49 protein-coding genes, 2 tRNA genes and 1 pseudogene (2 of these 52 running past the window's edge) are annotated in these 56138 nt (G+C 73.1%); 27 read left to right on the forward strand and 25 right to left on the reverse strand.

Annotated features, from left to right (window positions below):
- The 4 genes from ACFWYM_RS06135 to ACFWYM_RS06150 form a co-directional block, all read left to right on the forward strand.
- On the forward strand, positions 1 to 980 hold the 3' portion of the coding sequence (locus tag ACFWYM_RS06135; RefSeq protein ID WP_384830668.1) for an ABC-F family ATP-binding cassette domain-containing protein. Its footprint begins 655 nt before the window's first position; the window shows 980 of its 1635 coding nt (coding positions 656-1635); its start codon lies beyond the left edge, outside the window; it ends in the stop codon at positions 978 to 980.
- Positions 981 to 1087: 107 nt separating this feature from the next.
- Entirely contained in the window at positions 1088 to 3400 is a 2313-nt protein-coding gene (locus ACFWYM_RS06140) for an ATP-binding cassette domain-containing protein (RefSeq protein ID WP_384830671.1), read from the forward strand.
- Between the two features lie 177 nt (positions 3401 to 3577).
- Positions 3578 to 4354 (forward strand): dimethylargininase, encoded by a 777-nt coding sequence (gene ddaH, locus ACFWYM_RS06145; protein WP_384830673.1) that lies wholly within the window; start codon positions 3578 to 3580, stop codon positions 4352 to 4354.
- A gap of 136 nt (positions 4355 to 4490) precedes the next feature.
- Complete coding sequence (locus tag ACFWYM_RS06150) at positions 4491 to 5462, forward strand: acyl-ACP desaturase (protein ID WP_384830676.1); 972 nt, start codon at positions 4491 to 4493, stop codon at positions 5460 to 5462.
- A 118-nt stretch (positions 5463 to 5580) separates the two neighbouring features.
- Here the strand turns inward: ACFWYM_RS06150 and ACFWYM_RS06155 are convergent.
- The 4 genes from ACFWYM_RS06155 to ACFWYM_RS06170 all read right to left on the reverse strand — a co-directional run bounded on the left by ACFWYM_RS06155 (position 5581) and on the right by ACFWYM_RS06170 (position 8841).
- Positions 5581 to 5656 (reverse strand) — tRNA-Trp (locus ACFWYM_RS06155).
- Positions 5657 to 5706: 50 nt separating this feature from the next.
- On the reverse strand, positions 5707 to 6996 hold the full coding sequence (locus ACFWYM_RS06160) for a ribonuclease inhibitor (protein WP_384830679.1): 1290 nt from the start codon (positions 6994 to 6996) through the stop codon (positions 5707 to 5709).
- Entirely contained in the window at positions 6993 to 8696 is a 1704-nt protein-coding gene (locus ACFWYM_RS06165) for an SDR family NAD(P)-dependent oxidoreductase (protein WP_384830682.1), read from the reverse strand. Before ACFWYM_RS06165 ends, ACFWYM_RS06160 begins: the two co-directional genes overlap by 4 nt.
- 74 nt (positions 8697 to 8770) lie before the next feature.
- A tRNA-Gly gene (locus tag ACFWYM_RS06170) sits at positions 8771 to 8841 on the reverse strand.
- 115 nt (positions 8842 to 8956) lie between these two features.
- Here ACFWYM_RS06170 and ACFWYM_RS06175 point away from each other — a divergent pair.
- Positions 8957 to 11428, forward strand: a complete 2472-nt coding sequence (locus tag ACFWYM_RS06175) for a hypothetical protein (RefSeq protein WP_384830685.1) — start codon at positions 8957 to 8959, stop codon at positions 11426 to 11428.
- Positions 11429 to 11452: 24 nt separating this feature from the next.
- On the opposite strand, the gene ACFWYM_RS06180 is transcribed toward ACFWYM_RS06175, so the two are convergent.
- The 5 genes from ACFWYM_RS06180 to ACFWYM_RS06200 form a co-directional block, all read right to left on the reverse strand.
- A complete protein-coding gene (locus ACFWYM_RS06180; RefSeq protein WP_384830688.1) occupies positions 11453 to 11701 on the reverse strand; it encodes a WhiB family transcriptional regulator in 249 nt (82 codons plus the stop codon).
- A gap of 140 nt (positions 11702 to 11841) precedes the next feature.
- A complete protein-coding gene (locus ACFWYM_RS06185; RefSeq protein WP_384830691.1) occupies positions 11842 to 12231 on the reverse strand; it encodes a cupin domain-containing protein in 390 nt (129 codons plus the stop codon).
- Between the two features lie 50 nt (positions 12232 to 12281).
- Positions 12282 to 12710: a hypothetical protein gene (locus ACFWYM_RS06190; RefSeq protein WP_384830694.1), complete on the reverse strand. Its 429-nt coding sequence runs from the start codon at positions 12708 to 12710 to the stop codon at positions 12282 to 12284.
- A 50-nt stretch (positions 12711 to 12760) separates the two neighbouring features.
- Positions 12761 to 13522, reverse strand: coding sequence for a helix-turn-helix transcriptional regulator (locus tag ACFWYM_RS06195; protein ID WP_384830697.1), 762 nt, complete (start codon positions 13520 to 13522; stop codon positions 12761 to 12763).
- 102 nt (positions 13523 to 13624) lie between these two features.
- Positions 13625 to 14428 (reverse strand): VOC family protein, encoded by an 804-nt coding sequence (locus ACFWYM_RS06200; protein WP_384830700.1) that lies wholly within the window; start codon positions 14426 to 14428, stop codon positions 13625 to 13627.
- A 206-nt stretch (positions 14429 to 14634) separates the two neighbouring features.
- Between ACFWYM_RS06200 and ACFWYM_RS06205 the strand changes: the two genes are divergently transcribed.
- A complete protein-coding gene (locus ACFWYM_RS06205; RefSeq protein ID WP_384830703.1) occupies positions 14635 to 15858 on the forward strand; it encodes a glycoside hydrolase family 64 protein in 1224 nt (407 codons plus the stop codon).
- Positions 15859 to 15876: 18 nt separating this feature from the next.
- Here ACFWYM_RS06205 and ACFWYM_RS06210 read toward each other — a convergent pair whose 3' ends face one another.
- Complete coding sequence (locus tag ACFWYM_RS06210) at positions 15877 to 16929, reverse strand: LacI family DNA-binding transcriptional regulator (RefSeq protein WP_384830706.1); 1053 nt, start codon at positions 16927 to 16929, stop codon at positions 15877 to 15879.
- Between the two features lie 379 nt (positions 16930 to 17308).
- Here ACFWYM_RS06210 and ACFWYM_RS06215 point away from each other — a divergent pair, with 379 nt between their 5' ends.
- Positions 17309 to 18079, forward strand: coding sequence for an IclR family transcriptional regulator (locus tag ACFWYM_RS06215; protein WP_384830709.1), 771 nt, complete (start codon positions 17309 to 17311; stop codon positions 18077 to 18079).
- A 46-nt stretch (positions 18080 to 18125) separates the two neighbouring features.
- Here ACFWYM_RS06215 and ACFWYM_RS06220 read toward each other — a convergent pair whose 3' ends face one another.
- On the reverse strand, positions 18126 to 18674 hold the full coding sequence (locus tag ACFWYM_RS06220) for a nitroreductase family deazaflavin-dependent oxidoreductase (RefSeq protein ID WP_384830712.1): 549 nt from the start codon (positions 18672 to 18674) through the stop codon (positions 18126 to 18128).
- Positions 18675 to 18946: 272 nt separating this feature from the next.
- Here ACFWYM_RS06220 and ACFWYM_RS06225 point away from each other — a divergent pair, with 272 nt between their 5' ends.
- Positions 18947 to 19744, forward strand: a complete 798-nt coding sequence (locus ACFWYM_RS06225) for a class I SAM-dependent methyltransferase (RefSeq protein WP_384830715.1) — start codon at positions 18947 to 18949, stop codon at positions 19742 to 19744.
- A gap of 4 nt (positions 19745 to 19748) precedes the next feature.
- Here the strand turns inward: ACFWYM_RS06225 and ligD are convergent, their stop codons facing one another.
- Positions 19749 to 20762 carry a non-homologous end-joining DNA ligase gene (gene ligD, locus ACFWYM_RS06230; RefSeq protein ID WP_384830718.1) on the reverse strand — a complete coding sequence of 338 codons (1014 nt, stop codon included), beginning with the start codon at positions 20760 to 20762 and terminating at the stop codon, positions 19749 to 19751.
- A gap of 97 nt (positions 20763 to 20859) precedes the next feature.
- On the opposite strand from ligD, the gene ACFWYM_RS06235 reads away from it, so the two are divergent.
- Positions 20860 to 21921, forward strand: a complete 1062-nt coding sequence (locus ACFWYM_RS06235) for an ATP-dependent DNA ligase (protein ID WP_384830721.1) — start codon at positions 20860 to 20862, stop codon at positions 21919 to 21921.
- 20 nt (positions 21922 to 21941) lie between these two features.
- Here the strand turns inward: ACFWYM_RS06235 and ACFWYM_RS06240 are convergent, their stop codons facing one another.
- Positions 21942 to 23690, reverse strand: a complete 1749-nt coding sequence (locus ACFWYM_RS06240; RefSeq protein ID WP_384830723.1) for an RICIN domain-containing protein — start codon at positions 23688 to 23690, stop codon at positions 21942 to 21944.
- Positions 23691 to 23876: 186 nt separating this feature from the next.
- Between ACFWYM_RS06240 and ACFWYM_RS06245 the strand changes: the two genes are divergently transcribed.
- Both ACFWYM_RS06245 and ACFWYM_RS06250 read left to right on the forward strand, forming a co-directional pair.
- Positions 23877 to 25682, forward strand: coding sequence for an FAD-dependent oxidoreductase (locus ACFWYM_RS06245; protein WP_384830726.1), 1806 nt, complete (start codon positions 23877 to 23879; stop codon positions 25680 to 25682).
- Positions 25683 to 25767: 85 nt separating this feature from the next.
- Entirely contained in the window at positions 25768 to 26703 is a 936-nt protein-coding gene (locus ACFWYM_RS06250) for a DUF3048 domain-containing protein (protein ID WP_384830729.1), read from the forward strand.
- A 49-nt stretch (positions 26704 to 26752) separates the two neighbouring features.
- On the opposite strand, the gene ACFWYM_RS06255 is transcribed toward ACFWYM_RS06250, so the two are convergent.
- Complete coding sequence (locus tag ACFWYM_RS06255; RefSeq protein WP_384830732.1) at positions 26753 to 27217, reverse strand: MarR family winged helix-turn-helix transcriptional regulator; 465 nt, start codon at positions 27215 to 27217, stop codon at positions 26753 to 26755.
- Positions 27218 to 27403: 186 nt separating this feature from the next.
- Between ACFWYM_RS06255 and ACFWYM_RS06260 the strand changes: the two genes are divergently transcribed.
- The 6 genes and pseudogenes from ACFWYM_RS06260 to pcaD all read left to right on the forward strand — a co-directional run.
- Entirely contained in the window at positions 27404 to 28237 is an 834-nt protein-coding gene (locus ACFWYM_RS06260) for a CoA transferase subunit A (RefSeq protein ID WP_384830735.1), read from the forward strand.
- Positions 28237 to 29040, forward strand: coding sequence for a CoA transferase subunit B (locus tag ACFWYM_RS06265; RefSeq protein ID WP_384830738.1), 804 nt, complete (start codon positions 28237 to 28239; stop codon positions 29038 to 29040). Before ACFWYM_RS06260 ends, ACFWYM_RS06265 begins: the two co-directional genes overlap by 1 nt.
- The gene (pcaH, locus tag ACFWYM_RS06270) at positions 29037 to 29813 is read left to right on the forward strand and encodes a protocatechuate 3,4-dioxygenase subunit beta (protein WP_384830741.1); all 777 of its coding nucleotides are present in this window, start codon (positions 29037 to 29039) and stop codon (positions 29811 to 29813) included. The genes ACFWYM_RS06265 and pcaH overlap by 4 nt, the downstream gene beginning before the upstream one ends.
- Positions 29813 to 30379: a protocatechuate 3,4-dioxygenase subunit alpha gene (gene pcaG / locus ACFWYM_RS06275; RefSeq protein ID WP_384830744.1), complete on the forward strand. Its 567-nt coding sequence runs from the start codon at positions 29813 to 29815 to the stop codon at positions 30377 to 30379. Before pcaH ends, pcaG begins: the two co-directional genes overlap by 1 nt.
- 68 nt (positions 30380 to 30447) lie before the next feature.
- Positions 30448 to 31890 (forward strand): lyase family protein, encoded by a 1443-nt coding sequence (locus ACFWYM_RS06280; RefSeq protein ID WP_384830747.1) that lies wholly within the window; start codon positions 30448 to 30450, stop codon positions 31888 to 31890.
- Positions 31887 to 32648: pseudogene (gene pcaD, locus ACFWYM_RS06285) on the forward strand (3-oxoadipate enol-lactonase); the annotation flags it as partial. The gene ACFWYM_RS06280 and the pseudogene pcaD, both read left to right, overlap by 4 nt.
- Here the strand turns inward: pcaD and ACFWYM_RS06290 are convergent.
- On the reverse strand, positions 32647 to 33300 hold the full coding sequence (locus tag ACFWYM_RS06290) for a cysteine hydrolase family protein (protein WP_384830749.1): 654 nt from the start codon (positions 33298 to 33300) through the stop codon (positions 32647 to 32649). The pseudogene pcaD and the gene ACFWYM_RS06290 overlap by 2 nt on opposite strands.
- Positions 33301 to 33409: 109 nt before the next feature.
- Here ACFWYM_RS06290 and ACFWYM_RS06295 point away from each other — a divergent pair, with 109 nt between their 5' ends.
- Both ACFWYM_RS06295 and ACFWYM_RS06300 read left to right on the forward strand, forming a co-directional pair.
- Positions 33410 to 33814, forward strand: a complete 405-nt coding sequence (locus ACFWYM_RS06295; RefSeq protein ID WP_384830752.1) for a RidA family protein — start codon at positions 33410 to 33412, stop codon at positions 33812 to 33814.
- Positions 33815 to 33986: 172 nt separating this feature from the next.
- Positions 33987 to 36074 carry a bifunctional serine/threonine-protein kinase/transporter substrate-binding domain-containing protein gene (locus ACFWYM_RS06300; protein WP_384830754.1) on the forward strand — a complete coding sequence of 696 codons (2088 nt, stop codon included), beginning with the start codon at positions 33987 to 33989 and terminating at the stop codon, positions 36072 to 36074.
- Positions 36075 to 36167: 93 nt separating this feature from the next.
- Here the strand turns inward: ACFWYM_RS06300 and ACFWYM_RS06305 are convergent, their stop codons facing one another.
- From ACFWYM_RS06305 to ACFWYM_RS06315, 3 genes are all read right to left on the reverse strand, one after another.
- Positions 36168 to 36926 carry a hypothetical protein gene (locus ACFWYM_RS06305; protein WP_384830757.1) on the reverse strand — a complete coding sequence of 253 codons (759 nt, stop codon included), beginning with the start codon at positions 36924 to 36926 and terminating at the stop codon, positions 36168 to 36170.
- A 229-nt stretch (positions 36927 to 37155) separates the two neighbouring features.
- Positions 37156 to 38067, reverse strand: coding sequence for an SDR family oxidoreductase (locus ACFWYM_RS06310; RefSeq protein ID WP_384830760.1), 912 nt, complete (start codon positions 38065 to 38067; stop codon positions 37156 to 37158).
- Between the two features lie 21 nt (positions 38068 to 38088).
- Entirely contained in the window at positions 38089 to 38853 is a 765-nt protein-coding gene (locus ACFWYM_RS06315) for an SDR family oxidoreductase (protein ID WP_384830762.1), read from the reverse strand.
- A gap of 76 nt (positions 38854 to 38929) precedes the next feature.
- Between ACFWYM_RS06315 and ACFWYM_RS06320 the strand changes: the two genes are divergently transcribed.
- Genes ACFWYM_RS06320 through ACFWYM_RS06335 form a run of 4 tightly spaced genes read left to right on the forward strand, consistent with a single transcriptional unit; the run spans position 38930 to position 42469 of the window.
- Positions 38930 to 39682 carry an enoyl-CoA hydratase family protein gene (locus ACFWYM_RS06320; RefSeq protein WP_384830765.1) on the forward strand — a complete coding sequence of 251 codons (753 nt, stop codon included), beginning with the start codon at positions 38930 to 38932 and terminating at the stop codon, positions 39680 to 39682.
- Positions 39679 to 40548 carry a CoA transferase subunit A gene (locus tag ACFWYM_RS06325; protein ID WP_384830768.1) on the forward strand — a complete coding sequence of 290 codons (870 nt, stop codon included), beginning with the start codon at positions 39679 to 39681 and terminating at the stop codon, positions 40546 to 40548. The genes ACFWYM_RS06320 and ACFWYM_RS06325 overlap by 4 nt, the downstream gene beginning before the upstream one ends.
- A complete protein-coding gene (locus ACFWYM_RS06330; RefSeq protein ID WP_384830770.1) occupies positions 40545 to 41348 on the forward strand; it encodes a CoA-transferase subunit beta in 804 nt (267 codons plus the stop codon). The genes ACFWYM_RS06325 and ACFWYM_RS06330 overlap by 4 nt, the downstream gene beginning before the upstream one ends.
- 53 nt (positions 41349 to 41401) lie before the next feature.
- Positions 41402 to 42469: an NAD(P)H-dependent flavin oxidoreductase gene (locus tag ACFWYM_RS06335; protein ID WP_384830845.1), complete on the forward strand. Its 1068-nt coding sequence runs from the start codon at positions 41402 to 41404 to the stop codon at positions 42467 to 42469.
- A 390-nt stretch (positions 42470 to 42859) separates the two neighbouring features.
- Here the strand turns inward: ACFWYM_RS06335 and ACFWYM_RS06340 are convergent, their stop codons facing one another.
- From ACFWYM_RS06340 to ACFWYM_RS06355, 4 genes are all read right to left on the reverse strand, one after another.
- Positions 42860 to 45508, reverse strand: a complete 2649-nt coding sequence (locus ACFWYM_RS06340) for an ATP-binding protein (protein WP_384830773.1) — start codon at positions 45506 to 45508, stop codon at positions 42860 to 42862.
- Between the two features lie 185 nt (positions 45509 to 45693).
- Positions 45694 to 46851: an acetyl-CoA C-acetyltransferase gene (locus ACFWYM_RS06345; protein ID WP_384830776.1), complete on the reverse strand. Its 1158-nt coding sequence runs from the start codon at positions 46849 to 46851 to the stop codon at positions 45694 to 45696.
- A gap of 34 nt (positions 46852 to 46885) precedes the next feature.
- Positions 46886 to 47500: a TetR/AcrR family transcriptional regulator gene (locus tag ACFWYM_RS06350; protein WP_384830779.1), complete on the reverse strand. Its 615-nt coding sequence runs from the start codon at positions 47498 to 47500 to the stop codon at positions 46886 to 46888.
- A 38-nt stretch (positions 47501 to 47538) separates the two neighbouring features.
- Positions 47539 to 48321: an SDR family oxidoreductase gene (locus tag ACFWYM_RS06355; protein ID WP_384830782.1), complete on the reverse strand. Its 783-nt coding sequence runs from the start codon at positions 48319 to 48321 to the stop codon at positions 47539 to 47541.
- 119 nt (positions 48322 to 48440) lie between these two features.
- Here ACFWYM_RS06355 and ACFWYM_RS06360 point away from each other — a divergent pair, with 119 nt between their 5' ends.
- The 4 genes from ACFWYM_RS06360 to ACFWYM_RS06375 all read left to right on the forward strand — a co-directional run bounded on the left by ACFWYM_RS06360 (position 48441) and on the right by ACFWYM_RS06375 (position 53231).
- Positions 48441 to 49592 carry an acyl-CoA dehydrogenase family protein gene (locus ACFWYM_RS06360; RefSeq protein ID WP_384830784.1) on the forward strand — a complete coding sequence of 384 codons (1152 nt, stop codon included), beginning with the start codon at positions 48441 to 48443 and terminating at the stop codon, positions 49590 to 49592.
- A complete protein-coding gene (locus ACFWYM_RS06365) occupies positions 49592 to 50629 on the forward strand; it encodes an acyl-CoA dehydrogenase family protein (protein ID WP_384830787.1) in 1038 nt (345 codons plus the stop codon). The genes ACFWYM_RS06360 and ACFWYM_RS06365 overlap by 1 nt, the downstream gene beginning before the upstream one ends.
- A gap of 187 nt (positions 50630 to 50816) precedes the next feature.
- Positions 50817 to 52067 (forward strand): anhydro-N-acetylmuramic acid kinase, encoded by a 1251-nt coding sequence (locus ACFWYM_RS06370; RefSeq protein ID WP_384830790.1) that lies wholly within the window; start codon positions 50817 to 50819, stop codon positions 52065 to 52067.
- Positions 52068 to 52205: 138 nt separating this feature from the next.
- A complete protein-coding gene (locus tag ACFWYM_RS06375; protein WP_384830792.1) occupies positions 52206 to 53231 on the forward strand; it encodes a DUF2510 domain-containing protein in 1026 nt (341 codons plus the stop codon).
- Positions 53232 to 53324: 93 nt separating this feature from the next.
- On the opposite strand, the gene ACFWYM_RS06380 is transcribed toward ACFWYM_RS06375, so the two are convergent.
- The 3 genes from ACFWYM_RS06380 to ACFWYM_RS06390 form a co-directional block, all read right to left on the reverse strand.
- The gene (locus ACFWYM_RS06380) at positions 53325 to 55154 is read right to left on the reverse strand and encodes a PLP-dependent aminotransferase family protein (RefSeq protein ID WP_384830796.1); all 1830 of its coding nucleotides are present in this window, start codon (positions 55152 to 55154) and stop codon (positions 53325 to 53327) included.
- 10 nt (positions 55155 to 55164) lie between these two features.
- Complete coding sequence (locus ACFWYM_RS06385) at positions 55165 to 55773, reverse strand: LysE family translocator (protein WP_384830799.1); 609 nt, start codon at positions 55771 to 55773, stop codon at positions 55165 to 55167.
- A gap of 288 nt (positions 55774 to 56061) precedes the next feature.
- Positions 56062 to 56138, reverse strand: partial view of a TetR/AcrR family transcriptional regulator C-terminal ligand-binding domain-containing protein gene (locus ACFWYM_RS06390; RefSeq protein ID WP_384830802.1) — the end only. 562 nt of this gene lie beyond the right edge of the window; the window shows 77 of its 639 coding nt (coding positions 563-639); the start codon falls outside the window, past its right edge — the gene reads right to left on this strand; it ends in the stop codon at positions 56062 to 56064.

Here is a 56138-nt window from a genome sequence, read left to right on the forward strand (position 1 = left end):
CCTGGTACGGCGGGAACTTCTCCGCGTACGAGGAGGCGCTCGCCGCCGAACAGGAGGCGGCCGAGCGGATGGTGCGGGTCGCCGAGTCCGACCTGAAGAAGCAGAAGCGTGAACTGGCCGACGCCCAGGTCAAGTTGGCCCGCCGCAAGCGGTACGGCCAGAAGATGTGGGACCAGAAGCGCGAGCCGAAGATCGTCATGGGCAACCGCAAGCGGGCCGCCCAGGAGTCGGCGGGCAAGCACCGCATCATGCACCAGGAGAAGCTCGCCGAGGCGAAGGAGCGCCTGGACGACGCCATCGAGGCGGTGCGGGACGACGACGAGATCCGCGTCGACCTGCCGCACACGCTGGTCCACCCGGGCCGCCACGTGCTCACCCTCAGGGAGCTCTCGCTGCGCTACGGGGCGCGCGTGGACGGCGAGTTCTGGCTGCGCGGCCCCGAGCGGATCGCGCTGATCGGCCGCAACGGAGCGGGCAAGACGACGCTCCTGCGCACCATCGCGGGCGAGCTGGAACCGGTCGAGGGCGTGGCCGAGGCGCATGTGCCCCTGCGGTTCCTGCCGCAGCGCCTCGATGTGCTCGACCCGGAGCTGACCGTCGCCGAGAACGTGGCGCGGTACGCCCCCGACGCCACCTACAACCGGATCCGGGCGCGCCTGGCCCGCTTCCTGTTCAAGGGGGCGCGGGCCGACCAGCGGGCCGGGACCCTGTCGGGCGGCGAGCGGTTCCGCGCGGCGCTGGCGGCGCTGCTGCTCGCGGAGCCCGCGCCGCAGCTGCTCATGCTCGACGAGCCGACGAACAACCTCGACATGGCGAGCGTGAAGCAGCTGTCGTCCGCGCTGGAGTCCTACGAGGGCGCGCTGATCGTGGCCAGCCACGACATGCCGTTCCTGGAGTCCATCGGCATCACGCGGTGGCTTCTGCTCGACGGGGAGGTGAAGGAGATCAGCCAGGAGGAGACCGCGGAGATCGCCCAGTAGGCGGAGACCGCTCAGCGGATCGGAGGCCGCTTCGTGGATGTCGCTTCGTGGATGTCGCCCATAAAACACGACAGAAGCTGTCTGGTATGCCGGTTAGCTTCGCGTGTATGCACCAGGACATCCACGGATACATCACCCTGACCGGAGCCCGCGAGAACAACCTCCAGGAAGTGGGCCTGCGCATCCCGAAGGGCCGTCTCACGGTCTTCACCGGGGTGTCGGGCTCGGGGAAGTCGTCGGTCGTCTTCGACACGATCGCGGTCGAGTCGCAGCGCCAGCTCAACGAGACGTTCACGTGGTTCGTGCGCAACAGGCTGCCCAAGTACGAGCGGCCGCACGCGGACGCCATCGAGGACCTCTCGCCCGCGATCGTCGTCGACCAGAAGCCGATCGGCGGCCACTCCCGTTCCACGGTCGGCACGATGACCGACATCTACGGAGTGATCCGGGTGCTGTTCTCGCGGTACGGCACACCGAGCGCGGGCGAGGCCACGGCGTACTCGTTCAACGACCCGAGCGGGATGTGCCCGGAGTGCGACGGGCTCGGCAAGGCGGTGCGGCCCGACTACGACCGCATCCTCGACCCTGCCAGGTCCCTGGCGGACGGCGCGATCCTGTTCCCGCCGTTCGCCGCGGGGACCTGGCAGGGCCAGACGTACACCAACACCCCCGACCTGGACACCCACAAGCCGGTGGGTGAATTCACCGCCGCGGAGCGGGAGTTCCTGCTCCGCGGCGGCGGCAAGGGCAAGCAGGCCGGCAAGGTCAACGTCGACAACACCGGTGGCTCCCGGGACATCGACTACGAGGGGCTCGCCGACCGCTTCGAGCGGCTCTACCTCAACCGCGACCTGTCGACGCTCGCGCAGAAGACCCGCGACATGGTGCACGGCTTCCTGGTGGAGGGCCGCTGCCCGGCGTGCGGGGGCGCGCGCCTGAACGCCGCCGCGCTCGCCACCCGCATCGACGGGCTCGGCATCGCGGACCACTCCCGGATGGAGGTCACCGACCTCATCCGGGTGCTCGGGCGGATCGACGACCCGGTGGCGGGCCCCGTCGCGGCCGCCGCCATCACCGCTCTCGAACGCATCGAGGCCATCGGGCTCGGCTATCTCAGCCTGGACCGGGAGACGTCCACGCTCTCCGGCGGCGAGGGCCAACGGCTCAAGATGGTGCGGCACTTGGGCTCCAGCCTGACCGGGATGACGTACATCTTCGACGAGCCGAGCGTCGGCCTGCACCCGCGCGACGTGGGCCGCCTGGGCGATCTGCTGCTGCGCCTGCGCGACAAGGGCAACACCGTGCTGGTCGTCGAGCACGACCCGGATGTGATCGCGATGGCCGACCACGTCGTGGACATGGGTCCGGCGGCGGGCGCGGGCGGCGGGCACGTCGTCTTCGAGGGCACGCCGGACCAGCTGCGCGGCGCGGACACGCTCACCGGGCGCCAACTGCGGCGCGCCACCGGCGTCAAGGCGAAGCCGCGCGAGGCCACGGGCGGCCGCTGGGTGAAGGGCGCGGATCTGCACAACCTCAAGGAGGTGAGCGTGCGGGTGCCGACCGGGGTGCTCACGGCGGTGACGGGCGTCGCGGGCTCCGGCAAGAGCACCCTCGTGTCCCGCGCCTTCGTCGAGGCGCACCCGGACGCGGTGGTGGTCGACCAGTCGTCGATCGGCATCTCGGGCCGTTCCACCCCGGCGACGTATCTCGGGATCATGGACACCGTGCGGAAGGTGTTCGCGAAGGAGACCGGCACGCGGGCGGGGCTGTTCAGCTTCAACTCCCATGGCGCGTGCGAGCGTTGCCAGGGGCGCGGGATCATCTACAGCGACCTGGCGTTCATGGACCCGGTCACCACGACCTGCGAGGCGTGCGACGGCCGCCGCTTCAAGGAGGAGGTGCGCGCGCTGACCGTGCGCGGGCGCTCCGTCGTGGACGTCCTGGAGATGACGGCCGGGCAGGCGCTCGACTTCTTCGCCGGGCTGGGCGACGCCTCCGTACGGCGGCGGCTGCGCGCGCTGCGGGACGTGGGCCTGACGTACCTCACGCTCGGCCAGCCCCTGAGCACCCTCTCCGGCGGTGAGCGCCAGCGCATCAAGCTCGCCACCCAACTGCACCGCACGGGCGCGACGTACGTCCTGGACGAGCCGACCACGGGGCTGCACATGGCGGACGTGGACGGGCTGCTCGCGATGCTGGACCGGCTGGTCGACGCGGGCAACACGGTGCTAGTCGTCGAGCACAACCTGGAGGTCGTCAAGCACGCGGACTGGGTGATCGACCTGGGTCCGGAGGGCGGCAGGGACGGCGGCCGGATCGTGTTCGAGGGGACCCCGGCCCAACTGGCCGAGGCGGAGGGCTCGTTCACGGCGGAGCATCTGCGGCGCGATCTCGGCCGGGGCGTGGCGCGCGCCGCGTGACCGGGGCGTCGCGCTCCGCATGAAGCGTGAGCGGACGGGGTACGGGCGTGCCCGTACCCCGCTCCCCCCGCTCCCCCCGCTCCCCCCGCTCCCCCCGCTCCCCCCGCTCCCCCATCGCCCCCATCGCCCTCATCGCCCTCATCGCCCTCATCGCCCTCATCGAGACGGAGACCGCCCGTGCCGAGTCAGAAGGCCCTCGTCCGCCGCCCGGGCCCCCGTCTCCCCGAGGGCCTGGTGACCCACCTCGAACGCACTCCCGTCGACGTCGGCCGGGCGTTCACCCAATGGGAGGGTTACGTAGGGGCGTTGCGGGCGCACGGCTGGGAGACCGTCGAGGTGGAGCCCGCCGACGACTGTCCGGACGCCGTGTTCGTGGAGGACGCGGTGGTGATGTTCCGGAACGTGGCTCTCATCGCCCGCTCCGGCGCCGAGTCACGGCGGGGCGAGACGGCGGCGGTCGAGGAGACCGTCGGCCGGCTCGGCTGCTCGGTCAACTGGATCTGGGAGCCCGGGACGCTGGACGGCGGCGACGTCCTGAAGATCGGTGACACCGTCTACGTCGGGCAGGGCGGCCGGACGAACGGCGCCGGGATCCGCCAGCTCCGCGCCGTCTTCGAGCCGCTCGGCGCCCGGATCGTGGCCGTACCCGTCAGTACGGTCCTGCACCTGAAGTCGGCGGTGACAGCGCTGCCGGACGGGACGGTGATCGGCTACGCACCCCTCGTCGACGCCCCGTCCCTGTTCCCCCGCTTCCTGCCGGTACCGGAGGAGGCGGGCTCGCACGTGGTGCTGCTCGGCGGTGGCCGGCTGCTGCTCTCGGCGAGCGCACCGAAGAGCGCGGAGCTGTTCGCGGACCTCGGATATGAGCCGGTTCTGGTGGACATCGGCGAGTTCGAGAAGCTCGAAGGCTGTGTGACCTGCCTCTCAGTCCGGCTCAGAGAGCTCTACGTGTGACCGGGACCCTTTATCGGGGGCTTAACCTACGGCAACGTAACCTACGTGGCCGTAGGTAAGCCGTGCGTACCCGCTCGTGCGCGCGGCGGCGCTCCTGCGCCTGCCGAGCAAGAACTCCCGTCCCCCTGGAGCCCCCGTGACGATCACCTCCGCCCATCTCTCCGCCGCGGACAGCTGGACCGACGCCCGGCTGCTGTACGCGCTGGAGGAAGTGGTCGAGAAGGAGCTCAACCGGCATCTGAAGGTCGCCAAGGACTGGATGCCGCACGAGTACGTTCCGTTCTCCGACGCCCGCAACTTCCCCGGCCAGTTCGAGGACGGTGTCGCCTGGGAGAAGGAGCAGTCCCAGGTCACCGAGATCGGCCGGGTCGCCCTCGTCGTCAACCTGCTGACCGAGGACAACCTGCCCAGCTACCACCACGAGATCGCCACGCTCTTCGGGCGCGACGGCGCCTGGGGCACATGGGTGCACCGCTGGACGGCCGAGGAGGGCCGCCACGGCATCGTGATGCGCGACTACCTGCTCGCCTCGCGCGCGGTCGACCCCGACAAGCTCGAAGCCTTCCGCATGTCGCACATGAGCGAGGGCTTCGAGTCGGACAACCGCCACTCGATGCTGCACTCGATCGCGTACGTCGCCTTCCAGGAGCTCGCGACCCGCATCTCGCACCGCAACACCGGTCACCAGTCCGGCGACCCCGTCTGCGACCGGATGCTGGCGCGCATCGCGACCGACGAGAACCTGCACATGGTCTTCTACCGGAACCTGCTGAAGTCCGCCTTCGAGCTGGCGCCCGACCTCACGATGCAGGCCGTGCGCGACGTGGTCGTCGACTTCCGCATGCCGGGCCACGGCATACCGGGATTCGAGCGGGCGGCGGCGCAGATGGCGATCGGCGAGGTCTACAACCTCCGCATCCACCACGACGACGTGCTGCAGCCGGTCCTCCGCTTCCTGAAGGTCATGGAGATCGACGGCCTGGGCCCCGAGGGGCGGCAGGCCCAGGAGGAACTCGGCTTCTTCATGGGCGGGTTGGACGCCGAGGCGTCGAAGTTCGACGAGCGGCTGGCGGCGCGGAAGGCGCGGATGGCCGCGCGACGGGCTTAGGCGCCCGGCAGACGGGGTACTGGCGCGCCCTTCCTGGGGCTCCGCCCCTGGCCCCCCATCGGCGCTGCGCGCCTCGTCCTCTCGTCCTCAATCACCGGACGGGCTCGTGGAGGAGGGGGGCGGGGCGGCTGGATTCGAACCAGCGTGTTCCGGTTTTGGAGACCGGCGCGCCTGCCTCTGCGCTACGGCCCCGCCCTTGCCGCAGACCCTAACCGGTCGGCTCCGGGCGGCCGATCCAGGCCCGTCAGCGGTGGACGCTGCGCACGGCCGCCACGTCCGCCGGGACCGCCGGAGCCGGGACGTCCGCGCTGAAGGCGGCCAGGCGGCGCTTGATGCTGGCCGCGACGCCCTGCCCGAGCACGAACCGAGTGGGCGTGACGGCCCGTTCCGCCGTGTCGAGAAGCCGGTGCGCGCCGCGGCTGCGCAGGCCGGTGTGCGTGAGGACCAGGTGCGCCAGCCGGTGCTCACCGGCGGCGAGCGTCTCGGCGACGGCGGCGGCCGCCTCCCCGTCGACGTGGTTGTCGCGGGCGCCGAGCACCTGGGCGGCGCGGACCCGCCCCAGGTCGAGGAGTTCGACGCCCGCCGCCGTGGCGGCCTGGATGAGACGGGCGGCGGCGCCCGGCCCGATGCCGTTGCTCGCGACGGAGAGGCGGCCGAGCGCGGCATACGGCGCCCGCGCCAGCCCCTCGGCCAGCAGCAGCGCCCCGCCGTCCCCCAACTGGGCCGCCGATACGTACAGTTCGGACACCGCGCCCGAGGCGATCAGCTCCGCGAGTGGCGCGGCACCGGCCACGCCGAGCGCATTGCCGCCGAGGAAGAGCCGCTCCACGCGCCGCCCGCTGTCGGCGGCGGCGAGCAGCGCGTCGGCGAGGACGGCGAGCCCGGCCGCGCCGAGGCCCGTCTGGACGAGGTCGAGCGTACGCAACGTCCGCGCGGCGTCGACGAGTTGGGCGGCCGCCCGTCCGCCGCCCGTGCCCAAGGGGTTGCGCTTGAGCCAGACGCCGGTGACGGCCTGCGGGGAGGCCCGCAGCCGGTCGGCGATGCGGCAGGCGCCGCCCGCCGTGATGCCGTTGCAGCCGAGGTAGAGCGTCTCGACGCCACGGGCGCCGGTCACCGCGGCGGCACCCTCGTCGCCGAGGGCGTCGGTGCCGAGCAGCAAGTGCCGTACGGCGAACGGCTCTTCGGGATCCCGCCCCGCATCAGGCTCCCGCCGCACGTCAGACCCCCGCCCCGCAACAGACTCCCGCCCCGCGCCAGACCCCCGCCGCGCATCAGACTCCCGCCCCGCGTCGCGGAGCGCGGCGGCGACCCGCGCGGCCCCCTCCGCGCCGAGGGCCTGCTTGCACAGGTCGATCCGCCCGTCCGGCAGGGCGGTGCCCGCGGTGAAGTCGAGCCGCTCCCCCACCGGCCGGCCGCCGCGCAGCCAGTCGAGCAGCGGCTCCAGGTCGGCGCCCGGGCGGGGCACGACGCGGGGCACCCCGGCGAAGCCCCCGCCCTGCGGCGGTACGTCGCTCACCGGCGGTACGTCGCTCACCACGCCGCCTCCCGATAGTCCTTGAGGAACACCCCGGACACCGGCGCCCCCGACTCGCCCCGCACGATCGGGTCGTACACGCGGGCCGCGCCGTCCACGACGTCGAGGGGGGTGCGGAAGCCCGCCTGCGCGATCCGGTCGCGCCGGGGCTCCGGGTTCTCGTCGGTGATCCAGCCCGTGTCGACGGCGCACATGTGGACGCCCTGTGCGGCGAGTTCGGCGGCGCTGGTGCGGGTCAGCATGTTCAGGGCGGCCTTGGCCATGTTCGTGTGCGGGTGTCCGGCCGTCTTGTTGCGCACCGCGAAGCGGCCCTCCACGGCGGTCACGTTCACGATGTAGCGGTGGGGGTGCGGGGACGCCAGCAGGAGGGGGAGGAGGCGGTCGCAGAGCAGCGCGGGAGCCAGCGCGTTGACGAGTTGGGTCTCCAGGATCTCCGCCGGGTCGAGCTCGCCCAGCCGGGCCGACCAGGAGTTCCGCGGTGCGGGGTCGGGCAGCAGGCCCGCCTCGTCGGCCTCCTGCAGGACGAGGGCGAGCGCCCCCTGGTGGGCGGCGGGTGCCGTGCCCGTGACCTCGGCCATCGGACGGAAGCCCGGCGCGCCGCGCGCCCCGGCGGGCAGTTCGCGCGCCTCCCCGGAGGCCAGGAGCGCGTACGACTCGGGTGGCCGTCGCACCGTCTGCGCCGCGTTGTTCACCAGGATGTCCAGCGGCTCGCCCGCGCTCCTCAACTCGGCGCACAGGCCGAGGACTTGGCGTGGGTCGCGCAGGTCCACCGCCAGGATGGTGAGGCGGTGCAGCCAGCGCTCGCTGCCCGGCTCCGCGCGGAAGCGGCGCAGCGCGTCGTGCGGGAAGCGGCTGGTGACGAGGAGCTCCGCGCCGTCGCGCAGCATCATCAGGGCGAGCTGGAAGCCGATCTTGACGCGGCCGCCGGTGAGCAGCGCGCGGCGCCCCGTGAGGTCGGTCGTCAGGGCGCGCATGGCTCGGTTGTCGTTCGCGCAGTCGGGGCAGAGCCGGTGGTAGAAGGCATCGACCTGTCGATAGGAGGACTTGCAGACATAGCAGGGGCGGGGACGGCGGAACTCGCCCCTGAATTCGCCGCCCGTTGCGAGCCTGGATCCGGCCCCGGCCCCGGCCTCGGACGCGGACGCGGACCCGGATTCGGACCCGGGCACGAGCCTGGATCCAGCCCCGGACTCGGCCCCGGAATCCGACCCGGGTATGAACTCAGATCCGATCCCGGACGCGGACCCCGAACCCGACCCGGCCCCGAACTCAGATCCGACCCCGGACACCAGCCCGGAACCCGACCCGGGCACAAGCCCCGATCCGGCCCCGCGCTCGCCTTCAGCTCTCGGCGCCGGCATCACAAGCGGCGCGTCCGGGCGGCGGTCATGGGCTCCGGTCGCGGTCGCGGCCATCAACGCCGAGTCGGCCGCCGACAGTTCGGCGCCCCGCGCCTTGCGGCGGCGCAGGCGTCCGTCCCGGGCGAAGGACGCGGCGACCTGCTCGGCACGCAGCCGCACGGGGTCGTCGACGGGCAGGGCCCGCAGCTTGCCGACGGTGCGGTGGAAGGCCGCGAGCTCCTCGTCGGTGACCCGGCCGTCGTCGACGGGGACGTCGCACTCCCCGCTCCGGCCACTCCTGTCAGCCCCGTCGGTCCCGTCGGTCCCGTCGATCCCGTCCAACTCGCTGATCCCGCCCATGCGTCACCCGTACGTCCCCCGTGTCCCGGCTCCGCGCCCCCGCGCCCCCGCGCCCCCGCGCCCGGCGCGCTCCGTGGTCCCGACCGGATTCGAACCGGCGTATCCGCCCTGGCAAGGCGGCGAGTCTGCCTCTGCTCTACGGGACACCCACACGCGCCCCGAGGACGCGCCCCCGGATCGTATACGTCGTCCGCCCGTCCGGTCGCACCGATTTACGAGCCGTGCCCCCGGTGCCATGTTGGGCCCAGGGGGTGGAACCCATGGCGCAGACCCACGAGTGGATGTTCTACGAGGTCATGTGGCGCGGCTGGGCGGGCAGGGCGCGGGTGCCCTATCCGGTTCCGTGGTGGGCCCAGCAGGCGTTCCGGCGGTGGAGCGACGACTTCGACGCCGGCACGTACGACTCCAAGGAGGCGGCGTTCGCCTCGAACGCGCTGTACCGGTACTGGCACATGGTCGGCGTGAAGGACCACCGGCAGGAGTCCCTGATCGGGCAGGCGGGCGAGATCGAGCCGGTCTACGACAAGTACTGCCTGTCCTTCTTCCTCTTCGACCCGGCGACGGGCGCACTGCATCTGCCGCAGCTCCTGGATGGCGGGGAGCTCGCCCAGCGCGTGGAGGCGGCGCATCTGCCCGTGGTCCTGACGACGTTCCGCACCGCGGACGGCGTGGAGTTCGTGCAGCGCACCTTCGGGACGGCGATCGGGGCGCGGCAGCGGGACCTCGTGGTGACGCGGCTCACCGTGGGCAGCCCGGGCGGGCAGCCGCGCGAGGGCCTGCTGTGCGCGGCCGTCATGCCGGCGGGGCCGAGCGGCTTCCAGCGGCACGACCGCAACGGGCGGGAGATCACCGACCGGCGGCTCACCTATCTGCGGCATCTGACGCAGGAGGGGCGGGTGGAGACCAACAGCGGCTGGGGGCCGGTCTTCGACACCCCGCCGGAGAGCTTCGGGGTGTACGGGAACGGCGAGTTCGCCACCGACCCGGACCTGTATCTGGCGCACAGCCCGTTCCACGACCTCGTCATGAGCGGCAAGCTGAACGGTGCCGTGGAGGCGCAGGACCAGGTCGCGGGGCTGTGCAGCGCGGCGTTCGCGTGGCCGTACCGGGTCGTGGGCGACGAGGTGTTCTCGCTGGATGTGCGGCTGCCCGTCGATCTGTACAGCGGCGCCGCCGACCTGGCCGAGCTGCGCGGGACCCCGGCCGATGAACTGGAGTCCGCCAACCGGACGTTCTGGACGGACAAGCTTCTCGGGCAGGGCGTGCAGCCCCAATTCCCCTCACCGGTCGCGCACTTGGCGGACCACTTCCGGCAGGCCCGCTCGCAGCTGCTCATCCTCTCCGACAACGGCGAGATCCACCCGGGTCCGACCGTGTACGACTCGTTCTGGATCCGCGACTCCTCGGTGGAGGCCACGGCCTGCTCCCTCGTGGGCGACCAGGCGCTCGCCGAGCACCAGTTGGGCACGCACTACCCGCTGAAGTTCAACCGGGGCGGCGGCCAGATCGGGCCGTGCGCCGAGTACGGCTTCTACGGCGGCCCGCACGAGAAGGACGACCGCGAGTGGGACAGCAACGGCCAGGCCCTGTGGGCCATCGGCCGCTTCGACCGCACGCGGGGCCGGGGCGCGGCGTTCGGCGCGAAGATGTACACGCCGTACGTCGTGGACGCGGCCCGCTGGCTGCGCGACAACCGCGACCAGTACGGGCTGCTGCACAGCGGCTGGAGCGCCGAGCACCTCGGGGAGCGCGACAAGCCGCACTACTGGGACGACTTCTGGGGGCTCGCCGGGCTGTACGAGGCGGCGCGGCTCGCGGAGCGCATCGGCTCCCCCGACGTGCCCGAACTGTGGGGCGCCTTCGACGACTTGAAGGCCGCGACCGCGGCGAGCGTGCGGTGGGTCCTCGACGAGCAGCGCCGTCGCGGGGCGTGGGAGACGTACATCCCGACCGGGCCGGGCGACGTCGGGCGGCTCGACTCGACGATGATCGGCACGGCCGCGTACTTCCATCCGCTGCGGCTGCACATGGGCAGCAAGCTGGGCCCCGATGTGGAGCGGGCGGCGCGGTACACGCTCGACACGATGTACGCGCACTTCGTGACCGGCGGCTTCCGCCACGAGGCGGCCTGGAACGCGTACGGCCCCTACCTCACGATGCAGTTGGCGCACGCGTATCTGCTGGCCGGGAACCCGGCGCGGATGGACGCGCTGCTCGGCTGGACCGTCGCGGCCTCGCTGCCGCGCACCGAGGACCGGGCGGTGGCGCTCGGCGCGTGGAACGAGCAGCACGCGTTCCCGATCGCCTCGGACTTCCACGAAGTGCCCGCGTACCACTGGTACATGGGCGACATCCCGCACGGCTGGGCGGCCGCCGAGTATCTGCTGCTGATCCGCGACATCCTGTTCTTCGAGGCGGACGAGGACCACGACCCGCATCTGTATGTGGCCCCGGGCGTCCGTCCGCACTGGGTGCCGGACGGCGAGTCGGTGGCGGTGGCCGGGGCCCCGACCCTGTTCGGCTCGCCGTTCGGCTACCGGCTGCGGCACGACGCCGCCCGGCGGCGCGTCACCGTCGAGATCGGCGAGGCGCCCGGGCAGGTCCGTTACGTGTATCCGTGCCGCTTCGGCACGGTGCGGGCCGCGACGGCGGACGGACGTGCGCTGCCGGTCTCCGGCGACGACGTCCATGTGCCCGCCGGGACGCGGCAGTTCACGGTGGAGTACGGCTGACCCCGCTGCCCCGCGCGCTGATCCCTACAGCGACGGCCGGCGTCTGAGGGCGTACCGCTCCTTCTCGGAGAGGCCGCCCCAGACGCCGAACCGCTCGTCGTTGGCGAGCGCGTACTCGAGGCAGGCCGTGCGCATCTCGCACAGCTCGCAGATGAGTTTGGCCTCGCGCACCGAGCTGCCGGGCTCGGGGAAGAAGAAGTCGGGGCCGGTCTGCGCGCACAGCGCCTGCTCCTGCCAGGCGGCTTCGGTCTCGGTGGTGATGTCGGTCTGCATGCGGCCGATGCTGACAGGGCGGGAAAAACAATCGATCAACGAACGATCAACGCCGCACCGGCTGCCCGAACGGGCCCGCCCCGCTGACCGTACGGGGCCCGCATCGGCTCCCTCGTGCCCGAGTCGGCTCGGGCTTCGCGTCAGGCGTCATGGTGCCCCTGGCAGCCACAGCCCCGCGAGGCGGCGCGCGGAAGACTTTCCGTGAACTCGCTCTGGGAGAACACCGCGAGGAGGGTCGCCTCCTCGGCGCCGTGGTTCGTCAGGCTGATCTCCTTGCCCGCGGGCAGCATCGCGAAGCTGCCCGGCACCACCGTCTTCGCGCCGCAGGCGCAGGCCGCCTCGACGGTCCCGCTGACACCGGTCAGGAGCAGCTCGGACGCGCCGTGGCTGTGCGCGGGTATCACGCCGCCCGCCGGGACGGTGATGCGGACGGCGGCGAGCTCCTTGAAGGGGCCGCTCTCCGGGTCGAGGCGCAGGGCGTGGCCGGACTCGCCGGTCGGCCGGGTGGTGTCGAGGGTCATGCCGAACATGGGGGTTCCTTACGGGAGTTGAGGGGGGTTTCGGGAGGGGGCGGGGCTGCTCAGGCGGCGACCGCGTGGGCGCGGCGCCGGAGGCGGTGCAGCGGGGTCACGGAGGCGACGGGCTCCGTGGGGGTGGCGCGCGGCCGGGGGAGGTTGTCGACGAAGTCGCTCCGGGTGAGGACGGCGAGGACGGTGGCGGGGCGGTCGGTGCGGTTGGCGAGCGTGAACATCTCGCCGCGCGGCACCATCACGCAGGCGCCGGGCCCGACGCGGACGGTGCCCCGGCCCGGGTCGCCGACCTCCACCTCGCCGGCGACCGAGGTGAGCAGCACCTCCGACTCGTCGTAGGCGTGGGCCTCCAGGTCCGTCTCGGCCAGGAGCTGGATGCGGGCGGCGGCGAGCTCCTTGAAGGGGCCGCCCTGCGGGTCGATGCGGACGACGGGCATGTCGCCGCGGATGTACTGCGTGCCGATGCTGATGGGGAACATGGCGATCCTTCGTGTGCGGTGGTTCAGGGGGTGCCGGCGGTCCGGCGGGGTCAGCTGGTGGCGCGGAGGTCCGCGCGGCAGAGCTCGGGGCCCACGAAGGGGCGCAGCTCCGCTGCGGTTCCGGTGCCGTCCAGGAGCCCGTCCAGGACGCCCTGATGGACGGAGCAGATGACCTCGGGGCGGGCGCGGGCCAGGTCGCGGTAGGGGCAGCCGCGCAACAGGACCCTGCGCGTGCCGTCGGGGGCGGGGGCCTCTTCGGGCTCGAAGCCGCTGCGTGCCGCGTGGGCGAAGACGCGGCCCCAGGTGGTGGCGCCTCTCTGGCCGGCCGGAGCCGGAGTGCCGGCGGGCGTACGGGCAGGTGTGTCCGACGCCGCGAGCTCATGCCCCCAGGTACGGCCCGCCGCACGCGCCGCGGGCTTCGCGTCCGCGTGCGTGGCGAGCGCCTCGGCCAGGGCGGCCGCGAGATCGTGGTCGGCGCGCCCTTCGGGTCCGTCGGGCGTGCCCGAGGAGGCGGGCAGGCCGGGGGCGGCGGGTGTGCCGGGGGCGGCGCGGACGGCCGTGTAGCGAAGTTTTGGCCGTCCGCGCCCCGGGCCCGCCACCGTGGTGGCCCTGACCAGTCCGGCATCGGCCAGGGAGGCCAGGTGATGCCGGACGGTCGCGGCCGAAAGACCGGTGGCAGCCGCCAGCTCGTCCACGCCGAGCAGGCCGTCCGCCTCCCGCAGCTGGGACATCAGACGCCGTCTGGAAGGAACGGCGAGCGCACGGTGAACGCGCTCGGCGGCTTCGCTGTCCTTACCGGTCATTTCGGTCATGTCATGAATATACGCGACCCCCATCACGTAAATTCCAGAGGCAAAGGTCAGGGACCAAGGGCCCGGGTGTCCTCGGCCCCGGGCCCCGGGCCCGGCGCTCCCTCAGCCCGCGGGCGCCCCCGACGGGTCCGGCTTGATCAGCGCGAAGCGCGCGCCCTGCGGGTCGGCGAGCTTGGCGATGTCCCCCGCCCCGGGGACGCTCATCGGCTCGGCCCGGACCGTGGCCCCGAGCTCCCGGGCCCTGGCCACGGCGGCCGCGCAGTCGTCGACCGCGAAGTACGGCAGCCAGTAGGCGCCCGCCTGCTGCTCGATGGGGTCGTCCGCGACGTCGGCGACGCCGCCGAACATGTCGTCCTGGGTGCCCTCGCCTGGGTTCACCGTCGTGTACGTGTACTCCTCGCTCATGGGGACCTCGTACGCGTTCCACCCGAAGACCGAGCGGTAGAAGGCGAGCGCCGCCGGGACGTCCGGGGTGTAGAGCTCGCTCCAGGTGAGGGCGCCGGTCTGCTTGATGACGCCGAGGCCGTGGTTGGTGCCCGGCTGCCAGATGGAGAACGGGACGCCCGTCGCGTCCGTGAAACCGGCCATGCGGCCGAGGTCCGCGACGTCCATGATCCCGAACGTGCCGCTGCCACCGGCCTGTTCGACCGCCTTGGCCGTCGCGTCGGCGTCCGGTGTCTTGAAGTACGTCGACCAGACGGGGGCGCCTTCCTCCGCGGGGACCGCCATGCCGCCCGCGACCGTCTCGCCTCCCAGCTTGAACAGGCTGTAGCCGCCGAACTCGGGGGCGCCCTGCTCGAATTCCCAGCCGAGCAGGCCGCCGTAGAACACCGCCGCCGCCTGGAGGTCGGGTGTGCCCAGATCCACCCAGATCGGGGCACCCGTGAGGTACGTGGGATTGAGCATGATCGACTCCTTTGTCGCATCTCACTTCCGTGCTGAAGAGTCTGGCACTCGGCACTGACAATGGCGTGACCCGCCATTTTGTAAAGGCTCGAAGTTTCTGAGAGCGCTCTCAGTCACAACTCTTGACGGCACTGCGGGCCCTCGGAACAGTGGGGCACCGCAATCCCCACCCCTCCACATCCCCCCACACTCTTCAGGAGTCCTCCGTGATATCGCGCCGCGCATTCCTGACCGCAACGGCCGCCACCGCGGGCGCCCTCTCCTACCCGGCCTGGGGCAGCGCCCTCAGCCCCGGCGCCCAGGCCGCCCCCGCCACCTGTGAACTCGCCCTGCGCAACGCCTCGTTGCCCGGCCAGGTGCACGCCTATGTCACCGGGCACGAACAGGGCACCGACCGCTGGGTGCTGCTCAAGCCGGACGGCGGCGTCTACCGGCCCGACTCCCCCTCGGCCCCGCAGACCCCGCTGCCCGTCGACTGCGCCATCCCCCTCGGCGCCGCGGGCTCGGACCCAAAGGCTCTGACTCTCCCTCAGATGTACGGCGCCCGCGTCTACTTCGTCCGGGACGACAAGCTCGACTTCTTCCTCAACCCGGGCCCGGCCCTCGTGGAGCCCGCCTTCGCGACGCCCGAGGACCCCAACTACCAGCGCACGTGGTCGTTCTGCGAGTTCACCTTCAACCCGCAGCAGCTGTACGCCAACATCAGCTATGTCGACCTGGTCACGGCGCTGCCCATCGGACTGACCCTGGAGGGCGACGCCACGCACACCGTGAAGGCGCTCCCGGACGGCGCCGTCGACAAGATCGCGAGCGACCTCGCCGCGCAGGCCGCGAAGGACGGCCAGCCCTGGGACAAGCTCGTCATCAAGGGCGACGGCGGCGTGCTGCGCGTCATCTCCCCGCAGAACCTCATGGCGCCCTACTTCGGCGACCCCGACCGCATGCCGTTCCGCGACTACTGGAACGCGTACATCGACCAGGTCTGGGAGAAGTACCGCGGCGCCGACCTGAAGATCGACCTCCAGGGCGGGCGCGGCGTGCGCACGGGCCGGGTCAGCGGCGACACGCTCACCTTCGACGGCGGCCACACCTTCGCCAAGCCCACCTCGAAGGACATCTTCACCTGCAACCACGGGCCGTTCGCCAACAACCCGAACGACCCCGACGACAAGAAGGGCCTGCTCGCCCGCCTCGCCGCCGGGTTCAACCGGAGCATCATGCTCACCCACCCCGAGCAGCCGAACGGGACGACGTCCGGCGACTACTACAAGGACGCCGTCACCAACCACTGGTCGCGCGTCGTGCACGCCAACTCCCCGATCGGGTACGCGTTCCCGTACGACGACGTGCGCCCGGACGGCCAGCCGGACGTGTCGGGGGCGGCGTTCGACGGCAACCCGCGGCGGTTCACGGTGAGCGTGGGCTCGTAGCGGATTCTGCCTGGCCTGCTAGGCCGAGGCCCGCCGCACCAGGGCCGTCGGCAGCACGACGCCGGCCGGTCCGGCACCTTCCTCCGTGCCGGTCCCCCGGCCCCGCCGCAGCAGCTGGGCGGCCATCAACCGGCCCATCTCCTCGATGTCCTGACGGACCGTCGTCAGCGGTGGGTCGGTCTGCTCGGCGACCGGCAGCATGTCGTCGAAGCCGACCACTGCCACGTCCTGCGGCACCCGCCGCCCGTGCTCCCGCAGCACCCGCAGGGCCCCGGCCGCCGAGAGGTCGTTGGCCGCGAACACGGCGTCCAACTCAGGTGCGCGGGCGAGGAGTTCCCGCATCGCGCGCTCGCCGCCCGCCGGGGTGAAGTCGCCGTGCGCGACGAGTGCGGGGGCCGCGTCCCCGACCACGTCGCGGTAGCCGTCGAGCCGGTCGGCCGCCGACGTCTGGTCGAGGGCGCCGGTGATGTGGGCGACGCGGGTGCGGCCGAGGGCGACCAGGTGGCGCACGGCCTCGCGGGCGCCACCGCGGTTGTCGACGTCCACGTAGGAGGGGCCGGCGGCGCCCGTGGCCCCCGGGGCGGCCCCGGTCTCCGTCGTCCAGCCGGGGCGCCCGCCGAACACGGTGGGCACCCCCGCGGCCTCGATGATGGCCGGAAGCGGGTCGTCGAGGTGCAGCGAGAAGACCAGGGCGCCGTCGACGTGGCCGCCCGCGAGATAGCGTCCGACCCGCTCGTGGTCGGCCCTGCCCTCGGTGAGCAGCAGCACCAGCTGGACGTCGCGGGCCGTCAACTCCTTGCTGATGCCGCGCAGTTGAAGAGCGAAGAACGGGTCCGCGAAGACCCTGGTCTCCGGCTCCGCGATGACGACCGCGACCGCGTCGTGGCGCCGGGTGACGAGGCTGCGGGCGGCGCGGTTGGGCACGTATCCGAGCTCTTTGACCGCTGCTCTGACCTTCTCGGCGAGTGAGTCGCGCACCCCTTCGTCGCCGTTGACGACGCGGGACACGGTGGCCCGGGACACGCCCGCGCGGACGGCCACGGCCTCCAGAGTGGGTCGCTCCTGCGGCACCTGCGGCTCCTCGGCGGCCGGGGACACGGTCGGGCGCCAGCGTAGCGGCAGGACGCGGACGCCGAGATCGTCCGGCCCTGAGCCGATACCTGAGCCGAGACCTGAGCCGGGCCCTGGGCCAGGCCCGCACGCGACCGGCGCTGGACCGGCACGTGATCGGCGCGTGACCGGCGCGACGGCAGGAATCGGACAGCGGGGGCGGCGGAGGGTGTCCGGAACGGACATTGTTGCCGGGGCGGGCGTCATGGAGGATTCATGGGGACATTCCGGGGGACGGCGCGGCTGGTGAGGCCGGGGCCCGTGGGCGCGCGCGGGAGCGTGCCCACGAGGGCAGGATCACGGGGAGTGCGACCACGGGACCACGGGGAGTACGAACGGCATGACGCAAGCAGCGCGGATACCGGACGGCATCGCACCGGGCCGGGCCCCCGCGGGATCCCAGGCGGTCCAGCGCGCCCTGGACGTCCTGCACTCCTTCCACGACAACGGCCCCGACCTGAGCGCGTCCGAACTGGCCCGCCGCCTCGGCCTGTCCACGTCGACGGCTCACCGGCTCGCCCGCACGCTCGTGAGCGCCGGGTTCCTGGAGCAGGACGCGCGCACGGCCCGCTACCGCCTCGGCCCCACCGTGACCGAGCTGGGCCGCCTCTCGTACCACCAGCGCGGTCTGCATCTGGCCGCTCCCGAACTCGCCGACCTCGCCGAGCGCACCCGCGCCGCGGCCGAACTGGCGCTGCGCAGTGGGCCGCACGCGGTGATCGTGGCGGGCGGCCCGGTCACCCCCGAGGTGGGCCTGCGCCGCCCGCTGCGCTCGACGGCCCTCGGCAGGGTCCTGCTGGCCTGGCCGCGCCCGGGTGACGGCGATGCCGCGCCCGTCACCGAACCGGGCGCCCTGGAGGCGGAGTTGGACGGCATCCGTATGGAGGGCCACGCCCACGCCGTCGGTGAGTCGACCCCCGAGACGCGCACCCTCGCGGTCCCCGTGCTCGACCGCTGCGGCCATGCCCGCTTCGCCCTCGCGGTCCGCGCGGCCCCGGAGCTGCTCACCGACGCCAACACCCCGTGGTTCCTGGCCCAGGCCCGTGCCTGCGCCCGCGCCCTGGAGGTGCTGCTCCTGCCGCCCGCGGAGCGCCGCGCCCCGGAGGCGTGAGCGCCGCTCCCCGGCAGCGTGGACGCCGCTCCCCTCACCGGTCCGCTCACGGCTGCGCGTCGTCGCGCCACCTTTCCGCCTGGTCGCATTCCTTCAGGCGTACGAAGGGAATCCGCCGCCCCGCGGCCCGGAAGCTCTCCGTCGTGCCGTCCGTCTCGAACCCCATGTAGCCGCAGAGGACGCGGGCGGCGCGCGGGTGCCGGGGCGCGTAGGCCGCCATGACCTCGCCGCCCTCCTCCGGGGAGAGGAAGTGGGCGGTGACCGCGCGATAGCGGCGCCCCGTCTGGATGGTGGCCCGTGGGGTGTGCCGCAGGTTCTGGTACCACTGGGCCCTCGGCCCGAAGCCGGAGGCGACCGTCCAGGTGCGGTGCTCCGGGTCGTGGGCCACGACCTCGATGACCACGCGCCGCGGCGCCCCGGAGCGGCGCCCGGTGTGCACCAGGAGCAGCAGCCGGTTCCCGAAGAGCGGCCCGAGCCCCAGCCGGTACGCGTGGATGGGCAGGCGCGCCACGGCCCGCTGCCATCCGGTGAGCGGCTCGGGCCGCCGTACGCCGTCGTGCGTGCCTGTCGCGGGCTGCTGCGGTTCCGCTGCCATGTCGGCCTCCTCGCCCATGTCGGCCTCCCCACCGAAATCCTCGCCGAAAGTCACCCGGGCGCGCCTGGTGAAGGCCCCGTCCCGCCCCTCGGCGGCCCCGGGAGCGGCGCGCGGGGGCCGCACGGGCGCCCCCTTCGGCCCCGGGCCCGCGCCCCCCTCAGCGGCCCGCCGAAGCCTTCCGTACATCTGCCCTGACCTGGGCTTTCGTCGAATTTCGGCCTACCTTTCGAGGACTGCTCGAGGACTGCTCGAGGACTGTGAAAGGGGGCCGGATGGACCGGAACATACGCACGGTCGACGACGTACTGAAGCTCATGGACGAGTTGTTCGCGCCGGGGGCCGACCGGTGGACGGACGCGGGGTCCGACTGGTGGGACGGGTTCTACGCGGACCGCTCCAAGGAGGTCCCGTTCTTCGTGGCGAAGCCCGACGAGAGCCTGGTCTCGTACGGGGAGCGCGGGCTCCTGCCCCGAGGGGGACGCGCCCTCGATCTGGGGTGCGGCCCCGGGCGCAACTCCCTCCACCTGGCCGCCCAGGGGTTCGAGGTGGACGCCGTCGACCTGTCCGCCACGGCGGTGGCCTGGGCCCGGGAGCGTGCGGCGGAGGCGGGCGTTCCGGGCGCGGGGGCGGGCGGGATCCGGTTCCTGCAGGGGGACGCCTTCGCGCTGTCCGCGAGCGACGCACCGTCCGGGGCCGAGCTGGTCGGGCCGTACGACGTGATCTGTGACTCCGGCTGCTTCCACCATCTGCCGCCGCACCGCCGCGTCAGCTATCTCGCCCTGCTGGAGCGGCTGCTCGCGCCCGGAGGCCATCTCTTCCTGACCTGTTTCGCCGAGGGGGAGTCGGGGGGTTCCGAACTGCCCGACGCCGCCTTCTACGGCGAGGCACGGCTGCACGGAGGGCTCGCCTATACGCCGGAGTCACTGCGGTGGATCTTCGCCGACCTGACGGAGGTGGAGCTGCGCCGCATGCGCGACGAGGCCCCCGAATCGCCGTTCTTCGGTGCGCCCTTCCTGTGGACCGCCCTGTTCAGGCGCGGACCAGGCACCGGGACGGGTCCGGGAAGCTGACGCCTCAGTCGTCGTGGCGCGCCCTGCTCGGCTGGACCCGCTTCGGCTCCCCCGGCATCTTCGGGTACTCCGGGGGATACGGCAGATCGCCGAGGCCCCGGTCGCGCTCGTCGCGGTCGGCGAGTTCGAGGAGGGCGTCGAGGGCGTACGCCTGCTGCTCCATGTCGGCGTGCACGTCGCCGAGCCGGGCGTAGCGGGCGGGCATCGTCGCGATGTCGAAGTCCTCGGGCCCGGCGTCGTCGAGCTCGTCCCAGCGCAGCGGGGCCGAGACGGGGGCGTGCGGGCGGGCGCGCACCGAGTAGGCGGAGGCGATGGTGCGGTCGCGGGCCGTCTGGTTGTAGTCGACGAAGATGCGTGTCCCCCGCTCCTCCTTCCACCACGCGGTCGTCACCGCGTCCGGCATGCGCCGCTCAAGCTCCCGACCGCAGGCGATCGCCGCGCGCCGCACCTCGGTGAAGGTCCAGCGCGGTGCGATCGGCACGAAGACGTGCAGTCCGCGTCCGCCGGACGTCTTCGGCCAGCCCTTGAGGCCGCCGAACTCCTCCAGTACGGCGGCGAGTTCATGGGCCGCGCGGACCGCGTCCGCGTAGTCGGTGCCCGGCTGCGGATCGAGGTCGAGGCGGAGCTCGTCGGGGTGGTCGGGGTTCTCGCGCCGGACCGGCCAGGGGTGGAAGGTGAGGGTCCCGTACTGGGCGGCCCAGATGACGGCGGCCACCTCGGTGGGGCAGATCTCGTCGGCGGTGCGGCCGCTGGGGAAGGCGATGGTGCCGGTGGGGATCCAGTCGGGGAGGTTCTTGGGGGCGCGCTTCTGGTAGAAGGACTCGCCGCTCACCCCGTCCGGGTAGCGCTCCAGGGTCGTGGGCCGGTCCTTGAGGGCGCGCACGATGCCGTCGCCGACCGCCAGGTAGTACTGGGCGAGGTCGAGCTTGGTGAACCCGCGCTCCGGGAAGAAGACCTTGTCGGGGCTGGACAGGCGCACCGTCCGCTCCCCCGCCTCCAGCTCCACCGCAGCACCCATGCGCACCACGCTAGGCGCAACGGACAGACAGCGCATACCGGGGCAGAGTGGCCCAGGAAATCGGGCGATACAGGACGACAAGGCAGAGAATCGGAGCATGGATCTGCCGGTGATGCCGCCCGTGAAGCCCATGCTCGCCAAGCCCGTGGCGAAGATCCCGCCGGACATGCAGTACGAGGCGAAGTGGGACGGGTTCCGGGCGGTCGTCTTCCGTGACGGCGACGAGATCGAGCTCGGCAGCCGCACGGGCAAGCCCCTGACCCGCTACTTCCCCGAGCTGGTGGCGGCCCTGCGGGAGCGGCTGCCCGCGCGCTGCGTGCTGGACGGCGAGATCGTGATCGCCCGGGACGGACGGCTCAACTTCGACGCGCTCACCGAACGCATCCACCCCGCAGAGTCCCGCGTGGCCCTGCTCGCCGAGCGCATCCCGGCCTCCTTCGTCGCCTTCGACCTGCTGGCCCTCGGCGACACGTCGCTGCTGGACGTCCCCCTGGGCGACCGCCGCGCCCGACTGGTGACGGCCCTCTCCGGCGCCACGGCACCCGTCCACGTCGCCCCGGCGACCACCGAACGCGACGTGGCGCAGCGGTGGTTCGAGGAGTTCGAGGGGGCGGGTCTCGACGGGGTCATCGCCAAGCCGCTCGACCTGCGGTACCGCCAGAACGAACGCCTCATGTTCAAGATCAAGCACGAGCGCACCGCGGACTGCGTGGTGGCGGGCTACCGCTTCCACAAGAGCGGCCCCGTCGTGGGCTCGCTGCTGCTCGGCCTCCACGACGACCGGGGCGCCCTCCACCACGTGGGCGTCTGCGCCGCGTTCTCGATGAAGCGCCGCGCGGAGCTGGTGGAGGAACTGGAGCCGCTGCGCATGGAGTCGACGGCCGGCCACCCCTGGGCGGCGTGGACGGACGAGTCCGCGCACGCCTCGGCCCGCATGCCCGGCGCACCCAGCCGCTGGTCCGGCAAGAAGGACCTGTCGTGGGTGCCGCTGCGGCCGGAGCGGGTCTGCGAGGTGGCGTACGACCACATGGAGGGCGGGCAGCGCTTCCGGCACACCGCCCGCTTCCGCACCTGGCGCCCGGACCGGACTGCGGAGAGCTGCACGTACGCGCAGCTGGAGGAGCCGGTCAGCTACGACCTCGGCGAGATCCTGGGCTGACCGGCGCCCTCCCGGTCAGCTCAGCGGGGCACCTTCTCCCAGCTCTCGTCGGGCTTTCCGTTGCAGGTGTACTGGATGAGCTGCGTGCCCTTCGTGGCCGTCGAGCCGATGGCCAGGCACTTGCCGGAGTAGACGTTGCGCAGGGTCTTGGTGCCGTCGTCGTACCACCACTTCTCGTCGACCGCGCCGTTGCAGGTGTACTGGATCACCTTGGCGCTGTTGCCGAGCTGGGAGCCGACGCCCATGCACTTGCCCGAATACTCGTTCCGTACGAAGTAGGCGGTCTTCCCGTTCGCGTCCTTGGTGTTCTCGAACACCCAGCGCTCGTCGCGGGTGTTGGTGCAGCCCCACTGGATGACGGGGGCGCCGTTCCCGATCTTGTTGGCGCCGCCCGCGCACAGGGCGCTGTAGGAGTTGCGCAGGTAGACGCTGTGGTCGGCGGCCCGCGGCTTGAGCGAGAAGACGACGTTGTTGCCGATGTCCTCGTTGATGCCCCACAGGCGGCCGGAGGACGGCGCGTACGACAGATTCTGCGTCAGGCTCGGCGAGCGGGTCAGGACGGTGGGGACCTGGCCGGGCTTCGCCTGGTAGATGCAGGAGTAGGAGTGCTTGTCGGTCGGGTCGGAGTCACCCATGTAGCCGTTGGGGCACTGCGCCGACAGGTAGTAGTACGTGCCGTCCGTCGCGACGCCCTGCAACTGCCGTACCGGAGCCTTGAATCCACCGGTCGAGGTGGTCGAGCCGACCGTGTCGCCGTTGTCCGCGCGCGGCAGGGCGGTGGCCGGGTTCAGCGGCCACCGGGCCACCCGGGCGACGGGCCCCGTGTCGGCCTTGTAGTACTCGCCGGACACGAGGTGGTCGACGCCGCCGCTGCGGTCCAGGCTCAGGGAGCCGAGGCAGGGCCGGCTGTCGCTGGGCTCGGCGGGGCAGTAGCGCGCGTCCTTGCCGGGCTCGATCTGGTAGCGGCCGACCATGGGCAGGGCCCACTGGTGCCAGCGCGCGGTGGACACGCCGTCATGGATGCCGGTCAGCCCGGAACTGGCCCCCATCTTCCACAGGTTCTGGAAGTCATAGACCTGCAGTTCGTTGCCGTTGGCCACGAAGAGCTTGTTGCCGTACCAGACCATGCCGTCCGTGTGGACGTTGGTGACCGGCTTGAAGTCGGCACCCGATCCGGAGCCCGTCGGCTCGACCAGCAGGACGTGGCCGTAACTCCGGTCCTTTCCGGTCGAGTTGAGGATGGAGATCCGGCCGAACCGGTCCTGAGCCTCTGCGTCGCCGTAGAGCCAGCTCGCCACGTACAGGTGGTGGCCGTCGACGGTGCCGCCGGGCTGCGCGTCATGCGAGGCGGTCAGGCCCTGGGGGCGCCAACCGCCCTTGGTCGAGTAGGAGTTGGTGGTGCTGTCGGTCTCGTCCCAGCAGAAGCCGTTGTACTGGAACGTGCCGTTGATGCCGGTGGTGTGGCACAGGGGGCGCCCGGCGTGCTGCCGCGAGAGCGCGACGGAGGCGGGCGTCACCTTCTGCACGGCGCCGGACTGCTCGACGCCGCGGATCGCGGCCCCGTACGCGTCGTAGTCCTTCGTGCGGTCGATCTTCAGGTGGAAGTTGCCGTACACGCTCTTGGGCAGCGCTGTCAGCGGACCCTCCGCCGCGTCCCCTCCGGCCGCGGCGGCAGGCCCCGCGGTGACCAGCGCGAGCGCGACCGTGACGAGGGCCATCAGCGCCGCGAGCACCCCGCGCGGAGATCTGGAATATTTACTCGATTTCACGGTCAAACACCCTAGCTGCCACCACTGACAGTCACACTCACCCGCCGACCTAGGCACACCTCGCGCCCCACGGGACGCTTTCGCGCCAACCCTTGGCCGGTGATCGCGTCCGCCTTCCGCCCCATCGGCGCCGACCGTAAGCTCCGCGCCTGATACGGCAGTTACCTCGGGTAAGGGGACGGGAGCATGGGTCGTACGGAGCAGGGGAGCACCACGCGGCGGAGCTTCGTCGCGGGTGCGGCCGCGGTCGGCGGGGCGGCGGCACTCGGGGTGGGAGCGGGGGCGCAGCCGGCGACGGCGGCGGCCCCGGGGAGCGCCCGACAGGCGGGCGGCGGGCGGCAGTCGGTGGCCGTCCTCGGCGGCGGCGTGGCCGGACTCACGGCCGCGCACGAGCTCGCGGAGCGCGGCTTCGCCGTCACCGTCTACGAGCGCCGGGCGCTCGGCGGCAAGGCGCGCAGCATGGACGTGCCGAAGAGCGCGAGGGGCAACCGCAAGCCGCTGCCCGGTGAGCACGGGTTCCGGTTCATCCCGGGGATCTATCACAACCTCCCCGACACGATGCGCCGCATCCCCTTCCCGGGGAACGCCCACGGCGTCTGGGACAACCTGGTCGCGCCGCCGGAGATGATGTTCGCGCGGACCGGGCGGGAGGACCTGCGCGCCCCGATCCCGTGGAAGGACGGCACGCCGCCCGACCTCACACCGGACGACATCGCCCGCGCCCTCACCGGGTTCCTCCAGACCGTCACCAACCTCCCGGCGCACGAGACCGCGTACTTCGTCAATCGCGGCCTGGTCTTCCTCACCAGCTGCGACGAGCGCCGCAACGACCAGTGGGAGTCGACTCCTTGGTGGGACTTCACCAAGGCGGCGAAGATGTCGAAGGACTACCAGCGCATCCTCGCCATCGGCGTCACCCGCAACATCGTGGCGACCAAGGCGGAGGAGGCCAGCACCCGCACGGTGGGCACGCTGGGTGAGGCGTTCGTGTTCAACCTGCTCGGCCAGGGCGCGGACGGACCGCCCGACCGGATCCTCAACCTGCCCACCAACGAGGCGTGGATCGACCCGTGGGTGACCCATCTCACGTCGCTCGGCGTGGAGTTCAGGATCGGTTGGACCGTGCGCGAACTGGGCTTCGGCGGGGGCCGGATCACCAAGACCGTGATCGAGGACCCCGACGGCGTACGCCGGGACGTCGTCGCCGACCACTATGTGCAGGCCATGCCGGTGGAACACGCGCGCGAGACGTGGAGCGCCGAACTGAAGGCGGCGGACCCGCAGTTGGCGCGCTGCGACAAGCTGGAGACGGACTGGATGACCGGCATCCAGTTCTATCTCACCGAGTCGCCGGACACCGTGGACGGCCACTTCAACTGCATCGACTCGCCGTGGTCGCTCACCGCCATCGCGCAGGCCCGGCACTGGAAGGGCCGCGACTTCCCCAAGGACTACGGCGACGGCACCGCCGTGGACTGTCTGTCGGTGGACATCTCCGAGTGGGACAAGAAGGGGATCCTGTACGGCAAGACGGCCAAGCAGTGCACGCGCGAGGAGGTCGCCAAGGAGGTGTGGGCGCAGCTGAAGGCCGCGCTCAACGACACCGGCAAGACGGTGCTGCGCGACAGCGCGCTGCACTCCTGGTTCCTGGACCCGGGCGTGGACGGCATCGGCACCCCGCACCCCACCAACGAGGACCAGCTCCTGATCCACCCGGTGGGCACCCTGCACAACCGCCCCTCCTCCGCCACAAAGATCCCGAACCTCTTCCTGTCGGGTGACTACGTGGCCGTCGACATCGACCTGGCGACCATGGAGGGCGCCAACGCCTCGGCCCGCCAGGCGGTCAACGCCCTGCTCGATGAGGTGGGTTCGGACGCGGCGCGGTGCACGGTGACGCCGCTGCACCGGATCCCCGCGATCGAGGCCCTCAAGCGCCACGACCGCGTCCGCTACAAGCTGGGCCTGCCGAACGCCCTCGACCTGGGCTGAACCGACGTGCGGGCCGGGGCCGACGGCTGCGCCGCACCCATGGGACAGGGCTGAACCAACCGCCTTTCTGGGTAAGCCACTTCCCATGAGGCTTCGCAGCACGGCTCTGGCGACGGTGGCGGCCCTCGCCTTCCTGGCACCCGCCTGCACGCTGAGCGGCGGCACGCACCCGGACGGGGACGTGCCGCCGACCGGCCCCGGGCAGCGCGGCCGGGTGCTCGCCGTGAAGATCGACAACGTCGGCCCGGCGCGCCCCCAGACCGGGCTCGGCGCCGCGGACGTGGTGTACGCGGAGCAGGTGGAGGCGGGTCTCAGCCGCCTGATGGCGGTGTACGCGACGCGTGTGCCGCCCGTCGTGGGCCCGGTGCGCAGCGCGCGTGAGACGGACCTGGAGCTGCTCCGCCAGTTCGGGAGTCCGACGCTCGCCTACTCCGGCGCCCAGTCGAAGCTGCACCCCCTGATCGAGTCGGCGCCCCTGCGCGCGCTGTCGCCCGGCAAGGCCCCGGCCGACGCCTACTACCGGGGCACGACCAGGCCCGCGCCGCACAACCTCTTCCTGCGCCCGGCCGCCCTCAAGTCCGCCCCGAGCGCGGGCAGCCTCGCCGACACGGGCTTCCGCTTCGGCCCGCGCCCGGCCGGGGGCACCCCGAAGACACGGGCCACGGTCCGCTTCCCCGCGGCCCGCTTCACCTTCGACTGGGTGGAGTACGAAGGGCGTTGGCGGGTCTCGATGGACGGGCGGCGGGCGCGCACGACGGACAGCGGCGAGGTCGCCCCGGCGACCGTCGTCATCCAGTACGTGACGGTGCGCCAGTCCCGCTTCCACGACCGCTCGGGCAACAACTCCCCCTTCTCCGAGACGGTCGGCTCGGGCAGGGCCCAGGTGCTGCGCGACGGCCGCGCCTACGACGCCCGCTGGGACCGTCCCGCTCCGGACGACGGCACCGGCTTCACGACGCCGGACGGCGAGCCGCTGCCGTTCGCGAAGGGGCAGGTGTGGGTGGTGTTCGCGAAGGCGTGACGCGGCGCGGACTCCTCCGGTGAAGGCGACTCGACCGGTGAGGGCGAACTCAGCCGGTGAGGGCGGTGGTGTCGGGGTCGCGCAGCCCCTCCGCCGCGTCGGCCACCCGCTGGATCAGCTCGAAGAACACGGTCTGTTCGGCGGTGGAGAGCGGGGCGAGGAAGATCTGGTTCATCCGGGCGGTGCGCACCGTCAACTTGCGGTGGGTGCGCCTGCCCTCGGCGGTGAGCCGCAGTGAGAAGCGCCGGCCGTCGTCCGGGTCGCGCACCTTGTCGAGCAGCTCGCGCCGGGTGAGGCGCCCGACGACCTCCGCGACGGTCGAGCGGTCCAGGCCCACGCGCTCGCCGACCGTGCGCTGATCGAGGCCCGGCTCGGCCACGAGGGTGTTCAGGACGGCGAACTGCGGCGAGGTGATCTCCTCGGAGACCATCGTGTTCCACAGCAGGTAGTGCGCCTGCTGCAGTCGCCGGGCCAGGTGCCCGGGGTGGGTGCTGAGGTCCACGGCGGCGGCCACGACGGCCCTCCTTGACTCGGCTTCTGCTCGGGATGCTGCCCGGATTCCACTCGGGATGTTGCCCGGACTTTTCCGTTGGTGCACGGAACGATACCCCCTCTTGACGGCTCAACCATCAAGTGACAGCGTGCTGAACAGTTCAATCAGATCGTCAGTGCACTGACTACTTATCGAGGTGCTGCACGGATGGACAAGGTGGTGTCCACGGCCGCGGAGGCGGTGGCCGACATCGGCGAGGGAGCCACGCTCGCGGTCGGCGGGTTCGGCCTCAGCGGCGTCCCCGACGTACTGATCGCGGCGCTCCACGCGCGCGGCGTCGGCGGCCTCGGTGTGGTGTCGAACAACTGCGGGGCCATGGACGCGGGTCTCGCGGTGCTCCTGTCCGCGGGCCGCATCGCGCGCGTGACCGGCTCGTACATCGGCGCCAACAAGGAGTTCGCCCGCCAGTACCTGGCGGGGGAGCTGGAGGTCGAGCTGATCCCGCAGGGCACGCTCGCGGAGCGGCTGCGGGCCGGGGGCTGCGGGATCCCCGCGTTCTACACCCCGGCCGGGGTCGGCACACAGGTCGCCGAGGGCGGCCTGCCCTGGCGGTACGACGGCCAGGGCGAGGTCGCGCTCGCCTCACCGCCCAAGGAGGTGCGGGAGTTCGACGGCACGGAGTACGTGCTCGAGCGCGGCATCCGCACCGACTTCGCCCTGGTGCGGGCGGCGCGGGGCGACCGGCACGGCAACCTCGTCTTCGCCAGGTCGAGCCGCAACTTCAACCCCCTTGCGGCGATGGCGGGCCGGGTCACCCTCGCGGAGGTGGAGGAGCTGGTCGAGCCCGGCGTCCTCGACCCGGACGAGGTGCATCTGCCGGGGATCTTCGTGCAGCGGGTGCTGGCGCTGACGCCCGAGCAGGCGGCGGACAAGCGGATCGAGCGGCGGACGGTTTCGGGGGCGCCCGCCGCCGGGACGACTGCGGTGCCCTCGGCCGGGACAGCTGCGGCGCCCACGACGGAGAGGACGGTGAGGGCCTGATGGCCTGGACCCGCGAGGAAATGGCCGCGCGCGCCGCGCGGGAGCTGCGCGACGGGCAGTACGTGAACCTGGGCATCGGCCTGCCCACCCTCATCCCCAACCACCTGCCCCCGGGCGTCGAGGTGGTCCTGGAGTCGGAGAACGGCATCCTCGGCGTGGGCCCCTACCCCACCGAGGACGAGGTGGACCCCGACCTGATCAACGCGAGCAAGGAGACCGTCACGGCCCTGCCCGGCGCCTCCTGCTTCGACTCGGCGCTCTCCTTCGGGATGATCCGCGGCGGCCACATCGACGTCGCCGTGCTCGGCGCGATGCAGGTCTCCGCGCGCGGGGACCTCGCCAACTGGGCCGTACCGGGAAAGCTCGTCACCGGGATCGGCGGCGCGATGGACCTGGTGCACGGGGCCCGCACGGTCATCGTGACGATGACGCACACCGCGAAGGACGGCTCTCTGAAGCTGGTCGAGGAGTGCGACCTGCCGCTGACCGGGCGCGCGTGCGTGGACCGGGTCATCACCGACCTCGGCGTCCTGGACGTGGTGGCGGGCGAGGGGCTGGTGCTCGTGGAGTGTGCGCCGGGGGTGAGCGTGGAGGAGGTCGTCGGGAGGACGGCGGCGCGGGTGCGGGTCTCCGTAGAGGGCGATTCGGGGAGCGGCGCCTCCGTAGAGGGCGTGCTCGGGGGCGGCGCCTCCGAAGAGGGCGGTTTCGCAGGTGGCGTCTCCGAAGAGGGCGGCTCCCGGGATGCCACCTCCGAGGAAGCCCGCCACTCATCCTCCGTCTACGAAGGGAGCCCCCAGCCATGACCGTTCGCACCACTCCCCTGCCCGAGGGCCTGGGTCAGCAGGCGATCGACGACGAGGTGGCCAAGGTGGAGGCCACCGCCCCGCCCGGACGCGCGCACCCGCCGCGCGACTACCCGCCGTACCGCAGCAGCCACTTGCGCCACCCCCACCAGCCCCTCGTCCCGCTGCGGGACCCGGAGGCGGTGGAGCTGACGGGACCCGCCTTCGGGGTCACGGACGTCACCGCCCTGGACCGGGACCTGACCCGCCGGCACCCGGGCGAGCCCCTCGGGGAGCGCATCACCGTGTCCGGGCGGGTCCTGGACCGCCAAGGGCGGCCGGTGCGCGGCCAGTTGGTGGAGCTGTGGCAGGCCAACGCCTCCGGCCGGTACGCCCACCAGCTCGACCAGCACCCCGCGCCCCTCGACCCGAACTTCACCGGGTTCGGCCGCTGCCTCACCGATGACGAGGGCCACTACGCCTTCACCACGATCAAGCCGGGCGCCTACCCGTGGCGCAACCACGTCAACGCCTGGCGGCCCGCGCACATCCACTTCTCACTCTTCGGCTCGGCGTTCACGCAGCGCCTCGTCACGCAGATGTACTTCCCCGGGGACCCGCTCTTCCCGTACGACCCGGTGCTGCGCTCCGTCACCGACACCTCCGCGCGCGAGCGCCTCGTCGCCGCCTACGACCACGACCTGTCCGTCCCGGAGTGGTCGCTCGGCTACCGCTGGGACATCGTCCTCGACGGCCCGTCCGCGACCCTCTTCGAGGAAGGCGAGCACCACTGATGGCACCCGCGATGCCGTACGCCCCCACTCCCTCCCAGACCGTCGGCCCCTTCTACGGGTACGCGCTGCCCTTCCCGCGCGGCGGCGAGGTCGCCCCGGCCGGCCACCCGGACACCATCACCCTGCACGGGTACGTGTACGACGGCGCCGGAACTCCCGTACCGGACGCGCTCATAGAGACCTGGCAGCCGGGCCCCGACGGCTCGCGCGCGGGGGCGCCCGGCTCGCTGCGGCACGACCCCGTCACGGGGCGGGTCGTCGGCCGGGACGGCGTCGCGTTCACCGGCTTCGGGCGGGTGCCCACGGACGCGGACGGACACTGGGCGGTGCGCACGCTGCCCCCGGGCGGCTGCTCGTACATCGCGGTGGCCGTCTTCGCGCGCGGGCTGCTGCATCACCTGTACACGCGCACGTACCTGGTGGACGAACCGGGAGACGCGCTGCTGGCCTCCCTCGCCCCGGAGCGGCGCGCGACGCTCGTCGCCCGCCCGGAGCCGCTGCGCTCGTACCGCTTCGACATCCGCCTCCAGGGTGCGGGCGAGACGGTCTTCCTGGAGTTCCCGTGAGCGCTGAGGTTCCCGTGAGCGCTGAAGTTCCAGGGAATGGTGGGGTTCCCGTGAACAGTGAGGCTCCTATGAGCGGCGGGCTCCTCGGCCCCGTCTGGGCGGGTTCCGCGGCCGACGCCGCGACGGCCGATCCCGCCTTCCTCCAGGCCCTGTTGGACGCGGAGGCGGCCCTGACGCGCGCCCAGGCGGCGGTCGGGACCGCCCCCGTGCAGGCCGCACGGGCGGTCACCGAGGCGGCCGACGCCGCCCGCTTCGACACCCGCGACCTCGCGCTCCGCGCGCGGGACGGCGGCAACCCGGTGATCCCGCTGGTCGCCGACCTCACGGCGGCCGTCCCGGCCCACGCGGCCCCGTATGTGCACCGGGGAGCGACGAGCCAGGACATCGTCGACACGGCCCTGATGCTCGTCGCGCGCCGCGTCCTCGGCCCGGTCCTCACGGATCTGGCCCGCACGGAACACGCCCTGGCCCGGCTCGCCGCCCGCCACCGGGACACCCCGATGCCCGGCCGCACGCTCACGCAGCACGCGGTGCCCACCACCTTCGGGCTGAAGGCGGCGGGCTGGCGCTCCCTGGTCCTGGACGCCCGGGACCGGCTGACGTCGGTGCGGGACGCACTGCCGGTACAACTGGGCGGCGCAGCGGGGACGTTGGCGGCCTTCGAGGCGTACGGGACTTTCGAGGCACACAGGAGTCGTAAGGCTCACGGGAGTCTCGAGGTGCACGGGAGTCGTGAGCGGTCCGGGAGTCTTGAGGGGTCCGGAAGTGCCGGGTACGCCGCCGGCGGCGTACCCGGCACGGACCTCCTCGCCGCCTACGCCCGCGAACTCCCCCTCGCCGAGCCCGCCCTGCCCTGGCACACGCTCCGCACGCCCGTCGCGGACCTCGCCGCCGCTCTGGCGTTCACGGCGGGCGCCCTCGGCAAGACGGCCGCGGACGTGCTCACCCTCTCCCGTACGGAGATCGCGGAGCTGTCCGAGGGCACCCGTGGCGGCTCCTCCGCGATGCCGCACAAGGCGAACCCCGTCGGCGCCACCCTCATCGCCGCGGCCGCGCGCCGGGCGCCGCTGCTGGCCGCCGCGCTCCTGGGCTCGCTCGTCGCGGAGGACGAGCGCCCGCCGGGCGCCTGGCACGCCGAGTGGGAGCCGCTGCGCGACCTGCTGCGCCTCGTCGGCGGCGCGGCACAGGCGGCTGCCGGGCTCGCCGAGGGCCTCCAGGTGCACGCCGACGTGATGCGCCAACACCTGGACATCACCCACGGGTTGATCGTCTCGGAGCGGCTGGCGGCGGAGCTCACGCCGCTCCTCGGCCGGGCGCGGGCCAAGGACGTGGTGGCCACGGCCGCGCGCAGGGTGCGCGCCGAAGGCACGCCGCTGGCGGAGGCGCTCGCCGGCGTAACGGAACTCGCGCACGAGGACCTCGCGCACCTGGACCTCGCCGCACTCACCGACCCCACCCACTACACCGGCGCGGCGGGAGCGCTCACCGACCGCGCCCTGGAGCGACGTTGACCGTGCTGCCCCACCACCGCACCCAGGGCCCGGCCACGGCCCCGCCCCTCCTCCTCGGCCCGTCGCTGGGCACCTCCACGGCCCTCTGGGACGCCGTCGCACCCCAACTGGCCACCGCCCACCGGGTGGTGTGCTGGGACCTCCCCGGCCACGGCGGGTCGAGGGCGGACCTGATCACCGCCGGGGCGACGGTCGCCGACCTCGCCGCCCTGGTCCTCGCGCTCGCCGACGACCTGGGCCTGGACCGCTTCGCGTACGCGGGGGTCTCGCTGGGCGGCGCCGTGGGCCTGCACCTGGCCGTCCACCACCCCAAGCGCGTCACCCGGCTCGCGGTGCTGTGCTCGTCGGCGCACTTCGGCGGCGAGGCGCCCTGGCGGGACCGTGCCGCGACCGTACGCGCCGAGGGCCTGGACGCCCTCGCGGACTCGGCACCCGCGCGCTGGTTCACACCCGGCTTCCCCCAGGAGCAACCCGCGCGCGTGGAGCGCCTGGTGGCCGACGCCCGCTCCGCCGACCCCGGGGCCTACGCGGCGTGCTGCGACGCCCTGGCCGCGTACGACATCAGGGAGTCGCTGCCGACGATCACCGCGCCGACGCTCGTCGTCGGGGGCGACCAGGACCCCGCGACGCCACCCGCCCACGCGCGCGAGCTCGCCGCCGGGATCCCCCGCGCCCGCCTCACCCGCATCCCGGACGCGGCACACCTGGCCCCGGCGGAACACCCCGAGGCGGTGACGGCGGCGCTGCGCGCCCACTTCACGAGCACGCGCTGATCCAGGAGGCGATCTCGTCGGCCGTCGCGACGCGCGCGAACCCCTTGCGCAGGACGGCGAGTTCGGGCTCCTGGCGGGACTCGTCGTCGGTGGCGGTGACGTCGGAGCCGACCACGACGTGGTAGCCGCGCTCGTACGCCTGGCGGGCCGTGGTGCCGCAGCAGTAGTTGGTGAGCGTGCCGGTGACGACGACGGTGTCGCGGCGCAGGTTGCGCAGCATGGTGTCCAGCGGGGTGTCGTAGAAGGCGCCGTAGGACGGCTTGCGGATGAGCACCTCGTCGGGCCGGTGCCCCAGCTCGCCCCAGACCGCGGCGGCTTCAGGGCGGCGCCACTCCGCATCCCCGTGCGGGAGGTGGCGCAGCGCGTGCGGGCGGTCGAGCCCGAGGTGGGTGTCGTCGAAGACGGTCCAGATGACGGGGACGCCCGCCGCCCGGCAGTCGTCGACGAGCCGCCGCAGCCGAGGCACCATGCGCGTCGCGCCCGGCACCCAGAAGGGGCTCCAGCCGGGCCGGACGAACTCGTCCTGCATGTCGACGACAAGGAGCGCCGTGCGCGAGGCGTCCACTTCGAAGTCCGCGCATCCGCCCTCATACGCGGCACACGCGCGTGCCGTCACCCACTCCTCGGTGTAGCGCATGACCGACCCCTTCCCCTTGACCACGCTTCGAGTCGCCTCTATTAGAGGCATGAGAGGGCAGAGAGTAGCAGGGGGGAATGATCAAGGTTGAGCGGGGAGTTGAGGGATCATGACGACGGACCAGCGCACGATCACCAACCCGCGGACCCTTCACGACCCGACGCCCTTCGGCTACAGCCACGCGGTGTCGGCACCCGGCGAACTCGTCTTCATCGGCGGCCAGTACGCCTCCGACGCCGACGGCGCCCCCGTCCCCGGCGACTTCGCCGCCCAGGTGGAACTGGCCCTGGACCGACTGCGGTCGGCACTGGAGGGGGTGGGCCTCGGCTACGAACACGTGGTCCGCCTCGGCACGTTCATCGTGGCGCACGACCACGACAAGCTGGTGGCGCTCGGCAAGGCCCTGCACGGGCGCTTCGGCGACCGTCTCCCGGCCCAGACCCTGAGCGGCGTGGCCTCGCTGGCGCTGCCGGGGATGCTGTTCGAGGTGGACGCGGTGGCGGTACGCCCCTGACGACCCCGCCCGCCCCCTCACCCTCGGCCCTCCGCCCCCCCCCGGCGCGCTGCCCACTGCCCGCTGCCACCCCGCTTCCCGCCATGCTGCCCGCTGCCGCCCCGCTTCCCGCCATGCGTGATACTGCACTCCAGCCGGGCCGACGAGGTGGCCCACACGACAGGGGGTGTCGGTGCGACCGCTGGCGGCGGATGATCCGCGACAGATCGGCCCGTTCCAGATCATCGGGGTGCTGGGCGGCGGCGGCATGGGACGCGTCTACCTCGGCCGTACGGCGGGCGGGCGGACCGTCGCCGTGAAGACCGCGCACCGCGAGCTGGCCGACGACCCGCACTTCCGCGCCCGGTTCGCCCGCGAGGTGGCCGCCGCACGCCAGGTGGGCGGGCCCTTCGTGGCCCCGGTCGTGGACGCGGAACCGCACGGACCGGCCCCATGGATGGCGACCGACTACGTCCCCGGCATCTCCCTCACCGACGCGGTCAGCAGCGAAGGGCCGCTCCCGGAGCCGTCGTTGCGGCTCCTCGCGACGGGCCTCGCCGAGGCGCTGACCGCCATCCACGCCCAGGGCCTGGTCCACCGCGACCTGAAGCCGTCGAACGTCCTGCTGACCGCCGACGGCCCGCGCGTCATCGACTTCGGCATCGCCCACTCGGCCGTGCACACGGCGCTCACCCAGACCGGTGCGGCGCTCGGCACCCCGGGCTACATGGCACCGGAGCAGGTCAGCGCGGTGGGCCCGGCGGTCACGGGCGCGGCGGACGTCTTCGCACTCGGCGGCGTGCTCTTCTACGCGGCGACGGGCGGGGGCCCGTACGGCGCGGCGGACCCCCAGATCCTCCTGTACCGCACCGTCCACGAGGAGCCGCGCCTGGACCGACTCCCCTTCTCCATGCGCACGTTCACGTCCGAGTGCCTGGCGAAGAACCCGGCCGACCGCCCCTCGGTGCCCCGCATCCTGGCCGCGCTCGGCCCCGCGGGCCCGTACGACGGCTGGCTCCCGGCGGCGGTGACGAACCGCCTCCTGAGGCTCTCGGCGACGATCCTCGGCTCGGAACACGCCGCAACGGCCCCCGGCGCACCGACCGCTCCACCCGCTCCCCCACCCACGACCGCGCACAAGGAACCGCCCCCGTCGCCGGGCCGCCCCGCTGCTCCGTACTCACCCCCGGCCCCAGCCCCGGCCCCGGGCCCGGCCCCGGTCGACAAGACGCAGACGGCCGCAGCGGCTCCGCCCCCGCTCGTTCAACCACCGCCCTTCGCCCACCCGTTCCCGACCACCCCGTCCGCAGCCCCCTCGCCGCCACGCCCCGCCCCGCGCGGCCTCTCCCGCCGTCGCGCGCTGACAGCCCTGTCCCTGACGGGAGTCGTCGGCGGGGGCGGCGCGCTGGCCTGGGCCCTGAGCCCCGACGACGACCCGAAGGGCAAGCCCAGGACGCCTGCGGGCAACGGCAAGGGCTCCGGCGGCTCCGGGGCGCTCTTCGCGAACCTCCCGGAGCACATCCGCGAGAAGAAGCGCATCGCGGTGGGCTCCGACATCTCGTACGCCCCCATGGAGTTCACCGACACGAACGGCAAGGTCACCGGCTTCGACGTCGACCTCGCGAACGCCCTCGGCAAGCACCTGGGCGTGCGCTTCGAGTTCGCCACGTCCGCCTTCGACTCCCTCATCCCCTCCCTCAACGCGCGCAGGTTCGACGTGGTCCTGTCGGCGATGGCCGACACGGAAGAGCGTCGGCGGGGCATGTCCAGCGGCAAGAAGACCGGTCCGGGAGTCGACTTCGTCGACTACCTCAACGCGGGTGTCGGGATCCTCGTCATGAAGGGCAACCCCGAGAAGATCTCCACCCTGCCGAGCCTGTGCGGCAAGAAGGTCGTGGTGCAGCGCGGCACCATCGGGCAGGACGTCGCCACCAGCGCAAAGGAGTCCTGCGGCAAGCCCCTGACGGTGACGGTCCGCGAGATGGCGGACGAGGCCGTGAAGATGCTCCAGTCGGGCACCGTCTCCGCCTTCCTCTGCGACTACTTGGCCGCCTCCCAACTGGCCTCCACGACGAGCTCGGCCGGTGAACTGCAGGCACTCCAGCAGCAGTTCACCCCCGAGCCCGTCGGCATGGCGGTCCGCAAGGACGACACGGCCCTGCGCGACGCCCTCAAGACCGCACTGGCCCGCGTCATCAAGGACGGCACGTACGCGAAGCTGCTCGGACGCTGGGGCATCGAGGCGGCGAGGGTGGAGCGGGCGGCCATCAACGGCGGATAGGGCGAGGTCAGCCTCGCGCCACCGGAGGTCAGCCTCGCGCCACCGCGACGACCACCACGAGCTGCAGGAGGAGCACGATCACCGCAAGGGCGATCAGCGGCACGGGTGTTCTCCGAGCCGCACGGCCGCCGCGGCCGATCGGTCGGTGTGCCGCCGGCCGAGCCGTTTGAGCTTTCGACGGACCCGCTCGCCGTAGGACGGCGGGAGTCCGGCGTCGGCTGCGGCGTGCGCCCAGGCGTCGCCGGTGCAGGCCCACAGGCGGGCCACGACCTCCTCCGGCGCCCTCAACTGCCGCAGCACCGCCACGATCCGCGGGTCGAGGAGCTCGGCCGCCAGCACGACGTCCTCGGGACTGGCGGCGCCGACGAGCAGATCACTCAGGATCAGCCCCTCGCCGACGGCGCCGCTGAGGAGCGCGGTGCGCTGTCCGCCGATCCTCCGTTCCCACAGCGGCTGTTGCAGCCTGTGCTCGGCCTGGACGTCCTGCCTCAGCAGGCCGACCAGGGTGGGGGTGTCGGCCACGCCGCCCCCGAGGACGTGCACCCACTCCCCCAGCAGGGCCATCTCCACGGCCGCCCGCCATGCGACGGGCCGGGCCAGGCCCAGCCAGCTGCCGGCGAAGGTGTCCACGAGGGCCGCATCGCCCTCGATGGCGGCGTTGCGGGCCCGCAGGGCTTCTCTCATGGCGGAGCGGTCCGGCCAGGTCGGACAGTGCCGCAGCGTCTCGGCCAGGTCCAGCAGGATCCCGGCGAGGCCGCCCGCACTGACGAGCAGGCACTCCTGGCAATCGGCCGCCCCCGACTCCGCCACCGCGTCCCGCACCCTCTCCACCGCGCCCAGGGCCCGAGCCATCGCAGAGCTGAAGGCTTCCCCCTGGGTCTGATGCCAGAAGTGGAGCAACCCGTGCACATGCTTCTCACGGTCCTCGTGGGAGGGACGCTGACGGGCGGCCTCACAGGCACACAGGAGACACAGGCGGGCCGACTGCAGGTTGATCACGAGCGTTCCCCTCACGTGGCGACGAGCCTTCTCTCCTTGGGCCCGGCCAGGCAGCGGAACGGCAAGAAATCTCAGGCCGGTGCTACCGCGCCCCGTACACCTTCCCCGGCACCTCCGCCCCCGCCAGCAGCTTCAGCGTCGTCTCGCCCGCCTCCGCCGGGGTCCAGCGGGCGCCCCTGTCGGCCGTGGGGCCCGGGCGCCAGCCCTCCATGACCGTGATGCGGCCCGCCTCCGCCTCGAAGACGCGGCCCGTGACGCCCGCCGATGCCTCGGAGCCGAGCCAGACGACCAGGGGGGACACGTTCTCGGGGGCCATCGCGTCGAAGGCACCCTCTTCGGGGGCGGCCATCGTCTCGGCGAAGGTCTCCTCCGTCATGCGGGTGCGGGCGGCGGGGGCGATGGCGTTGACGCACACTCCGTAGGCGCCCAGTTCGGCCGACGCGACCATCGTGAGGCCCAGGATCCCGGCCTTCGCCGCGCTGTAGTTGCCCTGCCCGACACTGCCCAACAGGCCCGCCCCGGAGCTGGTGTTGATCACACACGCGCGCGGGGTGCGGCCCGCCTTGGACTCGGCCCTCCAGTACGCGCCCGCGTGCTTCAGCGGCAGGAAGTGGCCCTTCAGGTGGACGCGCATCACGGCGTCCCACGCGTCCTCGTCGAGGTTGACCAGCATCCGGTCGCGCAGGAATCCCGCGTTGTTCACCAGGGTGTCCAGGCGGCCATAGGTGTCGAGGGCCGTCCCGATCAGGCTCGCGGCGCCCTCCGTCGTGGCGATGTCGCCGCCGTGGGCCACCGCCTCGCCGCCCGCCGCGCGGATCTCGGCCACCACGTCGTGCGCGGGGCCGCCGGACTCCCCCGAGCCGTCCGGCCCCACTCCCAGGTCGTTGACGACGACGCGGGCCCCCTCGGCCGCGTACGCGCGCGCGTGCGCCCGCCCCAGCCCTCGGCCCGCCCCGGTGACGATCACGACTCGGCCTTCACAGATGCCCGGCATGGGGGAACTCCTTTGCTGTAGTCAGTGGTTGGCCGTCGCCGCGTCCAGGAACGCGGGGCGCTCTCCGCCGCCGTGCAGGTGCAGGGCCGCGCCGCTGATGTAGCCCGCGGCGTCGGACGCCAGGAACACGCAGGCGTCGCCCACCTCTTCGGGGGTCGCGAGGCGGCCCAGCGGGACCGTCCTCGCGACGGCCGCCACGCCCTCCTCGTCGCCGTAGTGGAGGTGCGCGCTCTCCGTGCGGGCCAGGCCGAGGACGACCGTGTTCACGCGCACCTCGGGGGCCCATTCGACGGCCATGGTGCGGGCCAGGTTCGCCAGGCCCGCCTTGGCCGCGCCGTACGGGCCGGAGCCCGGTGAGGGGCGGGTGCCGCTGACGCTGCCGATCATGGTGATGCTGCCGCCCGCCTCCTGGGCGCGCATCACCTCGCGGGCGGCGAGCGAGGCGTACAGCGGGGCCAGCAGGTTCAGTTCGACGATCTTGGCCTGGCGTGCGGGCGGGGTGTCGGCGAGGAGGCCGAAGGGGGTGCCGCCCGCGTTGTTGACGAGCGCGTCCAACCTGCCGTGGTCTGCGGCCACTTGTGCGAAGAAGGCGTGTGCCGCATCCGCGTCGCGCAGGTCCAGAGGGCGGAACTCGGCCTCGGCGCCCGCCGCTTCGACCGGCTTGTCCGGTGGCCTGCGGGCGCAGACGACGACGTGTGCGCCCGCGGCGAGGAAGCGCCGGGCGATGCCGGCGCCGACGCCGCGGGTGCCGCCGGTGACAACCACCACCTGTTGCGTGTCAGTCATCGCTGCTACCTTTCCGAGAAGCCAACTAACAAATGTTTGGTTGATGGCGCTCGGTTGAAAGGTAGCGGATCCGCTGATGTCTGTCTCCACCTCGACCCCGGACAAGGGCGTCGCCGTCGTCACCGTCGACTACCCACCCGTCAACGCCCTTCCCGTGCAAGGGTGGTTCGACCTCGCGGACGCGGTGCGCACCGCGGGCCGCGACCCGGACGTGCGCTGCGTGGTCCTGGCCGCCGAGGGGCGCGGGTTCAACGCGGGCGTGGACATCAAGGAGATGCAGCGCGACACCGGGCACCAGGCCCTGATCGGCGCCAACAGGGGCTGCTACGAAGCGTTTTCGGCGGTCTACGAGTGCCAGGTCCCGGTCATCGCGGCCGTGAACGGCTTCTGCCTGGGCGGCGGCATCGGCCTGGCGGGGAACGCGGACGCGATCGTGGCGAGCGACGACGCCACCTTCGGCCTCCCGGAGCTGGACCGGGGCGCCCTGGGCGCCGCGACACACCTCGCGCGCCTCGTCCCGCAGCACCTGATGCGCGCCCTGTACTACACGTCGCGCACCGCGACCGCCGTCGAGCTGCACCAGCACGGATCGGTGTGGCGCGTCGTGCCGCGCGCCGAACTGCGCGCGGCGGCACTGGAGTTGGCCCGCGAGATAGCCCGCAAGGACGGGACGCTGCTGCGCTTCGCGAAGGCCGCGATCAACGGCATCGACCCGGTGGACGTGCACCGCAGCTACCGCTTCGAGCAGGGCTTCACCTTCGAGGCCAATCTGAGCGGCCTCGCGGACCGCATCCGTGACGGCTTCGGCAAGGAGGCGGAGGAGAAATGACCACCGACAAGACGATGTCGCCCGAGGAGATCGTCGGGCGCCTGGAGAGCGGCATGACGCTCGGCATCGGCGGCTGGGGCGCACGCCGCAAGCCGATGGCCCTGGTCCGCGCCCTGCTCCGCTCGGACGTCACCGACCTCACCGTGGTGTCGTACGGCGGCCCGGACGTGGGCCTGCTCAGCGCCGCCGGAAAGATCCGCAAGCTCGTCACGGCCTTCACCACGCTCGACTCGATCCCCCTGGAGCCGCACTTCAGGGCGGCGCGCGAGCGGGGCGCCTTCGAGCTGGTCGAGCTGGACGAGGCGATGTTCATGCAGGGCCTCACCGCGGGCGCGCAGCGGCTGCCGTTCCTGCCGATCCGCGCGGGCCTCGGCTCGGACGTCCTGCGGGTCAACCCTCAGCTGCGCACGGTCACTTCGCCGTACGAGGACGGGGAGGAGCTGCTGGCCGTGCCCGCCCTGCGCATGGACGCCGCCCTGGTCCACCTCAACCGCGCCGACCGCCGGGGCAACGGGCAGTATCTGGGCCCCGACCCCTACTTCGACGACCTGTTCTGCGAGGCCGCGAGCGCCGCGTATGTCTCCTGTGAGCGCCTCGTCGAGTCCTGGTCCGACGAACCGGCCGCGGCGCCCCAGACGATGCTGGTGTCCCGGCACGCGGTGACGGGGGTGACCGAGACGCCGGGGGGCGCCCACTTCACCTCCTGCGTCCCGGACTACGGCCGTGACGAGCCCTTCCAGAAGGCGTACGCCACCGCGGCGGCCGACCCGGAGGCGTGGGCGGCCTTCCACGACCGCTTCCTCGGCGGCACCGAGCGGGACTACCAACTGGCCGTCCAGACCTGGCAGAAGGAGGACCACTCATGACCACTCCCGCCACCACCCCCTCCGGCACTCCCTCCCCCGCCTCCCCCGCGGTGACGCGCGCCGAGTACTGCGTGATCGCCTGCGCCGAGGCGTGGCGGGACAACGGCGAGGTCCTGGCCTCGCCCATGGGCACGGTCCCCTCGATCGGCGCCCGGCTCGCCCGGCTCACCTTCGCGCCCGACCTCCTTCTGACGGACGGCGAGGCGATGCTCATCGGGGACGTGCCGGCCGTCGGGGCGCCCTCGGGGGTGACGGAGGGCTGGCTCCCGTACCGCCGTCATCTGACGATGGTGATGGGCGGGCGGCGGCACGTGATGATGGGCGCGAGCCAGATCGACCGCTTCGGCAACCAGAACATCTCGTGCATCGGCGACTGGCGGCGCCCCAAGCGGCAGCTGCTCGGTGTGCGCGGGGCACCCGTCAACACCCTCAACAATCCGGTGAGTTACTGGATCCCGCGGCATTCGACGCGGGTCTTCGTCGAGAAGGTCGACATGATCAGCGGGGTCGGCTACGACAGCGCGGCCGCCGCAGGTCCTTCGGCGACCCGCTTCCACGATCTGCGCCGGGTCGTCTCGGACCTCGGCGTCTTCGACTTCGCGACGCCGGACCACGCGATGCGTGTGGTGTCCCTGCATCCCGGCGTGCCGCTCGACCAGGTGCGGGAGGCCACGGGCTTCGCGCTCGTCGCCCCGGACGGCGAGGTCCCGGCCACGCGCGAGCCCACCGCCGAGGAGCTGCGTCTGATCCGCGAGGTGGTGGACCCGCGCGGCCTGCGCGACCGCGAGGTGCGGTCATGACACCACCGGCGCCGGACACTGAGCCAGGCACCGGGCCGAGCGCCGGGCCGAGCATCGAGACGGCGCTCACCAGGCTCGTCGGGGTGCGGCACCCGATCGTGCAGACCGGCATGGGCTGGGTCGCTGGCCCCCGCCTGGTCTCCGCGACGGCCGAGGCGGGTGCGCTCGGCATCCTCGCGTCGGCGACGATGACGCTCGACCAGCTGCGCTCGGCGGTACGTGAGGTCAAGTCCCGTACGGACGCGCCGTTCGGCGTCAATCTGCGGGCGGACGCCGGGGACGCCCGGGACCGGGTCCGGGTGATCATCAAGGAGGGGGTGCGGGTCGCGTCGTTCGCGCTCGCGCCGTCGAAGGAGCTGATCGCCGAGCTCAAGGACGCGGGGGTCGTCGTGATCCCCTCGATCGGCGCGCGGCGCCATGCCGAGAAGGTCGCGGCGTGGGGCGCGGACGCCGTCGTCGTGCAGGGCGGCGAGGGCGGCGGCCACACGGGCGAGGTGGCGACGACGGTGCTGCTGCCGCAGGTCGTGGACGCCGTCGACATCCCGGTGATCGCGGCGGGCGGCTTCTACGACGGCCGGGGCCTGGTCGCGGCGCTCGCCTACGGAGCGGCGGGCGTCGCGATGGGCACCCGCTTCCTGCTGACCTCGGACTCCACGGTCCCGGACCCGGTGAAGGCCCGCTACCTGGCGGCGACGGTCAAGGACATCACGGTCACCACGCGCGTGGACGGCCTCCCGCACCGCATGCTGCGCACCGAACTCGTCGCGTCCCTGGAGAAGTCGGGGCGGGCGGCGTCGCTGGCCCGCGCGGTCCGCCACGCGGCGGCGTTCCGCCGGATCTCGGGCCTCAGCTGGCTCCGCATGGCCCGCGACGGCCTCGCCATGAAGCACGGCAAGGACCTCACCTGGAGCCAGGTCCTGCTGGCGGCGAACACCCCGATGATGCTCAAGTCCGCGATGGTGGACGGCCGTCCGGACCTGGGAGTGATGGCGTCGGGCCAGGTCGCGGGCCTCCTGGAGGACGTACCGTCGTGCGCGGAGCTGATCGGGCGGATCATGAGGGAGGCGGGTGAGACGACGGAGCGGCTGCGCGGGCTCGCGGCGCCCCAGCCGCAGAGCTGAAGGGGCGCCCCGGGAGGGAGCGGTCGTGGGGAACGGTCGTGGGGAGCGCTCGTGGGGACTGGCCGCCCCCGGAGCCGACAGCACGCCCCGGAGGCGAGAGCACGCCCCCAGGACCCAGGAGCGCCCCAGACCCGAACACAGCCCCAGACCCGGGCTCAGCCCCGGGAACCGGGCTTCAGCCCCGTCACACCGGGACCCCGCCTCTCAGCAGACACCCCCCAGGCCAGGGGCACCACCCTCTACCGAGCGGCCGTCCCAGGCCAGGGCATCACCGACCACGCGACCGCCCCAGGCCAGGGCACCCCCGACCAAGTGGCCGCCCCAGGCCAGGGGCACCACCAACCAAGCGACCGCCCCGAGCCAGGGGCCCCACCAAGCGGCTGCGAGCCCTCAGCTTGCGAGGAACTCCCTTGCCCGCGACGCCAGTCCGTCCGCCCCGCACGCCTCCGCGAGCGCGAGGCCCCGGCTGACCTCCGGTGCCGAGCGTGCCGCGATGCCGTACTCGACGCGGGCCACCGCGTGTTCGTACGCGCAGGGTGATGCCTCGAGGTAGGCGGCGGCCCGGGCGTAGAGGGCGACCGAGCGGGCGCCCGTGTCGAGGGCGGCGGCGCAGCGCAGGGCCTCGCCGATCGCCGTGTCCGTGCCGAAGCGTTCGGCCTGAATGCGGGCGTCGGCGACGAGGTCGGCCGCTCGGCGCGGGTCCTCGTGGGCGAGGGCACGGGCGAGGTCGTAGGGCCAGGGGGCGAGCACGGTGTTGTACTGGCCGCGGGCGGTCAACGCCTTGGCGGTGGCTTCGAGTTCGTTCAGGCCCTCTTCGGTGCGGCCCAGGGTGAGGAGGAGGCGGCCGCGTACCGATGCGGCGTCCGGGACGTAGATCGTGGACGCGGACGGCGGGGCGAAGCCGTAGCGGTCGGCGATCTCGCTGGCCGCCTCGGCGTGGCCGCGGGCCAGGAGCGTGTCGATGAGCATGCTCGCGGCCTCCCAGTGCATGGGCAGGCCCTGGCCGACGCGGTCGGCGAGGCGCAGGCTCTCGCGCAGGGAGCGCTCGGCCTCGACCAGGCGGCCGCGGCGGCGGTTCACATAGCCGACGAGGGCGTGCGAGAGGGCGAGGTGGCCGCCGCTCCAGCCCGCCGTCTCGTAGGCCCGTACCGCCTCGGTGAAGAGGCTCTCCGCGCGGTCGAGGCGGTCCGTGAAGGCGTACGAGAAGCCGAGCATCAGACGGAGTTCGAAGGTCCATTCCGTGTCGGTCCAGCCGAGTCCGGGCGCGAGGCGGCCGTTGACGAGGGCGCGGTCGCAGAACTCGACGACCTCTTCCGCGTTCTCCCCGCGGGTCATGGCGTCGAAGGCGCGGAGGATGAGCAGCGCGCGCTCCGCGTTGTCCCTGCCGGTGAGGGGGCCGGCGAGCGCGGCCAGGCGGCGGGACCTGCCGGGCGAGTCCTCCTCGCCCGCGTGGATGCCCTCCCACATGTAGCGGACGGCCTGCAGGCGCATCCGGTCGGGCCCCTGGGCGAGGCGGGCGGCCTCGTCGTCGATGGCCTTGAGGCCCTCCTCCAACTGGTCGTTGTGGACGAGCGCTTGGGAGAGGCGGCAGACGGCGTCGACGCGCAGCGACTGGTCGAGTCCGCGCATGGACAGGGCGTCGCGCAGGTGCCCGACGGTGGTGGCGGGCGAGGTGAGGAGGGTGGCACAGCCGAGTTCGTAGAGCACGCGCGCGTGGGTCTCGGGCAGGGGCGGTTCGCGCAGGGCCCGCTCCAGGCAGCGGCGGGCCGCGTCCGGGGCGCCCACCGCGAGGTGTTCGGCGGCGGCCGCGCGCAGCTGGCTGACCAGATCGGGGTCGTCGTCCGGGTGGACCTCGAGGAGGTGGCGGGACGCGGCGGCGGGGCCGAGCCCGGACTGGGTGACGGCCCAGGCCGCCTGGCCGTGCATGGCAGTGCGGGTGGCGGACGGGATGGCGCGGTAGACGGCGCTGGCGATCAGCGGGTGGACGAACTCGAGCCCGGCGTCGTCCCCGACGAGGATGCGGGCGCTGCGCAGCCGGTCCGCGCACCGCTCGGCGTCGTCGCGGCGCAACCCGGCGAGCTGGGCCGCGAGGTCGAGGGAGATGTCGCTGCCGAGGATGGCGGCGGCCCAGGCGAACCGTGTGACATCGATGCCGAGACCTTCGAGCCGGTCCACCAGACCGCGGCCGCGCGCCGAGCGGTTGAGGGCGCGCAGCTCGCTCGCGGAGCCGTCCACCGGGTCGATGCCGCTGTCCTGGACCTTGGCGAGGAGCTCCACGGACTCGTACGGGTTGCCGCCGGTGACGGCCCAGACCTCGCGGCAGAACGGGTCGTCGGCGTGCTCGCCGAGGGTGGCGCGGGTCAGGCCCGCGGCGGCGGCCGGGGTGAGGGCGCGCAGGGTGGTGAAGGGCCGGGCGGCGGCGCCGACGGCCGCGAGGTGGCGGGCGCTGTCGCCGGTGGCCTCGCCGGGGCGGTGGGCGACCACGACGAGGACCGGGAGCGCCTCGAGGACCTGGGCGAACGCGGCGAGCCAGTGGAGGGTCTCCTGGTCGGCCCAGTGCGCGTCGTCGATGAGGAGGACGAGCGGCCAGTGCAGCCGGGCGAGGCGGGACACCGCTTCGACGAGTCCGTCGCAGACGCCCTGCGGGTCGGCCTGGCGTCCGCCGGGCTCGGCTATGCCGAGGGCCGGGCCCGCGATCTCGTAGCGATCGCCCAGGTATTCGCGGGCCTCGTCGGCGGTGAGGGAGACGAGGGCGGGCTGGAGCAGTTGCCGCACCACGTTGAACGGGACCGAGGTGACGGTCTCGCCGCCGCGGGCGGACCAGACGGTGGCGCGGCCGTCGGCGATGCGGCGGACTTCGGCCAGGAGGGCGGTCTTGCCGATGCCCGCCTCTCCGTTGAAGACGAGGAGGCCGCCGGAGTGCCTCGCCCCCGTCCCTTCGGAGCAGAGGTCGTCGACGGCTCGGGCGACGGCGTCGAGCTCGTCGTCACGCTCCCACAGCGGGGCCCAGGCGGTGCCTGCGGGCCGTCCCTGTGTCATCGCGCTACCTCCCGGGGTCGCTCATTCGACGTACAGACCTCGAGACTAGCCGGGCCGGAGCCGTCGCGGAGCACGGTCTGCCCAGCTGACGCCGCAAGGGGTGAAGGACTTGACGGTCCCTCACCGAGTGGTGTCGCCGAGCGGTCCGCGACGGTCGGCACGATGCGTCGAGCGCCCCGAAAACGTCAAAGTCGCTCAATGACGGTCACGTTGGCCTGACCCCCACCCTCGCACATCGTCTGGAGTCCGAACCGGCCACCGGTGCGCTCCAATTCGTGCAGGAGCGTGGTCATCAGCTTGACGCCGGTGGCGCCGAGGGGGTGGCCGAGGGCGATCGCGCCGCCGTTCACATTCACCTTCTCCGGGTCGGCGCCGGTCTCCTTGAGCCAGGCGAGGACGACGGGCGCGAACGCCTCGTTGATCTCCACGAGGTCGATGTCGTCCAGGCTCATGCCGGTCTTCTTGAGGGCGTACGCGGTGGCGGGGATCGGCGCGGAGAGCATGCGGATGGGGTCCTCGCCGCGCACGGAGAGGTGGTGGATGCGGGCCCGCGGCGTCAACCCGTGTTCCTGGACGGCCCGTTCGCTCGCGATCAGCAGCGCCGCCGCGCCGTCGGAGACCTGCGAGGAGCAGGCCGCGGTGATGGTGCCGCCCTCCATGACGGGCCCCAGGCCCGCCATCTTCTCCAGCGTCGTGTCCCGGCGCGGCCCCTCGTCCGTCGTCACCTCGCCGTACGCGACGAGTTCGCGGTCGAAGCGGCCCTCGTCGATGGCGCGCAGCGCGCGCTGGTGGGAGCGGAGCGCGAACTCCTCCATGTCGAGCCGGGATATGCCCCACTTCTCGGCGATCAGCTGGGCGCCGTGGAACTGGTTGACGGGCTGGTCCCCGTAGCGTGCGCGCCAGCCCGAACTGCCCGCGTACGGGCCCTCGGTGAGGCCGAGGGGCTCGGCGGCCTGCCGGGAGGCGAAGGCGATGGGGATCATCGACATGTTCTGCGTGCCGCCCGCGACCACCAGGTCCTGGGTGCCGGAGAGGACTCCCTGGGCGGCGAAGTGCAGGGCCTGCTGCGAGGATCCGCACTGCCGGTCCACCGTCACGCCGGGCACTTCCTCGGGCAGTCCGGCCGCGAGCCAGCAGGTGCGCGCGATGTCGCCGGCCTGCGGGCCGACCGTGTCCAGGCAGCCGAAGACGACGTCCTCGACGGCGGCCGGGTCGACTCCCGTGCGCTCGACGAGCGCCGTGAGGACGTGCGCCCCCAGGTCGGCGGGGTGGACCGCGGCGAGGCCCCCCTTGCGCCGCCCGACGGGGGTGCGGACCGCTTCGACGATGTAAGCCTCGGCCATGACGGATCCCTTCCGTGGTCATGTGCTCATGTGGTCATGTCGCGCGTACGGCGATCCCGTCCAGCACCATCGACAGGTACTGGCGGGCGATCTCCTCGGGGCTGTGCTGTCCGCCGGGCCGGTACCAGGAGGCGGCCACCCACACGGTGTCGCGCACGAACCGGTAGGTGAGGCGGATGTCGAGGTCGGCGCGGAAGACGTGCTGCTTGACGCCGAGCTCCAGGGTCGTCAGCCACGCCTTCTCGAACCTGCGCTGCGAGGCGGCGAGGAACTCGAAGCGCTCCTGGGCGACGAGGTGCTTGGACTCCTTCTGGTAGATCGCGACGGCGGCGCGGTGCCGGTCGATCTCCCGGAAGGACTCGGTGACGAGGGCCTCCAGGGTCTGCCTGGGGCCGAGTTCGGAGTCGAGCACGGTGTCGTAGCCGGACCACAGCTCGTCGAGGAAGGTGCGCAGGATCTCCTCGAGCATCGACTCCTTGGAGTCGAAGTGGTAGTAGAGGCTGCCGGCCAGCATCCCGGCGTGGTCGGCGATCTTACGGACGGTGGTGGCGTTGTAGCCCTGGGCGGCGAAGACCTCGGCCGCGGTGTCCAGTAGTTCTCGGCGCCGCTCGGGCGAGGCGGTCACCTGGGGCTTCTTCTTCGTAGGCACGAAACCATTGTGGTCCTAGGCGGGTGGCGGCGGTGCGGTCAGGCGTGCTGGCTGCTGACCGCGACCGTCTCCCCCGTCATGTACGAGGAGTAGCCGCTGGCCAGGAAGACGATCACGTTGGCTATCTCCCACGGTTCCGCGTAGCGCCCGAACGCCTCGCGCGCGGTGAGCTCTTCGAGCAGCTCGTCCGAGGTGACCTTGGCGAGGTGGGGGTGCATGGCGAGGCTCGGCGAGACCGCGTTGACCCGGATCCCGTGCGGGGCGGCCTCCAGGGCGGCGCAGCGGGTGAGGGCCATGACGCCGGCCTTCGCCGCGGCGTAGTGGGCCTGGCCCGCCTGGGCGCGCCAGCCGAGCACCGAGGCGTTGTTGACGATCACTCCGCCCTCGCCGGTGGCGTACAGGCGGCGCAGGGCGGCTCTGGTGCAGCGGAACGTCCCGTTCAGCGTGACGTCGATGACCTTGTCCCACTGGGCGTCGGTCATCTCGGTGAGCTCGGCGGTGCCCCCGAGGCCCGCGTTGTTCACGACGATGTCGAGGCGGCCGTGGCTCCGCTCCGCCAGCTCGAAGAGCTCCTGGACCTGCTCCTCGTCCGTCACGTCGCACGGTGTGCCCGCGACGCGGTCGGCGCCGAACTCGGCGGCGAGCGACTGGACCGACTCCTTGGTGCGGCGCGGGTGGGCGTCGCCGATGACGACGCGGGCGCCCTCCTCCAGGAAGCGGCGCGCGGTGGCGCCGCCGATGCCCGCTCCGGCGGCGGCGGTGATCACGGCGGTGCGGCCGGCCAACAGGCCGTGCCCCGGCACATATTCGGGCGCTCCCACGGGCGGCCTCCTCTCCCTCTTCTTCACCCTCGACTGCCCTCGACGGCTGACCCGACCCACGGTAATCTACCAAACACTTGTTAGGGAAGAGCCGGGCCGAGCGAAGAGGTGGGCCGCTGATGGACCTCGACTTCACCGCCGAGGAAGGGGAGTTCAGGCTGCGGGCGCGCGCCTGGCTCGCGGAGCACGTGCCGCCCGGGCCGCTGCCCTCGCTGGAGACCGCCGAGGGCTTCGCCGCCCACCGCGCCTGGGAGGCCGAACTCGCCGCGGGCTGCTGGTCGGTGGTGTCCTGGCCGCGGGAGTACGGGGGGCAGGGCGTCGACATCGTCCGGTGGCTGGTCTTCGAGGAGGAGTACTACGCGGCGGGGGCGCCGGGCCGCGTCTCGCAGAACGGGATCAATCTCCTCGCCCCCACCCTCTTCGACCACGGCACCGAGGAGCAGCGCGCCCGGGTGCTGCCCCCGATGGCGAGCGGCGAGGTGATCTGGGCGCAGGCGTGGTCCGAGCCCGAGTCCGGCTCGGACCTCGCCTCGCTGCGCTCCACCGCCCGGCGTACGGAGGGGGGTTGGCTGCTCAGCGGCCAGAAGACCTGGTCGTCGCGGGCCGCGTTCGCCGACCGGGCCTTCGGCCTGTTCCGCAGCGACCCGGCCGTCGACCCCGCACGGCCGCACCGAGGGCTCACGTACCTGATGTTCCCGCTCGACGCGGAGGGCGTGACGGTCCGTCCCATCGGGCGTCTGGACGGCAAGCCCGCCTTCGCCGAGCTCTTCCTGGACGACGTCTTCGTGCCGGACGAGGACGTGATCGGCGAGCCTGGCCAGGGCTGGCGGATCGCGATGTCGACGACGGGCAACGAGCGGGGCCTCACCCTGCGTTCACCGGGCCGCTTCCTCGCGACGGCGGACCGCCTCACGCGCGCGTGGCGGGCACAGGGCGACCCGACGGACACGGCGCTGCGCGACCGGGTGGCCGACGCGGTGATCGGGGCCCGCGCCTATGAGCTCTTCACCTGGGCGAACGCCTCGCGGTTCGCGGCGGGCGAGACCATCGGCGCCGAGTCCAGCCTGAACAAGGTCTTCTGGTCGGAGTACGACATCGAGACGCATGAGACGGCGCTCGATCTGCTGGGCCCGGAGGGCGAGTTGGCAGACGGCGAGTGGGCCGAGGGCTATGTCTTCTCGCTCGCCGGACCCATCTACGCGGGGACGAACGAGATCCAGCGCGACATCATCGCCGAGCGCCTGCTCGGCCTGCCGAAGGGACGGCGCTGATGCGATTCCTCCTGGACGACGAGCAGCGGGAGTTCGCCCGGTCCCTGGACGCGATGCTGACAGCGGCCGACACCCCGGCGGCCGCACGCGCGTGGGCCGCCGCCGACCACACTCCGGGGCAGGCGCTGTGGCGGCGCCTCGCGGAGGCGGGCGTCTTCGCCCTGGCCGTGCCCGAGGAGCATGAAGGAGTGGGGCCGCTCCCTGTCGAAGTGGCCGTCGTCTTCATCGAGTTGGGCCGTCACGCGGTGCCGGGCCCCCTGGTGGAGACGGTGGCCGCCGCGGCGCTGCTGTCCCGCCTCGCCGACCTCGGCGAGCAGGAACCCGCCAAGCGCCTCCTGCCCGCCCTGGCCTCCGGCGCCGCCACGGCCACCCTCGCCCTCCCGGGGACGAACGGCCCGTACGAGAACGACAGTTACCCGCACGTCCCGCACGTCCCGCACGTCCCGTACGCACTGGACGCCGACGCGGCGACGCACCTCCTGGTCGCCGCCGACGGCGCACTGCGCCTCGCGCCGGGCCCCGAGAGTCTGCACCACTCCCTCGACCCCGCCCGCCGCCTCGCCGTCCCGCTGCCCGGCGGCGAACTCCTCGCCACCGGGCCCGCCGTGACCGAGGCCGCCGACCGGGCCGCCGACTGGGCCGCGCTCGCCACGGCCGCACAGGCGCTGGGCGTCGGACGGGCACTCCTGGACAGGACCGTGGCGTACGTGAAGCAGCGCACCCAGTTCGGGACGGCGATCGGCACCTTCCAGGCCGTGAAGCACCGGCTGGCCGACGTCCTCGTACGGCTCGAGTTCGCCCGGCCCCTGCTCTTCGGGGCGGCCCTCTCCATGGAGGGTGCCGACATAGCGGCGGCCAAGGTGGCCGCGGGCGAGGCGGCCTATGCAGCGGCGCGGGCGGGACTCCAGTTGCACGGCGCGATCGGCTACACCTCCGAGTACGACCTCTCCCTGTGGCTCACCAAGGCCCGGGCGCTGCGCACCGCGTGGGGCGATCCGCAGGCGTGCCGCGCGCGGGTGCTCGCCGGGAGGGAGTGAGCGGGGCTCCCTGAGCGGGCCCGGCGCGGGCCCGGCGCGCGCCCACCCATGCCCCCGTCCACGGTCCGCCCCCGAACGCGCGGTGCACGGGACCGTCCTCGCTGCGATCATGGGACGTACGGGGCGGACGGGATCGGTGATTCGGGAACGGCGAACGGGCCGGGAGCGGTCGAGAAGGAGGCCACACGTGCGCGTGATCGGGTTGATGTCGGGGACTTCGTACGACGCGATCGACGCCGCGGCGGCCGACTTGACGATCGACGGGGACCGGCTGCTGCTGTCGCCGCTCGGCCTCATCAGCCGTGGCTACGACCCGGAGCTGCAGCGTTCCCTCGCGGCCGCGCTGCCGCCCGCCACGACCTCGCTCGCCGAGGTGTGCCGCCTCGACACGCTCATCGGCCGGGCCTTCGCCGCGGCGGCCGTCGAGGCGGACCGCGAACTGTGCGACGGGCGCGCCGAGTTGGTCGCCTCGCACGGCCAGACCGTCTACCACTGGGTCGAGGACGGGCAGGTGCACGGCACTCTGCAGATCGGCCAGCCCGCGTGGATCGCGGAGGCGAGCGGGCTGCCCGTGGTCGCCGACTTCCGGCCCCGGGACATCGCGGCGGGCGGTCAAGGAGCGCCGCTGGTCAGCCTGTTCGACCAGATGTGGCTGCGCGGCAGGCCCGGCGCGCCCGCCGCCCTGAACCTCGGCGGCATCGCCAACATCACGGCGCCCGATGGCACGGCCTTCGACACGGGTCCGGCGGGCGCCCTCCTCGACGCGGCCGTGCACGACGGCACCTCCGGCCGCCTCACCCACGACCAGGACGGCGCCCTCGCCGCCCGCGGCCGGCCCGACGCGGGACTGCTCGAACTGCTCCTCGCGGAGCCGTACTACGCCCTGCCCGCGCCCAAGACGACCGGCAAGGAACTCTTCCACCTCACCTATCTGCGCGCCGCCCTGGCGCGGGGGTACGAGCAGCTGCCGCTGGAGGACCTCGCCGCGACGCTCACGCTGCTCACCGCCCGCACGGTCGCGGACGCGGTGCGCTCGGTGCGGGCGAGCGAGGTCGTCGCGTCCGGGGGCGGCACGCGCAACCCGACGCTGATGAGGCTGCTGCGCGCGGAGTTGGACGACGGCGCGGCGCGGGGCGGGGCCGAGGGCACGTCCGGTGGCGGGGCCGGGAGCAGGTCCGGTGGCGGTGGCGGTGGCGGTGGCGGTGGCAGGATTCCCGTCCGTACGTCCGACGAGCTCGGCCTCCCGTCGGCGGCGAAGGAGGCGTACGCCTTCGCGGTCCTGGGGTTCCTCACGGTGCACGGGCTCGCGGGGACCGTGCCCGCCAGCACCGGGGCTCGGCACCCGAGCGTGCTCGGGTCGATCACTCCGGGGCGGCGCGGGGTGCCGTCGCCGGGGCCCGCCGCGGTGGCGCCGGTACGGCTGGTCGTGGCCGGGTGACCTCGCCCGTCGAGACCGGGTGACCTCGGCCGTCGAGACCGGTTGGGCCCGGAGCGGCGAGGCCGGTTGGCCCCGGAGCGGCGAGGCGGATCCGCCCCCTCTCATCCCCCTTTCACGGACGGCTCTTAACCTGGCGCCATGACGCAGGCGACTCCTCCCGGCTGGTATCCCGACCCGGGGCAGACAAGCGACGGACCGCGCACCGAACGCTGGTGGGACGGACAGACATGGACGGACCAGGTGCGCTCGGCGGCGGGCGGGCCCATGAGCGGAGCCCCCGGCGCGGGACACCCGGCGGGCCCGCCCGTCCATCCCGGCTACCCGGGCCTGCCCGTCGCACCGCCCGGCGGCCGGCGCCGGGGAGCGCGCATCGCGATAGCGGCGATCGTGGGGGTCGCCGTTCTCGCGGGCATAGGCGGCGGGGTGTACGCGCTGACCGCCGACGACGACGGGGACGGCGGCCGCGGCGACAGCGCCAAGCCCCCGCGATCCAGCGCGCCTTCGGCCCCCGGCGAGGACGGCGGCAACGGCGGTCAGGGCGGTAACGGCGGCGGCGGCTCGCCGGAGGGGCCGAACGCCCCGGAACAGTCCCCCGGCGGGCCCTCCCAGGGCCCGGAGCCGGAGAAGGGCTTCGTCGCGGACCCGACCAACGGCATCAGCCTGCCCACGCCGGACGGCTGGCGCGGCGGCGCCACCGACAAGGGCGCCGCCGTGACGACGGCCCCCTTCCCCTGCCCGGGCAACGCCTCCGAGCAGTGCACCCGGGGCGGGGCGTACTCGGCGCCCGCGACGGCGTACAAGATCGACGCCAAGTCCGCGAAGGCAGCGGCCCGGGCCGACATCGCGCCCAACGCGAAGGACGCCTTCGGCGGCAAGACGTACGGGAAGATCACCTCGCACAAGGAGCTGGAGTCGAAGGCCGTCACCGTCGCGGGCCAGAAGGGATACCTGGTCCGCTGGAAGGTGGTGACGCAGAAGAGCGACGACGGCTATGTGCAGTCGCTGGCGTTCCCCTCGCCCGTCGACAAGGACCGCATCGTCATCGTCCGCTTCGGCCTGGACATCAACGACGAGGCACCGAAGCAGTCGGTGCTCGACGAGATCACCCAGGGCATCAAGAAGGCGCCGGACGGGGCCGGCGGGGGCAACGGCACGGAGGTCTGAGAGGGAGCGGCCCCGGTGACGCCGCTCAACTCCTGCCCCCACTCCCGCCCCTCACACCCCTCTCGCCCCTCTCGCCCCTCTCGCCCCGGGGGGCTAGCCCGCGGAGAGCTCGCGCAGCGCCGCGCCGATCGCCGCCACGCCCTCCGCGACGAGGCCCGGCGGGGTGGCCGCGTAACCGAGGACGAGGCCGGGCCGCCCCGGCACCTGGCGGTGCCACGACAGGGGGTGGCACTTCACGCCCCGGGCGAGCGCGGCCGCGGCGAGCTCGGTGTCGGGGACGTCGGTCTCGTAGGTGACGGTGAGGTGCAGCCCGGCCGCCGCGCCGTGCACGACCGCCCCCGGCACCTCCTCGGCGAGGGCGGCGATCATGGCGTCGCGGCGGCGCCGGTGGCGGCCGCGCAACAGCCGCAGATGGCGCTCCAGTTCACCGGACTCCATGAGCCGGGCGAGCACCAGCTGCGGCAGCGCCGCGTTGCCCAGGTCGGTGAAGCGCTTGGCGTGGGTGAGCGCGGCGCGGTGGCGGGGCGGCGCCACCATCCAGCCGATGCGGAGCGCGGGCGCGAGCAGCTTGGAGACGCTCCCCAGGTAGCACACCTGGTCCGCGAGCAGGGAGCGCAGCGCGGGCACGGGCGGCCGGTCGTAACGGTGCTCGGCGTCGTAGTCGTCCTCAATGATCAGGCGGCTGTCGTACATCGATGTGCCGCCGCCGGCCGCGCCGTCCAGCGCCCAGCGCAGCAGCTCACGGCGGCGCTCACCGCTCAGCACCACTCCCGTGGGGAACTGGTGCGCGGGTGTCAGCAGCACCGCGCGCGCATGGGTGGCGCGCAGGGCGTCGACCCGCACCCCGCCCTCGTCGACCGGCACGGGAGGGGTGAACAGGCCGCCGTTGAGCAGGTGTTGGCGGGTGCCGAGCGAGCCGGGGTCCTCCACGGCGACGGTGTCGATGCCGTCGGCGCGCAGCACAGGGTGCAGGAGGGTGAGGGCCTGCGCGGTACCGGCGACGACGAGCACCTCGTCCGCGCCGACCTGGATGCCCCGGTTGCGCGCCAGCCAGTCCGCGACGGCCCGGCGCAGGGGTGCGGCGCCGCGCGGATCCCCGTACCCGAGGTGCTCCGCCGACGGCCCGTCGAACACGGCGCGTTCGGCCCGCAGCCAGGCCGCGCGGGGGAAGGCCGTGAGGTCCGGTTTGCCGGGGGTGAAGTCGACGCGGGCGGGGGCGGCGCGCAGGGCGTCGAAGATGTCGGGGCCGGGAGCGGGAGCGAGGCCGGGGCTGGGAGCGAGGCCGAGACCCGGGCCGGGGCCGGGACCAGGGCCGGGAACGAAGCCGGGAGAGGGAGCGAGGCCGGGGCCGAGACCAGGATCGGGACCGGAGCCGGGACCGAGACCGAGAGCCGGGCCGGGACCGAGACCAGGACCGAGAGCCGAGCCGGGAACAGGACCGAGACCGGGAGCCGGGCCAGGACCGAGAGCCGAGCCGGCACCAAGAGCCGAGCCGGCGCCGGAGGCCAACACCCCGCCGGGCGCGACCGGTTCAGGGCCGGAAGGAACGGGCGGGACGCGGGGCGCCCGAGTGCCCCGGCCCAAGGGGGCCGCCAGCACCACCGTCCCACCCCGCCGCCGCCCCTCGATCTGCCCGTCCTCGGTGAGCCGCCGGTACGCCTCGGTCACCACCCCGCGCGAGACCCGCAGTTCGGCGGCGAGCACCCGGGTCGGCGGGAGCCGGGACCCGATCGCGAGCCGCCCGTCCGCTATCGCCCGCCGCAGCTGTCCCGCGAGCCAGTCCGCCTTGCCCCCGGCCGGGGCGGCGCCGACGTCGAGCTGGAGGAAGTCGGAGCCGTACGACGGCAGTTCGGCATCCGCCCCGCTCTCCACCCGCTCCCCCGTCTGCCACTCGGCCACTCGGCCACTCGGCCACTCGGCCATCCTGTCACGATCACGCCAGTGCGAGCCGGGCGCTCAGCCCCACGAAGCCGGCCGCGAACGCCCGCCGCAGCCCGGTCATCACGCGCGGTCGGGCCAGCACCCGGTCCCGTACGGCCGCGGCGCACAGCCCGTACACCGCGAACACCACGAACGTGAGCCCCATGAAGACCGCGCTGAGCTGCAGCATCACGCCGAGGGAGCCGGGCCGGTCCTGCGGGACGAACTGGGGCAGGAACGCGACGAAGAACATCGTGAGCTTCGGGTTGAGCAGATTGATCAGCACGCCCGAGCCGATGACCCGCGCCGCCGACCGCGGGGCACCCCCGTCCCCGTCCGCGACCAGCGCGTCCTTGTCGCGCAGCGTCGCCCACGCCATGTAGAGGAGGTAGCCGACGCCGAGGTACTTCACCACCTCGTACGCGACGGTGCTGGTGTGCAGGAGGGCGGCGAGCCCGGTGATGGTCGCCACCAGGTGCGGCACGATGCCGAGCGTGGAGCCGAACGCGGCGACCACGCTCGCCCGCCGCCCGTGGGAGAGCCCGGCGGCGATGGTGTAGACGGCTCCGGTGCCGGGAGTGGCCACCACGAGGAGCGTGGTCAGCAGGAACGCGATGCTCAAGGGGTACCTCCGGGAGGCTTCGGGGTGGATCGGGTGGATCAAGTCCCTTCACTCTGAAGCCCCGTTGGCCTCGCGAACAGAACCAAAGAGAGGCCGCTCAACAGGTCCAAACGCGACCCGGAGCCCTCGCCTCACCGCGCCGCTCCCCGTGAACAGCACAGGGGCCGGACGAACGGCCGGAGCACCGCCGTGCTCCGCCGCCCGTCCGGCCGCAGGACGCCGCCCCCGTCCCCACGGTGCGGCGCGGCGGGCCCGGACCCCGGTCATCCGGCGGGGTCCGGCCCACGATCAAGGTGCGCTCGCGGCCTCCAGGCCGAGCGCGGGAAGCACCGCCGCCTCCACGAAGCGCGTCAGGTACTCCACGT

The sequence above is a fragment of the Streptomyces sp. NPDC059009 genome (assembly GCF_042740175.1).
In the GTDB taxonomy this organism is placed as follows: domain Bacteria; phylum Actinomycetota; class Actinomycetes; order Streptomycetales; family Streptomycetaceae; genus Streptomyces.

Excerpts from the sequence above, each read along its gene's own strand:
- ACFWYM_RS06345 (WP_384830776.1), bottom strand. The coding sequence starts at position 46,851 with ATGGCCGAGGCTTACATCGTCGAAGCGGTCCGCACCCCCGTCGGGCGG.
- ACFWYM_RS06190 (WP_384830694.1), bottom strand. The coding sequence starts at position 12,710 with ATGTTCCCCATCAGCATCGGCACGCAGTACATCCGCGGCGACATGCCC.
- ACFWYM_RS06220 (WP_384830712.1), bottom strand. The coding sequence starts at position 18,674 with ATGGCAGCGGAACCGCAGCAGCCCGCGACAGGCACGCACGACGGCGTA.
- ACFWYM_RS06305 (WP_384830757.1), bottom strand. The coding sequence starts at position 36,926 with ATGGCTCGGGCCCTGGGCGCGGTGGAGAGGGTGCGGGACGCGGTGGCG.
- ACFWYM_RS06330 (WP_384830770.1), top strand. The coding sequence starts at position 40,545 with ATGACCACTCCCGCCACCACCCCCTCCGGCACTCCCTCCCCCGCCTCC.
- ACFWYM_RS06185 (WP_384830691.1), bottom strand. The coding sequence starts at position 12,231 with ATGTTCGGCATGACCCTCGACACCACCCGGCCGACCGGCGAGTCCGGC.
- ACFWYM_RS06225 (WP_384830715.1), top strand. The coding sequence starts at position 18,947 with ATGGACCGGAACATACGCACGGTCGACGACGTACTGAAGCTCATGGAC.
- ACFWYM_RS06360 (WP_384830784.1), top strand. The coding sequence starts at position 48,441 with ATGGACCTCGACTTCACCGCCGAGGAAGGGGAGTTCAGGCTGCGGGCG.
- ACFWYM_RS06280 (WP_384830747.1), top strand. The coding sequence starts at position 30,448 with ATGAGCGGCGGGCTCCTCGGCCCCGTCTGGGCGGGTTCCGCGGCCGAC.
- ACFWYM_RS06290 (WP_384830749.1), bottom strand. The coding sequence starts at position 33,300 with ATGCGCTACACCGAGGAGTGGGTGACGGCACGCGCGTGTGCCGCGTAT.
- ACFWYM_RS06260 (WP_384830735.1), top strand. The coding sequence starts at position 27,404 with ATGGACAAGGTGGTGTCCACGGCCGCGGAGGCGGTGGCCGACATCGGC.
- ACFWYM_RS06320 (WP_384830765.1), top strand. The coding sequence starts at position 38,930 with ATGTCTGTCTCCACCTCGACCCCGGACAAGGGCGTCGCCGTCGTCACC.
- ACFWYM_RS06195 (WP_384830697.1), bottom strand. The coding sequence starts at position 13,522 with ATGACCGAAATGACCGGTAAGGACAGCGAAGCCGCCGAGCGCGTTCAC.
- ACFWYM_RS06245 (WP_384830726.1), top strand. The coding sequence starts at position 23,877 with ATGGGTCGTACGGAGCAGGGGAGCACCACGCGGCGGAGCTTCGTCGCG.
- ACFWYM_RS06315 (WP_384830762.1), bottom strand. The coding sequence starts at position 38,853 with ATGACTGACACGCAACAGGTGGTGGTTGTCACCGGCGGCACCCGCGGC.
- ACFWYM_RS06380 (WP_384830796.1), bottom strand. The coding sequence starts at position 55,154 with ATGGCCGAGTGGCCGAGTGGCCGAGTGGCCGAGTGGCAGACGGGGGAG.
- ACFWYM_RS06165 (WP_384830682.1), bottom strand. The coding sequence starts at position 8,696 with ATGGGCGGGATCAGCGAGTTGGACGGGATCGACGGGACCGACGGGACC.
- ACFWYM_RS06175 (WP_384830685.1), top strand. The coding sequence starts at position 8,957 with ATGGCGCAGACCCACGAGTGGATGTTCTACGAGGTCATGTGGCGCGGC.
- ACFWYM_RS06200 (WP_384830700.1), bottom strand. The coding sequence starts at position 14,428 with ATGCTCAATCCCACGTACCTCACGGGTGCCCCGATCTGGGTGGATCTG.
- ACFWYM_RS06180 (WP_384830688.1), bottom strand. The coding sequence starts at position 11,701 with ATGCAGACCGACATCACCACCGAGACCGAAGCCGCCTGGCAGGAGCAG.
- ACFWYM_RS06295 (WP_384830752.1), top strand. The coding sequence starts at position 33,410 with ATGACGACGGACCAGCGCACGATCACCAACCCGCGGACCCTTCACGAC.
- ACFWYM_RS06365 (WP_384830787.1), top strand. The coding sequence starts at position 49,592 with ATGCGATTCCTCCTGGACGACGAGCAGCGGGAGTTCGCCCGGTCCCTG.
- pcaG (WP_384830744.1), top strand. The coding sequence starts at position 29,813 with ATGGCACCCGCGATGCCGTACGCCCCCACTCCCTCCCAGACCGTCGGC.
- ACFWYM_RS06325 (WP_384830768.1), top strand. The coding sequence starts at position 39,679 with ATGACCACCGACAAGACGATGTCGCCCGAGGAGATCGTCGGGCGCCTG.
- ACFWYM_RS06340 (WP_384830773.1), bottom strand. The coding sequence starts at position 45,508 with ATGACACAGGGACGGCCCGCAGGCACCGCCTGGGCCCCGCTGTGGGAG.
- pcaH (WP_384830741.1), top strand. The coding sequence starts at position 29,037 with ATGACCGTTCGCACCACTCCCCTGCCCGAGGGCCTGGGTCAGCAGGCG.
- ACFWYM_RS06235 (WP_384830721.1), top strand. The coding sequence starts at position 20,860 with ATGGATCTGCCGGTGATGCCGCCCGTGAAGCCCATGCTCGCCAAGCCC.
- ACFWYM_RS06310 (WP_384830760.1), bottom strand. The coding sequence starts at position 38,067 with ATGCCGGGCATCTGTGAAGGCCGAGTCGTGATCGTCACCGGGGCGGGC.
- ACFWYM_RS06140 (WP_384830671.1), top strand. The coding sequence starts at position 1,088 with ATGCACCAGGACATCCACGGATACATCACCCTGACCGGAGCCCGCGAG.
- ACFWYM_RS06250 (WP_384830729.1), top strand. The coding sequence starts at position 25,768 with ATGAGGCTTCGCAGCACGGCTCTGGCGACGGTGGCGGCCCTCGCCTTC.
- ACFWYM_RS06215 (WP_384830709.1), top strand. The coding sequence starts at position 17,309 with ATGACGCAAGCAGCGCGGATACCGGACGGCATCGCACCGGGCCGGGCC.
- ACFWYM_RS06375 (WP_384830792.1), top strand. The coding sequence starts at position 52,206 with ATGACGCAGGCGACTCCTCCCGGCTGGTATCCCGACCCGGGGCAGACA.
- ligD (WP_384830718.1), bottom strand. The coding sequence starts at position 20,762 with ATGGGTGCTGCGGTGGAGCTGGAGGCGGGGGAGCGGACGGTGCGCCTG.
- ACFWYM_RS06265 (WP_384830738.1), top strand. The coding sequence starts at position 28,237 with ATGGCCTGGACCCGCGAGGAAATGGCCGCGCGCGCCGCGCGGGAGCTG.